At 72.7% G+C, this 44,637-nt stretch carries 60 protein-coding genes and 2 pseudogenes; 26 read left to right on the top strand and 36 right to left on the bottom strand.

Annotated elements, in window-relative coordinates:
* Nucleotides 1–501: 501 nt before the first annotated feature.
* Both AC07FY_RS28140 and AC07FY_RS28145 read left to right on the top strand, forming a co-directional pair.
* Nucleotides 502–921 (top strand): SSI family serine proteinase inhibitor, encoded by a 420-nt coding sequence (locus AC07FY_RS28140; RefSeq protein WP_479011575.1) that lies wholly within the window; start codon nucleotides 502–504, stop codon nucleotides 919–921.
* 161 nt (nucleotides 922–1,082) lie between these two features.
* Nucleotides 1,083–1,625 (top strand): GNAT family N-acetyltransferase, encoded by a 543-nt coding sequence (locus tag AC07FY_RS28145; protein ID WP_479011578.1) that lies wholly within the window; start codon nucleotides 1,083–1,085, stop codon nucleotides 1,623–1,625.
* Between the two features lie 103 nt (nucleotides 1,626–1,728).
* On the opposite strand, the gene AC07FY_RS28150 is transcribed toward AC07FY_RS28145, so the two are convergent.
* Together AC07FY_RS28150 and AC07FY_RS28155 are read right to left on the bottom strand one after the other, a co-directional pair.
* Nucleotides 1,729–2,028: a hypothetical protein gene (locus tag AC07FY_RS28150; protein ID WP_479011581.1), complete on the bottom strand. Its 300-nt coding sequence runs from the start codon at nucleotides 2,026–2,028 to the stop codon at nucleotides 1,729–1,731.
* A gap of 122 nt (nucleotides 2,029–2,150) precedes the next feature.
* Nucleotides 2,151–3,194 carry an NAD(P)-dependent alcohol dehydrogenase gene (locus tag AC07FY_RS28155; protein WP_479011583.1) on the bottom strand — a complete coding sequence of 348 codons (1,044 nt, stop codon included), beginning with the start codon at nucleotides 3,192–3,194 and terminating at the stop codon, nucleotides 2,151–2,153.
* A gap of 323 nt (nucleotides 3,195–3,517) precedes the next feature.
* Here AC07FY_RS28155 and AC07FY_RS28160 point away from each other — a divergent pair, with 323 nt between their 5' ends.
* The gene (locus tag AC07FY_RS28160) at nucleotides 3,518–3,928 is read left to right on the top strand and encodes a thiol-disulfide oxidoreductase DCC family protein (protein ID WP_479011586.1); all 411 of its coding nucleotides are present in this window, start codon (nucleotides 3,518–3,520) and stop codon (nucleotides 3,926–3,928) included.
* 48 nt (nucleotides 3,929–3,976) lie between these two features.
* Here the strand turns inward: AC07FY_RS28160 and AC07FY_RS28165 are convergent, their stop codons facing one another.
* The 4 genes from AC07FY_RS28165 to AC07FY_RS28180 all read right to left on the bottom strand — a co-directional run bounded on the left by AC07FY_RS28165 (nucleotide 3,977) and on the right by AC07FY_RS28180 (nucleotide 7,124).
* Entirely contained in the window at nucleotides 3,977–4,315 is a 339-nt protein-coding gene (locus AC07FY_RS28165) for an STAS domain-containing protein (RefSeq protein WP_479011589.1), read from the bottom strand.
* On the bottom strand, nucleotides 4,312–5,643 hold the full coding sequence (locus AC07FY_RS28170; protein WP_479011592.1) for a PP2C family protein-serine/threonine phosphatase: 1,332 nt from the start codon (nucleotides 5,641–5,643) through the stop codon (nucleotides 4,312–4,314). Before AC07FY_RS28170 ends, AC07FY_RS28165 begins: the two co-directional genes overlap by 4 nt.
* Nucleotides 5,643–6,446, bottom strand: a complete 804-nt coding sequence (locus AC07FY_RS28175) for an alpha/beta fold hydrolase (protein WP_479011595.1) — start codon at nucleotides 6,444–6,446, stop codon at nucleotides 5,643–5,645. The genes AC07FY_RS28170 and AC07FY_RS28175 overlap by 1 nt, the downstream gene beginning before the upstream one ends.
* Nucleotides 6,447–6,761: 315 nt before the next feature.
* Entirely contained in the window at nucleotides 6,762–7,124 is a 363-nt protein-coding gene (locus tag AC07FY_RS28180; RefSeq protein WP_479011598.1) for a transglycosylase family protein, read from the bottom strand.
* Nucleotides 7,125–7,432: 308 nt separating this feature from the next.
* On the opposite strand from AC07FY_RS28180, the gene AC07FY_RS28185 reads away from it, so the two are divergent.
* Complete coding sequence (locus AC07FY_RS28185) at nucleotides 7,433–7,615, top strand: hypothetical protein (RefSeq protein WP_479011601.1); 183 nt, start codon at nucleotides 7,433–7,435, stop codon at nucleotides 7,613–7,615.
* 91 nt (nucleotides 7,616–7,706) lie between these two features.
* On the opposite strand, the gene AC07FY_RS28190 is transcribed toward AC07FY_RS28185, so the two are convergent.
* Together AC07FY_RS28190 and AC07FY_RS28195 are read right to left on the bottom strand one after the other, a co-directional pair.
* Complete coding sequence (locus AC07FY_RS28190; protein ID WP_479011604.1) at nucleotides 7,707–9,173, bottom strand: aminotransferase class I/II-fold pyridoxal phosphate-dependent enzyme; 1,467 nt, start codon at nucleotides 9,171–9,173, stop codon at nucleotides 7,707–7,709.
* Nucleotides 9,174–9,249: 76 nt separating this feature from the next.
* Nucleotides 9,250–10,440, bottom strand: coding sequence for a spore photoproduct lyase family protein (locus tag AC07FY_RS28195; RefSeq protein WP_479011607.1), 1,191 nt, complete (start codon nucleotides 10,438–10,440; stop codon nucleotides 9,250–9,252).
* Nucleotides 10,441–10,627: 187 nt separating this feature from the next.
* Here AC07FY_RS28195 and AC07FY_RS28200 point away from each other — a divergent pair, with 187 nt between their 5' ends.
* A complete protein-coding gene (locus AC07FY_RS28200; RefSeq protein ID WP_479011610.1) occupies nucleotides 10,628–11,830 on the top strand; it encodes an amidohydrolase in 1,203 nt (400 codons plus the stop codon).
* Between the two features lie 79 nt (nucleotides 11,831–11,909).
* Here the strand turns inward: AC07FY_RS28200 and AC07FY_RS28205 are convergent, their stop codons facing one another.
* Nucleotides 11,910–12,278 carry a PRC-barrel domain-containing protein gene (locus tag AC07FY_RS28205; protein ID WP_479011613.1) on the bottom strand — a complete coding sequence of 123 codons (369 nt, stop codon included), beginning with the start codon at nucleotides 12,276–12,278 and terminating at the stop codon, nucleotides 11,910–11,912.
* 150 nt (nucleotides 12,279–12,428) lie between these two features.
* Nucleotides 12,429–13,544, bottom strand: a complete 1,116-nt coding sequence (locus tag AC07FY_RS28210; protein WP_479011616.1) for a glutamate--cysteine ligase — start codon at nucleotides 13,542–13,544, stop codon at nucleotides 12,429–12,431.
* Between the two features lie 140 nt (nucleotides 13,545–13,684).
* Here AC07FY_RS28210 and AC07FY_RS28215 point away from each other — a divergent pair, with 140 nt between their 5' ends.
* Together AC07FY_RS28215 and AC07FY_RS28220 are read left to right on the top strand one after the other, a co-directional pair.
* Nucleotides 13,685–14,017 carry a hypothetical protein gene (locus AC07FY_RS28215; protein WP_479011619.1) on the top strand — a complete coding sequence of 111 codons (333 nt, stop codon included), beginning with the start codon at nucleotides 13,685–13,687 and terminating at the stop codon, nucleotides 14,015–14,017.
* Between the two features lie 206 nt (nucleotides 14,018–14,223).
* Entirely contained in the window at nucleotides 14,224–14,427 is a 204-nt protein-coding gene (locus tag AC07FY_RS28220) for a hypothetical protein (protein ID WP_479011622.1), read from the top strand.
* Nucleotides 14,428–14,434: 7 nt separating this feature from the next.
* On the opposite strand, the gene AC07FY_RS28225 is transcribed toward AC07FY_RS28220, so the two are convergent.
* The 5 genes from AC07FY_RS28225 to AC07FY_RS28245 are packed head-to-tail and all read right to left on the bottom strand — an operon-like array spanning nucleotide 14,435 to nucleotide 17,361.
* The gene (locus AC07FY_RS28225; RefSeq protein WP_479011625.1) at nucleotides 14,435–14,707 is read right to left on the bottom strand and encodes a DUF3253 domain-containing protein; all 273 of its coding nucleotides are present in this window, start codon (nucleotides 14,705–14,707) and stop codon (nucleotides 14,435–14,437) included.
* Nucleotides 14,704–15,198 (bottom strand): response regulator, encoded by a 495-nt coding sequence (locus AC07FY_RS28230; RefSeq protein WP_479011628.1) that lies wholly within the window; start codon nucleotides 15,196–15,198, stop codon nucleotides 14,704–14,706. Before AC07FY_RS28230 ends, AC07FY_RS28225 begins: the two co-directional genes overlap by 4 nt.
* Entirely contained in the window at nucleotides 15,195–16,337 is a 1,143-nt protein-coding gene (locus AC07FY_RS28235) for a PAS domain-containing sensor histidine kinase (protein WP_479011631.1), read from the bottom strand. The genes AC07FY_RS28230 and AC07FY_RS28235 overlap by 4 nt, the downstream gene beginning before the upstream one ends.
* Nucleotides 16,334–17,017: a response regulator gene (locus AC07FY_RS28240; RefSeq protein ID WP_479011634.1), complete on the bottom strand. Its 684-nt coding sequence runs from the start codon at nucleotides 17,015–17,017 to the stop codon at nucleotides 16,334–16,336. The genes AC07FY_RS28235 and AC07FY_RS28240 overlap by 4 nt, the downstream gene beginning before the upstream one ends.
* The gene (locus tag AC07FY_RS28245) at nucleotides 17,017–17,361 is read right to left on the bottom strand and encodes an STAS domain-containing protein (RefSeq protein WP_479011637.1); all 345 of its coding nucleotides are present in this window, start codon (nucleotides 17,359–17,361) and stop codon (nucleotides 17,017–17,019) included. Before AC07FY_RS28245 ends, AC07FY_RS28240 begins: the two co-directional genes overlap by 1 nt.
* Nucleotides 17,362–17,654: 293 nt before the next feature.
* Here AC07FY_RS28245 and AC07FY_RS28250 point away from each other — a divergent pair, with 293 nt between their 5' ends.
* Both AC07FY_RS28250 and AC07FY_RS28255 read left to right on the top strand, forming a co-directional pair.
* Nucleotides 17,655–18,059: an ATP-binding protein gene (locus AC07FY_RS28250; protein ID WP_479011640.1), complete on the top strand. Its 405-nt coding sequence runs from the start codon at nucleotides 17,655–17,657 to the stop codon at nucleotides 18,057–18,059.
* A 141-nt stretch (nucleotides 18,060–18,200) separates the two neighbouring features.
* Nucleotides 18,201–18,476: pseudogene (locus AC07FY_RS28255) on the top strand (ATP-binding protein); the annotation flags it as partial.
* Nucleotides 18,477–18,714: 238 nt separating this feature from the next.
* Here AC07FY_RS28255 and AC07FY_RS28260 read toward each other — a convergent pair.
* On the bottom strand, nucleotides 18,715–18,969 hold the full coding sequence (locus tag AC07FY_RS28260; protein WP_479011749.1) for a WhiB family transcriptional regulator: 255 nt from the start codon (nucleotides 18,967–18,969) through the stop codon (nucleotides 18,715–18,717).
* A gap of 212 nt (nucleotides 18,970–19,181) precedes the next feature.
* Between AC07FY_RS28260 and AC07FY_RS28265 the strand changes: the two genes are divergently transcribed.
* A complete protein-coding gene (locus tag AC07FY_RS28265; protein WP_479011643.1) occupies nucleotides 19,182–19,490 on the top strand; it encodes a hypothetical protein in 309 nt (102 codons plus the stop codon).
* Nucleotides 19,491–19,580: 90 nt separating this feature from the next.
* On the opposite strand, the gene AC07FY_RS28270 is transcribed toward AC07FY_RS28265, so the two are convergent.
* The 4 genes from AC07FY_RS28270 to AC07FY_RS28285 form a co-directional block, all read right to left on the bottom strand.
* On the bottom strand, nucleotides 19,581–19,994 hold the full coding sequence (locus AC07FY_RS28270; RefSeq protein ID WP_479011646.1) for a CBS domain-containing protein: 414 nt from the start codon (nucleotides 19,992–19,994) through the stop codon (nucleotides 19,581–19,583).
* Between the two features lie 68 nt (nucleotides 19,995–20,062).
* On the bottom strand, nucleotides 20,063–20,425 hold the full coding sequence (locus tag AC07FY_RS28275; protein WP_479011649.1) for an STAS domain-containing protein: 363 nt from the start codon (nucleotides 20,423–20,425) through the stop codon (nucleotides 20,063–20,065).
* A 127-nt stretch (nucleotides 20,426–20,552) separates the two neighbouring features.
* Nucleotides 20,553–20,957 carry a DUF2267 domain-containing protein gene (locus AC07FY_RS28280; RefSeq protein ID WP_479011752.1) on the bottom strand — a complete coding sequence of 135 codons (405 nt, stop codon included), beginning with the start codon at nucleotides 20,955–20,957 and terminating at the stop codon, nucleotides 20,553–20,555.
* A gap of 206 nt (nucleotides 20,958–21,163) precedes the next feature.
* Complete coding sequence (locus AC07FY_RS28285) at nucleotides 21,164–21,598, bottom strand: Hsp20/alpha crystallin family protein (protein ID WP_479011651.1); 435 nt, start codon at nucleotides 21,596–21,598, stop codon at nucleotides 21,164–21,166.
* Between the two features lie 128 nt (nucleotides 21,599–21,726).
* On the opposite strand from AC07FY_RS28285, the gene AC07FY_RS28290 reads away from it, so the two are divergent.
* Nucleotides 21,727–22,413, top strand: coding sequence for a type III effector protein (locus AC07FY_RS28290; protein ID WP_479011653.1), 687 nt, complete (start codon nucleotides 21,727–21,729; stop codon nucleotides 22,411–22,413).
* 86 nt (nucleotides 22,414–22,499) lie between these two features.
* Here the strand turns inward: AC07FY_RS28290 and AC07FY_RS28295 are convergent, their stop codons facing one another.
* Entirely contained in the window at nucleotides 22,500–22,712 is a 213-nt protein-coding gene (locus AC07FY_RS28295; RefSeq protein ID WP_479011656.1) for a hypothetical protein, read from the bottom strand.
* Nucleotides 22,713–22,734: 22 nt separating this feature from the next.
* Entirely contained in the window at nucleotides 22,735–23,103 is a 369-nt protein-coding gene (locus AC07FY_RS28300) for a PRC-barrel domain-containing protein (protein ID WP_479011659.1), read from the bottom strand.
* Between the two features lie 447 nt (nucleotides 23,104–23,550).
* Here AC07FY_RS28300 and AC07FY_RS28305 point away from each other — a divergent pair, with 447 nt between their 5' ends.
* Nucleotides 23,551–24,108 (top strand): DUF3291 domain-containing protein, encoded by a 558-nt coding sequence (locus tag AC07FY_RS28305; protein ID WP_479011662.1) that lies wholly within the window; start codon nucleotides 23,551–23,553, stop codon nucleotides 24,106–24,108.
* 209 nt (nucleotides 24,109–24,317) lie between these two features.
* The gene (locus AC07FY_RS28310; RefSeq protein WP_479011665.1) at nucleotides 24,318–24,743 is read left to right on the top strand and encodes a pyridoxamine 5'-phosphate oxidase family protein; all 426 of its coding nucleotides are present in this window, start codon (nucleotides 24,318–24,320) and stop codon (nucleotides 24,741–24,743) included.
* Between the two features lie 19 nt (nucleotides 24,744–24,762).
* On the opposite strand, the gene AC07FY_RS28315 is transcribed toward AC07FY_RS28310, so the two are convergent.
* A complete protein-coding gene (locus AC07FY_RS28315; RefSeq protein ID WP_479011755.1) occupies nucleotides 24,763–25,548 on the bottom strand; it encodes a phosphatase PAP2 family protein in 786 nt (261 codons plus the stop codon).
* Nucleotides 25,549–25,704: 156 nt separating this feature from the next.
* Nucleotides 25,705–26,493, bottom strand: a pseudogene (locus AC07FY_RS28320) (phosphatase PAP2 family protein); the annotation flags it as partial.
* Nucleotides 26,494–26,586: 93 nt separating this feature from the next.
* Between AC07FY_RS28320 and AC07FY_RS28325 the strand changes: the two are divergent.
* Complete coding sequence (locus AC07FY_RS28325) at nucleotides 26,587–27,417, top strand: restriction endonuclease (RefSeq protein WP_479011667.1); 831 nt, start codon at nucleotides 26,587–26,589, stop codon at nucleotides 27,415–27,417.
* A 112-nt stretch (nucleotides 27,418–27,529) separates the two neighbouring features.
* On the opposite strand, the gene AC07FY_RS28330 is transcribed toward AC07FY_RS28325, so the two are convergent.
* Nucleotides 27,530–28,423: an oxygenase MpaB family protein gene (locus AC07FY_RS28330; protein ID WP_479011670.1), complete on the bottom strand. Its 894-nt coding sequence runs from the start codon at nucleotides 28,421–28,423 to the stop codon at nucleotides 27,530–27,532.
* Nucleotides 28,424–28,590: 167 nt separating this feature from the next.
* Here AC07FY_RS28330 and AC07FY_RS28335 point away from each other — a divergent pair, with 167 nt between their 5' ends.
* The 3 genes from AC07FY_RS28335 (at nucleotide 28,591) to AC07FY_RS28345 (ending at nucleotide 29,931) form a co-directional block, all read left to right on the top strand.
* Entirely contained in the window at nucleotides 28,591–29,049 is a 459-nt protein-coding gene (locus tag AC07FY_RS28335) for a DUF5709 domain-containing protein (RefSeq protein WP_479011673.1), read from the top strand.
* Between the two features lie 348 nt (nucleotides 29,050–29,397).
* On the top strand, nucleotides 29,398–29,571 hold the full coding sequence (locus AC07FY_RS28340; RefSeq protein ID WP_479011676.1) for a CsbD family protein: 174 nt from the start codon (nucleotides 29,398–29,400) through the stop codon (nucleotides 29,569–29,571).
* A 162-nt stretch (nucleotides 29,572–29,733) separates the two neighbouring features.
* Nucleotides 29,734–29,931: a hypothetical protein gene (locus AC07FY_RS28345; protein WP_479011679.1), complete on the top strand. Its 198-nt coding sequence runs from the start codon at nucleotides 29,734–29,736 to the stop codon at nucleotides 29,929–29,931.
* Between the two features lie 362 nt (nucleotides 29,932–30,293).
* Here the strand turns inward: AC07FY_RS28345 and AC07FY_RS28350 are convergent, their stop codons facing one another.
* Together AC07FY_RS28350 and AC07FY_RS28355 are read right to left on the bottom strand one after the other, a co-directional pair.
* Entirely contained in the window at nucleotides 30,294–30,674 is a 381-nt protein-coding gene (locus AC07FY_RS28350) for a toxin Doc (protein ID WP_479011682.1), read from the bottom strand.
* 2 nt (nucleotides 30,675–30,676) lie between these two features.
* Entirely contained in the window at nucleotides 30,677–30,922 is a 246-nt protein-coding gene (locus tag AC07FY_RS28355) for a ribbon-helix-helix domain-containing protein (protein ID WP_479011685.1), read from the bottom strand.
* 135 nt (nucleotides 30,923–31,057) lie between these two features.
* Here AC07FY_RS28355 and AC07FY_RS28360 point away from each other — a divergent pair, with 135 nt between their 5' ends.
* Together AC07FY_RS28360 and AC07FY_RS28365 are read left to right on the top strand one after the other, a co-directional pair.
* A complete protein-coding gene (locus AC07FY_RS28360) occupies nucleotides 31,058–31,390 on the top strand; it encodes a hypothetical protein (protein ID WP_479011688.1) in 333 nt (110 codons plus the stop codon).
* 222 nt (nucleotides 31,391–31,612) lie between these two features.
* Entirely contained in the window at nucleotides 31,613–31,801 is a 189-nt protein-coding gene (locus AC07FY_RS28365) for a DUF6381 family protein (protein ID WP_479011690.1), read from the top strand.
* A gap of 61 nt (nucleotides 31,802–31,862) precedes the next feature.
* Here the strand turns inward: AC07FY_RS28365 and AC07FY_RS28370 are convergent, their stop codons facing one another.
* The gene (locus AC07FY_RS28370; protein WP_479011757.1) at nucleotides 31,863–32,018 is read right to left on the bottom strand and encodes a DUF6131 family protein; all 156 of its coding nucleotides are present in this window, start codon (nucleotides 32,016–32,018) and stop codon (nucleotides 31,863–31,865) included.
* Nucleotides 32,019–32,112: 94 nt separating this feature from the next.
* Between AC07FY_RS28370 and AC07FY_RS28375 the strand changes: the two genes are divergently transcribed.
* A complete protein-coding gene (locus tag AC07FY_RS28375; RefSeq protein WP_479011693.1) occupies nucleotides 32,113–32,526 on the top strand; it encodes a hypothetical protein in 414 nt (137 codons plus the stop codon).
* 66 nt (nucleotides 32,527–32,592) lie between these two features.
* On the opposite strand, the gene AC07FY_RS28380 is transcribed toward AC07FY_RS28375, so the two are convergent.
* The 5 genes from AC07FY_RS28380 to AC07FY_RS28400 all read right to left on the bottom strand — a co-directional run bounded on the left by AC07FY_RS28380 (nucleotide 32,593) and on the right by AC07FY_RS28400 (nucleotide 36,041).
* Nucleotides 32,593–33,627, bottom strand: coding sequence for an iron-containing redox enzyme family protein (locus tag AC07FY_RS28380; protein ID WP_479011696.1), 1,035 nt, complete (start codon nucleotides 33,625–33,627; stop codon nucleotides 32,593–32,595).
* Nucleotides 33,624–33,908 carry a CDGSH iron-sulfur domain-containing protein gene (locus AC07FY_RS28385; protein WP_479011699.1) on the bottom strand — a complete coding sequence of 95 codons (285 nt, stop codon included), beginning with the start codon at nucleotides 33,906–33,908 and terminating at the stop codon, nucleotides 33,624–33,626. The genes AC07FY_RS28380 and AC07FY_RS28385 overlap by 4 nt, the downstream gene beginning before the upstream one ends.
* Entirely contained in the window at nucleotides 33,892–34,533 is a 642-nt protein-coding gene (locus tag AC07FY_RS28390; RefSeq protein WP_479011759.1) for a HemK2/MTQ2 family protein methyltransferase, read from the bottom strand. The genes AC07FY_RS28385 and AC07FY_RS28390 overlap by 17 nt, the downstream gene beginning before the upstream one ends.
* A gap of 203 nt (nucleotides 34,534–34,736) precedes the next feature.
* On the bottom strand, nucleotides 34,737–34,967 hold the full coding sequence (locus AC07FY_RS28395; RefSeq protein ID WP_479011702.1) for a DUF6479 family protein: 231 nt from the start codon (nucleotides 34,965–34,967) through the stop codon (nucleotides 34,737–34,739).
* A gap of 78 nt (nucleotides 34,968–35,045) precedes the next feature.
* The gene (locus tag AC07FY_RS28400) at nucleotides 35,046–36,041 is read right to left on the bottom strand and encodes a magnesium and cobalt transport protein CorA (RefSeq protein WP_479011704.1); all 996 of its coding nucleotides are present in this window, start codon (nucleotides 36,039–36,041) and stop codon (nucleotides 35,046–35,048) included.
* Nucleotides 36,042–36,183: 142 nt separating this feature from the next.
* Here AC07FY_RS28400 and AC07FY_RS28405 point away from each other — a divergent pair, with 142 nt between their 5' ends.
* The 5 genes from AC07FY_RS28405 (at nucleotide 36,184) to AC07FY_RS28425 (ending at nucleotide 41,146) form a co-directional block, all read left to right on the top strand.
* Entirely contained in the window at nucleotides 36,184–36,804 is a 621-nt protein-coding gene (locus AC07FY_RS28405) for a flavodoxin family protein (RefSeq protein WP_479011707.1), read from the top strand.
* 44 nt (nucleotides 36,805–36,848) lie between these two features.
* A complete protein-coding gene (locus tag AC07FY_RS28410) occupies nucleotides 36,849–37,742 on the top strand; it encodes an SDR family oxidoreductase (RefSeq protein ID WP_479011710.1) in 894 nt (297 codons plus the stop codon).
* Nucleotides 37,743–37,788: 46 nt separating this feature from the next.
* The gene (locus tag AC07FY_RS28415; RefSeq protein ID WP_479011711.1) at nucleotides 37,789–40,023 is read left to right on the top strand and encodes a catalase; all 2,235 of its coding nucleotides are present in this window, start codon (nucleotides 37,789–37,791) and stop codon (nucleotides 40,021–40,023) included.
* 187 nt (nucleotides 40,024–40,210) lie between these two features.
* Complete coding sequence (locus tag AC07FY_RS28420) at nucleotides 40,211–40,486, top strand: isoamylase early set domain-containing protein (protein ID WP_479011714.1); 276 nt, start codon at nucleotides 40,211–40,213, stop codon at nucleotides 40,484–40,486.
* A 210-nt stretch (nucleotides 40,487–40,696) separates the two neighbouring features.
* The gene (locus AC07FY_RS28425; protein WP_479011717.1) at nucleotides 40,697–41,146 is read left to right on the top strand and encodes an SRPBCC family protein; all 450 of its coding nucleotides are present in this window, start codon (nucleotides 40,697–40,699) and stop codon (nucleotides 41,144–41,146) included.
* An 86-nt stretch (nucleotides 41,147–41,232) separates the two neighbouring features.
* On the opposite strand, the gene AC07FY_RS28430 is transcribed toward AC07FY_RS28425, so the two are convergent.
* A complete protein-coding gene (locus AC07FY_RS28430) occupies nucleotides 41,233–41,637 on the bottom strand; it encodes a cofilin family protein (protein ID WP_479011720.1) in 405 nt (134 codons plus the stop codon).
* 177 nt (nucleotides 41,638–41,814) lie between these two features.
* Here AC07FY_RS28430 and AC07FY_RS28435 point away from each other — a divergent pair, with 177 nt between their 5' ends.
* Nucleotides 41,815–42,303, top strand: a complete 489-nt coding sequence (locus tag AC07FY_RS28435; RefSeq protein WP_479011723.1) for a flavin reductase family protein — start codon at nucleotides 41,815–41,817, stop codon at nucleotides 42,301–42,303.
* 150 nt (nucleotides 42,304–42,453) lie between these two features.
* Here the strand turns inward: AC07FY_RS28435 and AC07FY_RS28440 are convergent, their stop codons facing one another.
* Together AC07FY_RS28440 and AC07FY_RS28445 are read right to left on the bottom strand one after the other, a co-directional pair.
* Nucleotides 42,454–43,263, bottom strand: a complete 810-nt coding sequence (locus tag AC07FY_RS28440) for an SDR family oxidoreductase (protein WP_479011726.1) — start codon at nucleotides 43,261–43,263, stop codon at nucleotides 42,454–42,456.
* Nucleotides 43,260–44,438 carry a carboxylate-amine ligase gene (locus tag AC07FY_RS28445; protein WP_479011728.1) on the bottom strand — a complete coding sequence of 393 codons (1,179 nt, stop codon included), beginning with the start codon at nucleotides 44,436–44,438 and terminating at the stop codon, nucleotides 43,260–43,262. The genes AC07FY_RS28440 and AC07FY_RS28445 overlap by 4 nt, the downstream gene beginning before the upstream one ends.
* Between the last annotated feature and the right edge of the window lie 199 nt (nucleotides 44,439–44,637).

Below are 44,637 nucleotides of genomic sequence, written 5' to 3' on the forward strand. Positions count from 1 at the left end.
GGCCCCCAAGCCCCCGGAAAGGCCCCCCTCGGCTCACCCCGCCCCCGTCGGGAAGAGACCAGACCCGTGGGGGGGGGGGGGGGGGGGCCACCCCCCCCCCCCCCCCCCCCCCACTGCTCGTTGTGGCGGAGCCGGGTGCACCGCGCGGTCCCGTCGGCCGCCGGTGGCCCCGGAGTGGTCCGCGTTCCGCTGGGGCGGACCGGTCCTATTCGGTCAGCCTGGATGGCCGTTCGATGAACCGCACGCGGCGGACAGCAGGTCAACGCCCCGCTGGTGGTTGCCGCGTGGACCGTCGTCGCCCTTCTCCGCCCGCCCGCCCCGGTCGGATATTCCCCCTGAGCTGCCCCAACGACCGTTCGGTCGCCGATAATCGAACGGGATGTCTGAAAAACGGTGATCGAAGTGCACTCGCCCTTCGAGCCCGACAAACTCGGTGGTGTCCAGTCGACATATCGCAGCCAACAACTGCGTGCCACCTTCGAATTGAAAGAGAGTTCTGTCGTGCGTCACCGCATCGCTGTCGTCTCGTCCGCCGCCCTCCTGGCCATGGCCGGTGCCACCGGCATCGCGGAGGCACAGCCCGCCAGCCTGTACGCCCCCTCCGCCGTGGTCCTGGCCGTCGCCCAGGGCGAGCAGGCGACCACCTTCGTACGGGCATCGGCCCTCAGCTGCGCGCCGACCGCCCAGGGAACGCACCCCGACCCGGAGGCCGCCTGTGCCGCACTCGCCGCGACCAACGGCACCCTCGACGCGCTCCTGGCCGCCCCGGACCAGGACCGGGCCTGTCCGATGCACTACGACCCCGTCACAGTCACGGCGGACGGCGTCTGGCAGGGCAAGCACATCTCCTGGAAGCACACCTTCTCCAACAGCTGCGTCATGGCCTCCACCCTCAACGGGAACGCCGTCTTCGCGTTCTGACCGCCCCGCTCCCCCGCGTTCGCGTCCGCCTCCGCCCCTCGACCGGGCGGAGGCGGACGCGCGTCTCGTGCCGGGGCGTGCGCGGGCCGCCCGACGGCACCGGGCCGCCCGCACACGGATAGCCTGACCCTTCACCCCCCGGGTCAGAAAGGTGCTTCAGCATGAGCAGCACAGCGTCGCCGTTTCCCGAGCGGATCGAGGTCGCGGGAGAGGGGCTCGTCCTGCGCGACTGGACGGAAGCGGACCTGGCCGTGATGCCGGAGCTCTTCGACCACCCCGACATCGCCTACTGGACCCCGATCGTCTCCCCCTTCGACGCCGCGGCCGCCCACGCGCGCCTGGCCCGGGCCCGGCAGTTGCGGGCGGAGGGCTCCACGATCCTGCTCGCCATCACCGTCGACGGCGGCCCGGCGCTGGGCGAGGTGATGCTGCGACGGTCCCCCGAAGGCACCGAGATCGGTTATGCGGTCGGTCCGGCACACCGTGGCCAAGGGCTGGCGGCACGGGCGGTGCGGCTGATGGCCGCGTACGCCTTCGAACACCTGGGCGCGGACCGGGTGATCCTGGAGCTTGAGGCCGAGAACGCCGCCAGTGTCGCCGTGGCCGCCAAGGCCGGCTTCCACCTGCTGGACGTGCCGCTGATCACCGGTCAGGAGAAAGGCCGCGCCTACGCGTTGCAGACGTGGGGGCTCAACCGCCCCTGAGCCGCCGCCTCGCCCGGACCCGTCCCGACGCGAGGAACCATCCGGTCCGCCCGCCGTCGCAGTTCGGCCGCGGCAGCGCGTCGTGTTCGCCGCGGTGGAGGTGTCAGCGCACCTGGATGCCCGCACCGTAGGGCGTTCCGCCACTGTGGCAGATGGCGGTGCTGGTGGTGCCGACCCGGCGCCAGGTCGGGTCGTGGACGGTGTAGTCCCGCGCCAGGGGCCTGTCGCACCGGGTGTACACGCGGAACTCCCCGGTGCCGTTGGTGCACGTGCCGGCTGCGGTGGTACGGGATTTGTACCAGGTGGAGCAGTCGTACGGGTCGGCGGCGGCCGGGCCCGCCCCGGCCAGCGCCAGCCCGGCGCCCAGCGCCAGCGCGGCCGCCAGCGATCCGATGCGGTTCATGCACGGCCTCCGAAGCGAGAGGTTCGGCCGGGGCCGTCGCGCCGCTCGGCGCCGCGGCCCCCGAAGCTGTCCACTATCCCGCGCTCCGGCCGGCCGCCACAACCCCGCCGGGGGCCTACCCGTCAGAGGGTGGCGGTGTCGATGACGAAGCGGTAGCGGACGTCGCTGGCGAGGACCCGTTCGTAGGCGTCGTTGATCTCGTCCGCGCCGATCAACTCGATCTCGGCGCCCACTCCGTGCTCACCGCAGAAGTCCAGCATCTCCTGGGTTTCGGCGATACCGCCGATACCGGAACTGCTCATGCTGCGACGGTTGCCGAACAGCGACCGCAGGTCCGCCTGCGCGGCGTCTTCGGGAAGGCCGAGGTTCACCATGGTGCCGTCGGTGCGCAGGAGCGCGAAGTAGGCGGCGAAGTCGAGCGGGGCGGAGACGGTGTTGAGGATGAGGTCGAAGCTGCCCGCCAGGTCTTCGAACGTCGCCGGATCGGCGGTGGCGCGGTAGTCGCCGGCGCCCAGCCGGAGGCCGTCGTCCTTCTTGCGCAGGGACTGCGAGAGCACGGTGACTTCGGAGCCCAGCGCGTGGGCGATCTTGACGGCGGCGTGGCCGAGTCCGCCGAGACCGACGGCGGCGACCTTCGTACCGGGGCCGGCGTTCCAGTGGCGCAGCGGGGAGTACGTGGTGATCCCGGCACACAGCAGCGGGGCGGCCACGTCCAGCGCCAGGGCGTCGGGGATGCGTACGACGTAGTTCTCGTCGACGACCATCTTCTGCGCGTAGCCGCCGTAGGTGGGCAGGCCGTCCTTGCCGACCGCGTTGTAGGTCCAGACGGCGCCCTCCGTGCAGTACTGCTCCAGACCGGCCCGGCAGTTCGCGCACCGGCGGCAGGAGTCGACCATGCAGCCGACGCCGACCCGGTCGCCGACGCGGAACTTCGTCACGCCGGGGCCGGCCTGCGCGACGACACCGGCGATCTCGTGCCCCGGCACCATCGGGAAGATCGCCTTCCCCCAGCCTTCGCGGACCTGGTGGATGTCGGAGTGGCAGATGCCGACGAAGGCGATGTCGATCAGTACGTCGTTCTCACCGACCTCGCGGCGCTCGACGGTCGTGCGTTCCAGAGGCGCCTTGGCGGCGGGGGCGGCGTAGGCGGCAACGGTGGTCGTCATGGGTGCGGGCCTTTCCCTGCGGATCCGGGCACGTGAAGGTGCTTCGTCGATGACCGATGACCGATGACCGGCGGCCGATGATGACCTATGGCCGGTGTCGAGCGCCGATGACCGGGTCGACGGCCCGCGCCGCGCCGGAGACGGCGCCGGAGGCCGGGAAACCGGGGATGCCCGAGGCCCGCGCCGGTGCCGTCGCCGCGGCGCGCACGCGAAGGCCGTCATGCTCTTGGTCCTTCACCAATTATCGGCGCTCAGGGCGCCCGCGCCTCTCGGAGGGACGCCCCGCACACGGGCGCCGTGCCGACGGGTGGATGATGGAGGGCATGCGTACTCGGCCCGTACTCGTCTACGACGGAGACTGCGGCTTCTGCACGACATCGGCGAGGTTCGCGGAACGCCGCGTACGGCCCCGCTGTGATCTCGTTCCGTGGCAGTTCGCGGACCTCGGCGCGCTGGGCGTCACCGCGGAGCGGGCCCAGTACGAGGCACTGTGGGTCACTCCGGCCGGCGCGGTGTACGGAGGGGCCGAGGCCGTCGCGAAGGCGTTGCTGAGTGCGGGCCGGGCGTGGCCGCTGCTGGGCTCGGCGCTCATGCTGCCGGGCGTGCGGTGGGCGGCCCATCGCTGCTACCGGCTCGTCGCGGACCATCGGCACCGGCTGCCGGGAGGCACGGCGGCGTGCGCCGTGCCGAGCGGCGGCGGCGCCCCGGGCCAGGGGCGATCCCCGTCGAACTGAACGCGCGACGGCACGGCACCCGTCCGGACGGAGATGCCGGGCCGTCGGTCAGGCCACGCTGGCGGTGTCCACGTCCGGGTGGATCGGGAAGACCTGGTCCAGGCCGACGATGCGCAGGATGCGCAACGTCTCGCCGGGGACTCCTGCCAGCGCGATGCCCGCTCGTGCGGCCACCGCGAGGTTGCGGGCGACGATGAGGGCCGTGATGCCGCTCGAGTCGCAGGACCGTATGCGGGAGAGGTCCACGACGAGCCGTTGGCCCGGCTGCAGGCTGACGGCCTCCAGGGCCTGCCGGAGCAGCGGGGCCTGGTCGTAGTCGAGGTCGCCGGCGAGTTGCAGTACGGGACCGGACACGGCGTCTCGGGTGGTGATCGTCAGGTCGCTCACGTCGGATCGGGCTCCTGCGGGGCGGGACGGGGGTCGGATTCTGGGTGCGCGGTGCGGTCGGGTCCTGGGTGCGCGGTGCGGGGTACGCCCAGGGCCAGTAGGGCCGTGTCGTCGTCGAGCCCCTCGGCGAAGCTGTCCAGCAGCCCGGTGAAGGCGGTGATCAGTTCGTGTGGCCCGCCCTGCGTGTGGCCGGCGGCGAAGGCGTGCAGGGCCTCCTCGCCGTAGAGCTCGCGGTGGGGGCCGATCCGGGCTTCGGTGAGGCCGTCGGTGTAGAGCAGGAGGGTGTCGCCGGGGCCCAGGGTGGTCTCGGCGGTGGTGAAGTGGGGGTCGGGCAGGATGCCCACGAGCAGGCCGCCGGGGGTGGGAAGGTACTCGGCCCGGCCGTCGGCGCGCAGGACCAGAGCGGGGGGATGGCCGCCGGACGCGAGGCGCACGGCTGTCGTACCCGTGGTCGCGTCGGGTTCCATGACCCCGAAGATCGCGGTGCAGTAGCGCGGGTCCCCGCCGTTGAACCGTTCGTGGAGCACGGTGTTCAGGGTGGTCAGCGCGGCGGCGGGCTCCGGGTCGTGGAGAGCCGCGGCGCGCAGGGTGTAGCGGGTCAGGGAGGTGACGGCGGCGGCCTGCGGGCCTTTGCCGCAGACGTCTCCGAGGAAGAACGCCCACCGCTTGTCGTCCAGCGGGAACAGGTCGTAGAAGTCTCCGCCGAGCCGGTCGATGGATGCGGTGTGGTAGTGCGAGGCCGCCTCCATCCCGGGTACCGGGGGCAGGGTGGCGGGCAGCAGGCTCTGCTGCAGGACGGTGAGGGCCTCCCGCAGCCGTTCCCGGTCCGCTTCGGCCTGGCGGCGTGCCGCCTCGGCCGCCTCGCGCTCGCGGAGCAGTTCCTTCTCGTAGGAGCGGCGCTGTCGGGCGTCGAAGACGGTGGTGCGGATCAGCATCGGCTCGCCGTCCGCGCTCGTCTTCACCGTGGAGGAGACCAGGACGGGAAGCCGTGTGCCGTCGGAGGCTCTGAGCTCGAGCGCGATCTCGCTGATCCGCCCCTGCATGCGCAGCAGCGGCGCGAAGTGCGTCTCGTGGTAGAGCCTGCCGCCGACGCTCAGCAGGTCGGTGAAGCGCTTGCGGCCCACGACGGCGTCGCGCGTGAGACCGAGCCAGTCCAGGAGCGTCTCGTTGATCTTGGCGATGGTGCCGTCCATCAGCGTGGACAGGTAGCCGCAGGGAGCCGATTCGTAGAGTTCCTCCGCGGTGTCCTCCAGCAGGGTGGAGAAGGCGGCGTCGGTGGCCTCCTTGTCGCTCTCCGGCAGCTCCGGATCCCGGGCGGTGCGGCACATCACGGCAGGCTCCGGAGGAAGGCCCGGATGGCCGCCGTGGTGGTCTCCGGGGCGCTCAGCTGGGGGCAGTGGCCCGTCGCGTCCAGGGTGATGAGCCGGCTCCCGGGGATCGCCTCGTGGACGTAGGCGCCCACCTCGCGCGGCGCGATCACGTCCTGGCTGCACTCCAGTACCAGCGTCGGCACGCCCACGCTCTTCAGGTCGGCGCGGCTGTCGGAGAGGAAGGTCGTACGGGCGAAGACCCGGGCCTTGGCCGGGTCGGTGGCGCAGAAGCTGTTGGTCAGCTCCCGTCCGAGTTCCGGGCGCTCCGGATTGCCCATGATCATCGGCGCCATGGCCGCCGACCAGCCGAGATAGTTGGATTCGAGCGACTCCAGCAGTTCGTCGATGTCCTCGGCGCTGAAGCCGCCCCGGTAGCCGTCGTCGTCGATGTAGCACGGGGAGGGCCCGACCATGACCAGGGAGGAGAACCGCTCGGGGGCCGCGGCCGCCGCGAGGACCCCGACCATCGCGCTGACCGAATGCCCCACGAAGGCGACTTCCCGCAGGTCGAGGGCCTCGCAGACCTCGGTGACGTCGCGGGCGTAGCCGTCGAGCGAACCGTACCGCTCGCCGTTCCACGCGGACGGGTCGGAGCCGCCGGAACCCACGTAGTCGAACAGGACGACCTGGAACTCCTCCGCGAGGGCGGGCGTCACGAGGCGCCACAAGTTCTGGTCGCAGCCGAACCCGTGCGCCAGCATGACCACGGGCCTGCCGGCTGCGCCGACGACCTTGACGTTGTTCCTGTGGAGGATGTCCATCCTGCCATCCTCCCATCTTCACGGCGGGCCCGAACGGCTCCCCGAAGGAGTACGCGCCCGCGAGGGGATCCTCCCCCGGCGACGCGACCGGCGGAATCATTCGCGGAACCGGTCGGGGTGCGTCAGGGGTGGAGCCTGTTCCGGCCGGTGTGCGGCCGGACGCCGGCTCATCTCCTGTCCCGAAGTGCGGTTCCAGCGGCCCTGTTTCGAAGCGCAAAGCCCCCTTTTGCCGGTCGATCAGGCTCTTGCAAGAGGCAGTTGAGGCGGTTCGGTCCCGGGGGGACGGCAGGGGCCGCCCCGCCCGGAGTCCTTATCTCAGCGGCGGCGTGCGCAGGTCCAGGCCCCCATGCCCTGGATCTTGGCGAGTCTTCTCGCCGTCGCGATCTGCTCCGCCTTCGTGGCGAGGTCCGCGCGTGGGGCGAAGCGGCGGCCTCCCGCCGCCTTCCAGCTCGACCGGGTGAACTGGAGCCCTCCGTAATGGCCGTTACCGGTGTTGGCCTTCCAGTTCCCGCCCGATTCGCACCGGGCGATGGCGTCCCAGTCGGGGTTGGGTTTGGAGTGGACGGAGGCGGCGTGCGCCCCGGAGACGTCCAGGAGCGTGACGGCCAACAAGAGCCCGCCGGCCAGTAGTTGACCGATCGCGCTCCGACTTCGTCGGCTCTTCAGGTGACGTGACATCAGTCCTCCTTCGCTGTTGGGGCGGCCTGCCACGAACAGCGGGCGGGCCCGCGCACGGCCCTTGTCGGGTCGTGGCCACAGCACAGCACGGACCGACGTGGTTCCGGCGGCTCTTGCCCCGCCGGAGAGGACGACGCCACTCGAACGGACGCTCCGGGGCCCTCCTGAGGCCGCCGACCGCCTCGCCTCAGCGGCTCCCGGCCCCGGGCGCCGCGGAGGACGGGGTGCGGCGGAACGTGTCGGCGGTACGGCTCATGCCCCGGCCCCGCGGGGGCACACGGCAGTCACCTACCGAAAGGGGCCCGGACATGCTGGGTATCGTCGCCGCAGTCCTGTTCTTCATCGCTTTCCTGATCAACGCGGCTCACATCGCCACCAACGACGTGCTGAGCTCGACGAACTTCATGCTCATCGGCCTGGCCGCGCTCGCCCTGCACGTCGCCGGCGTCGGCAACCAGTGGTCGGCCCGCGGGCGGAGCCGCAGAGGCTGAAGGGGGACACGGACAGGTCCCGCCTTCCGTCCGGTCAGCCGGCGGGGGCGGGACCTGTCCGTGTCCGGGGTGTCGCACCTTCGTCGGGCGCTCACTCCTCACGCAGGACCCGGATGCTCATCACCTCCGTGTCGACCGCGTCCGGTACGACCATGCCCGCCTCGACCCCCGAGCGCAGGTAGCGCAGCACGTCCTTGGTCAGGCGTTCGCCGGGCAGGGCCGCAGGGATGCCGGGCGGGTACGGGGTCAGCATCTCGGCGGCGATGCGTCCGTCGGCTTCGTCCCAGGGCACCTGCTCCGTGGGGCCGAAGAAGGCGTCGCGGGGCAGGACCGCCTGTTCCAGCCGGAGCTCGACGGGCGAGGGGACCTCGACTGGCTGGCCCGTCCGAAGGTCGGGGACGTGGGCCGCCAGGTCGGTCAGCGCCGTGAGCAGGGCGTCGGCGGTGTCGTCGCCGTCGGCGTGGGTGAGCTGGGCGCTGATGCGGCGGTGGTCGGCGAGGTGGAGGTTGATCCGGTGGTGCCGGCGCAGCCAGTCCGCCGCCTTGTAGCCGGTGACCTGCCAGGCGCTGATGTCGATGATGATCTGCAGGGGGTCCATGTCGAAGGCGAGGCCCGGCCCGCAGAAGTCCTCCCGGCCGTGCACCCGCATGCCCTCGATGCGGCCGATGCGGTCGCGGGTCCGTGCGGCGAGGGCGAGGGCGTCGTCGTAGAGGACGCGCCCGTGTTCGACCATCTGCCGGCGCCAGCCGTCCAGCGCGGCGTACACGAGCACGGAGGGGCTGGTCGTGCCCAGCAGGTCCTCACGGCTCTTGAGCACCTCGGGCTTCACCAGGTCGCCCTGGAGGTGGAAGACCGAGCTCTGCTCCAGCCCGGACCCCATCTTGTGGACCGAGGTGACACACACGTCCGCGCCCGCGTCCATCGCCCACGTCGGCAGATCGGGGTGGAACGGCAGGTGGGCGCCCCATGCCTCGTCCACGATGAGGGGGCGGCCGCGCCGGTGGCACATCTCCGCGATCGCGGCGAGGTCCGAACACGTTCCGTAGGGCGTCGGCGTCGTCACCAGGGCTCCCCGCGCGTCGGGGTGCTCGGCGAAGGCCGCCTCGAAGGCATCGGCCGACGGCGGATGCGCCAGATGCCGCTCGGCGTCCCACTGCGGGTCCACCCACACCGGCTCGATCCCCGACAGGATCAGTCCCGAGACGACCGACTTGTGGGCGTCCCGCCCCACCAGCAGCTTCTCGTGCGGGCCCGCCACGGACAGCATCGCCGACTTCACGGACAGCGAACTGCCGCACGTGGAGAAGAACGCGTGGTCCGCGCCCACCGCCTCGGCCATCAGCGCCTGCGCGGCCTCCACCACCGCGTGGGAGGACGTACGGTCGTCCAGGCCGCTGGTGGCGAGGACGTCCGAGCGGAACACCGCGTCACCCAGGACGGCCCGCACCCGCGGATCAGCGCCCCGGCCCTGCTTGTGTCCCGGCGGTGTGAACGGGGTCTGGCCGCTCTCGTGGTAGTCGGCCAACGCTTCGAGTACTGGTGCCTTCGACTGGTTCATACCGCCCGCCTGCCCGGACGCGCGCGGCAGTAACCGAGCCGGACGGCGGGTGGCCGGCACGGAGCCGGCCGACCACTCAGAAGGCGTACCGCACGTGGAGCCATGGCGCGTGGGCCGCCACGAGGTCGCTCAGGGTGGCGATCGCCCCGGCCTTGACCGCGTTGCGGTACCGCACGTTCCAGCTGCCGTTCTCGGAGCGCTTGGGCTGCTGCAGATCTGGTCGCCACAGGACGTCCTCCGCCCGCGGGTGCCAGCCGAGGTTCAGTTCGTGCAGGTCCTTGTTGTGCGTCAGCATGATCACTTCCGCGGCCGCCTGGTCCTTCACGCGCCGGGGCAGCACGTCGTCCATCTGCCGCAGCAGCAGGGACCAGTCCCCTTCCCAACCGGGCCGCAGGACGACGGGCGAGAGGTTGAAGTGGACCTCGTAGCCGGCGTCCAGGAAGTCCCCGGCCGCGGCGAGGCGGCTCTCGACGGGACTGGTGCGGATGTCCAGCAGTCTGGAGTCCTCGTGCGGCATGACGGAGAACCGCACACGGGTGCGGCCCCGGGGGTCGAGCAGCAGCAGGTCCGGGTTGACGAACTTGGTGGCGAAGGAGGCCTTGGCGGTGGGCCAGCGGGCGAACGAGCCGATCAGATCGGCGACGTTCTCGCTGATCAGGGCGTCCACCGAGCAGTCGCTGTTCTCGCCGATGTCGTAGACCCATGCGACCGGATCGCACTGGTTCGCCTCCGGTTTCGGACCGAGGCGGGCGATGTGGCGGGCGAGGTGTGCGGTGATGCCGTCGATGTTGGTGAAGACGGTGATCGGGTTGGCGAAGCCCTTGCGGCGCGGCACGTAGCAGTAGGCGCAGGCCATGGCGCAGCCGTTGCCGGGACCGGGTGCGATCCAGTCCGCGGAGCGTCCGTTGGGGCGGGTGGTCAGTGTCTTGCGCTCCCCCAGGACCAGGACCTCGCTCTTGACCCTGACCCAGCGGTCGACGTTGCCCTCGTTGCCGTGGAGCTCCGGGATCCTCCAGTGCGAGTCCACCGGGATCAGCTCGGCGTCGGGGAAGCGGGCCAGGATCTGCCGGCCGCGCGGGGAGGCGGCGGCGGCCGGTTCGGCGTGGATCGCCCGCACCGACAGCAGGCGGCGCGCGGCCGGGGAGTCCCGGAACAGGGGCCCGGCATGCCGGCGCTCCGGCGCCCGGCCCGTGTCGAGTTCCTCGAGGCCGAACAGGGCGTCCCCGTGGTCCTCCGGTCCGGCCGCGTGTCGCGGGGCGGCGCCCATGTGCGACCTCCGGGTTCCTCTCGACGCCCTCGCGGAGGTGGTGGGTCCGCGAGGGGGCTGGCCCTTCCACTGTAGGCAGGTCCGGCGCCCTCACCGACCGGCCCGGCCCCTCCCAGCGCCCCTCCCCCGCGCGTGAGCGGCCGGCCTGTGGACAGAAGCATGTCTGAACCGGTGCGAGGAGGAAGATGTGGGCGATTCACGAGAAGACCTGTACGCACGACTGCGGAGGGAATGCGTCCGCCGGGCCGAGGACCTGTGGGCGGTCGCCCGGGCGTTGCACGCGGATCCGGAGCTCGCCTATGAGGAGCACCGGGCGGCGCGGCTGCTCACCGCGGAACTCGAGCGGGGCGGGTTCGAGGTCGAGCGGGGCACCGCCGGGCTGGAGACCGCGTTCGTCGCGCGCGCCGAGGGCGCCGGGGAGGGGCGGGGGCGGTGCGTCGCGCTGCTGCTGGAGTACGACGCGCTGCCGGGTCTGGGGCACGCGTGCGGCCACAATTTGATCGCCGCGGCGGGGCTGGGGGCCGCGCTGGCGGTGCGGGGCGTCCTCGGTGACGTCGCGGGGAGCGTGCTGGCGGTCGGGACCCCGGCCGAGGAGCGGGGCGGCGGCAAGGTGGCCCTGGCCGAAGCCGGCGTGTTCGACGGTGTGGACGCGGCACTGATGTTCCATCCGGGGGTGCACGACTGGTCGTGGGCGCCGCTGACGGCGCAGACGCAGGTACGGGTGGGCTTCCACGGGAGGTCGGCCCATCCCACGGGGGATCCCACCGGGGGCATCGACGCCCTGGCGGCGCTCATCCAGTTGTTCAACACCGCGGCCGTGGTGAGCAGGCGCCTGCCCCCGGGGTCGCACGTGCAGGGCATCGTCACCGACGGAGGCAGCGCGACCAACATCGTGCCGGCGTACGCGGAGGGGTTGTTCGGGCTCCGGGCATCCACGAGTGCCTCCCTCGACGCCCTGGTCGCCGAGGTGGAGACGTGGGCCGGGGGCGTGGCGGCCGCCACCGGCACCACCGTGCGGGTGGACCGGCTGGGCCGGGGCTACGCCCACTTCCGGAACAGCGATGTCCTCTCGGAGCGGTTCGGCGGCCACCTGGCCCGCAGCGGCATCCGTCTCGGCGAACCGGTCGGCGGGGTCTTCCTGGGCTCGTCCGACATCGGCGACGTCAGCGCCCGGGTCCCCGCCATCCATCCGTTCGTGGCCGTCGTGGACGGCGAGACCTCGGACCACACGCCCGCCTTCGCCCGGGCCGCGGGCTCGGACCGGGGGCGGACGGTGATGCTGGCGGCGGCCGAGGCGCTGGCGTGCACGGCCGTCGACGTCCTGACGGACGCCGCACTGTCGGCCCGTGCGTGGAGCAGCCTGCGCGAGAAGGAGGCGGCGGGCCTGTGAGACGCGCCCGCCGGTCGAACGGTGGAGCCCCCGACCCCCTCGGCGCTTTGCGGGGGATCGGGGGCTCAACCGGCGACGATCAGGCGGGTCGGCCGCCGAAGGGGATGCCCGGGGCGTAGTACGTCCCGAGCTGCTGGCGGTAGCCGGAGTCTTCGAGGTGCTCGTCCCGGTGGAACTCGGGGGCGTCCTTGATCTGTTCCTTGGACCGGTCGACGTAGATCTTCTTCTCCTCGGGCTCGATCCGCATCACCGTGCTCGCCGGCAGCAGGACCTCCTTGCCGAAGATCCACACTCCGGTGTCCACGACGAGGTAGGCGTCGCCGACCTCGTCGGAGTGCTTGTCGACCTTGCCGATGCTTCCGTCGGTCGCCTCCACCTTGTAACCGGTCAGGTCGGTACCGGACAGGTGGCCCGAGGTGGACTTGTATTCCCAGACGTGCTCGTTCACGTGTAACAACTCCTCCGGTGGAAAGGGCGGCACAGGGGCTTCAGCCGACCTTGCTTCGGCCGTCTGCCGCGGACGGAAGCGATCACCGCGTTCCGTCTCCACCCCGTGTGCCCCGGGTCCACCGCCTCATGCACCGGGGCACCGGGGTGCTCAGTGCTTCACCGTCATGTCCGCACAGCGGGCGACGACGGAGGCGAGCGGCTCCCCGCCCTCGTGGAGCCGCCGCTGGATGCGGGCGCCGTTGCCGTGCTCGTGCAGGTGGGCGATGGCGTCGCGGACCCGCTCGTCGTCGCCGTGGTCGCGCAGCGCCTCGCGCACGTGCTGGTAGAGGGCGTCGACGGCCTGGGCGGCGGGCGTCTCCCGCATGGTTTCGGGGTGCAGCAGAGGTCCGTCCAGGCCCGATCGGGCGGCTCGCCAGGAGGCCAGCCGCAGCATGCTCGTGTCGATCCTGGCCGGCGGCCGTCCGTCGCGCCAGTCGCGGGCCGCGGTCTCGGCCAGGCCGCGTACCAGGGCGGCGATCAGGACCGGCGTGGAGGGGTCCAGGCACACGTCGGCCACGCGGACCTCCACCGTGGGGTAGGTGGCCGACAGCCGGGCGTCGAAGTAGATCATCCCCTCGTCACGCAGCACGCCGGTGCCGATCATCTCGCCGACCTGCTCGTGGTAGCGGTCGGCCGATCCGAAGATCCCGACCGGGCCCGCGGACGGCCACCGGTTCCACACCCGGCTGCGGTAGCTGGCGTAGCCGCTGTCCTCGCCCTGCCAGAAAGGGGAGTTGGCGCTCATCGCCGTCAGGACGGCCAACCACGGCCGGATGCGGTCCAGGACCGCGACGCCCTCTTCGTCGGATTCGACCGACACGTGGACGTGGCATCCGCAGGTCAGCTGCTCCTGCGCCGTCAGGCCGAACTGCTCCTTCATCCACCGGTAGCGCCGGCCCGCGTTGAGCGAGGGCCGTACGGGCAGCGGCGATGTCGCGACGGCCGCCAGCACGGCCCCGGCGCTCGCGGCGTGGCGGGCGGCCTCGGCGCGGATGCGCAGGATCTCGTCCTGGAGCTCGCCCATCTCCGTGACCGGGCTGGTGGCGAACTCCAGCTGTTCCTTCTGCAGTTCCTTCTCGAACTCGTGCTCTGCCCGGCCGTCCGCACCGGCGCGCTGCCACGCCTGCCGGTCCGCGGCCTCCAGGACCGCCCCCGACAGGGCTACCGGAGCACCACTGCCCGCGTCCACGAGCAGCAGCTCCTCTTCCACACCAACGCTTCTCATCTTGCCGCCTGGGGATCGTGCCGTCTGATGTCCCCCGCCTTCCCTGACTTCGGTCGGCCATGCCGTGCCGCCGGCCACACGCGCCCGCTTACGGCGCACGGGGGTGGCCGGGATTCGCCGCTGCGGCCGGCGGGCACAGCATGCCCGTGACAGAAAAGCCTCCGCCCGCACGCACCCCGGACGGGCACCACGTCCTCATCGGCGGCAGACGCTGGCGTGCCACCGATCCGGCTCTGCCCGACGACGTCGCCGCGCGGCTGCGTGCGCACCTGATGGCGGCGCGCCGCGCCGTGGGTGCGGCCCTGCGGGCTGCGGACGAGCGGGCCGAACGCGAGGCCAGGCGCCGTGTGCACACGGCCAAGGTGGCCCTGGGGGAACGGGGCACGCCGTGGTGGGAGCAGGACGGGGACCAGCGGCGGGATCGCTGGCTGGCGGGTCTGGCGGCCTTGGACGGGGAGGACGGCCACGATTGAGCGGCGTGCGGTGTCCGGTGAGCGGCTGGTCCTGGCCCGCGCACGGGTCCTGGTCCGCACACGGGTCCTTCTCCCGACGGCGGCCGCGGCCCGACGCGCGCGCCCCTTCCGGTCCGCCGCGCACCCGTCGGCGGCTGATAGCGTCGCAGGGCTTTGATCGACCCCGACGGTCGACGTCGCGGATCCACGACAGAGGAGACGGCCCCATGTCCGAGGACCTGGCCACCGACACCATCCGGAAGCTGGCGGACGTGGTGGAGTCGAACGCTCTGCCCGAGCACACCGTCGAGCTGCTCCGGATCGCGCTCAGCCAGGCCGAGAAGGCCAAGGCGGCCGGTCAGGACGAGGAGGCCCTCACCATCGCCGGCCAGGCACTGCAGACGGCGGAGAACCCGGCCGGGGAGCAGTAGGCGGTCGTCAGCGGGTGCGGCGGATGCGGATCGGGCCGCGCGCCTCGGCCGGTTCGACCGGTCGGCCGCCCTGGGTGATCTCCACCTCGCCGGCCGCGACCAGGCTGCGCGCGGCGCGCCGGGCCGGTTCCATGAGCGCGCGCCAGCCGTCGCCCTCCCCCGTGTAGAGCGCCCGCGCGGCGTCGGAGGGGCAGATCGTCGCCGTCGGGCCCCGGCGATCCAGCAGCTCCAGGATGGTCCGCTCCAGGCGCCGGTCCGTCTGCCGTTCGCTGTCCGTCACTCCGCCAGTGTCGCACCGGGGAGGCCACCCGTGCGGGAGGCCGCGGACCCGTGCGGGGTCTCGCCTTCCGCGGCGGAGGGGGTGGAGGGGGTGGAGCGGCGAGCGTCGGCTCCCAAGGTCCTGACCGCGTCCAGCAGCTCGGCGTTGGTGATGCCCTTCACCAGGTACCCCGCGACGCCGGCCGCCGCCATCTGGGTGCGCGGGCTCTGATCCCCGTATGCGGAGAACGCCAGGACGCGTACGCCGGGGACGGCCCGGATGATCTGCTGCGCGGTGTGCGGGCCGCCGCCGGGGAAGCGCACGTCGAGCACGACCACGTGCGGCTGCCGGGCGGCGGCGAGCCGGATCGCCTCGTCGGAGTCGCCGGCGCTGCCGGCCAGGCTGAGGTCGGGCTGCGCCCGGACGACCTCGGCCAGCGCCTCGCGCAGCATGCGGTTGTCATCGCAGATCAGCACGCGCAGGGGGTCGTGGGGCGTGGCGGTCCGGGTCATGGCGGACCTTCGAGGACGGTCCGGGAGTCGAAGCTCACGCCGGACGGACCGGGCAGGGGTTCGTCCAGCACGCCCGGCGGGAGGTCGGGCAGCCAGAACTCCACGGTGGTGCCGCTGCCCGGCTCGCTGCGCAAGGTCCACCAGCCGCCGGCCGTTTCGGCCCGCTCGCGCATCTCCAGCAGGCCGAAGTGCTCCGGCAGCTTGTGGAGGATGGCCGAGTGCCCGGTGCCGTCGTCCGACACCCGGGTCAGCAGGCCGCGGTCTTCGTTGGTGACGCTGACCTTCACGGTGCGTGCGCGCGCGTGCTTGTGCACGTTCAGCAGCGCTTCCTGGACGATGCGGAAGAGGGTGATGGCGGTCTCGGGGGCCGGTTCCTTCTCGAGGTCGTACACCAGGGACGGCTCCAGACCCCAGCTCCCGGCCACCACCTCGTCGAGGTGCTGGGCGAGGGACTCGGCCAGTCCGTGCCGGTCGATGCCCGGGGGCTGGAGCCGGAAGGTGAGGTTGCGCAGGCGGCTCACCGCCTCGCTCACCGACCGGTCGAGTTCGGCGAGCGCGCGCGCGTACGGCTCGCCGACCTGGTCGGCGAGGAGCTGCAGCCGCATGCCGACGGCGACCATGGCCTGGATGGAGTCGTCGTGCACGTCCCAGGCGATGCGGCGGCGTTCCAGTTCCTGCGCCTGCACCAGGTGGGTGAAGAGGCGGCGGCGTTCGCTGAGCGCCTGCTCGGCGGCGCGGCGCTCGGTCATGTCCCGGGTGACCTTGCCGAAGCCGCGCAGTTCGCCGGTCTCGTCGAAGAGCGGGGTGATCACCACGTTGGCCCAGAAGCGGCTGCCGTCCTTGCGGATGCGCCAGCCCTCGTCCTCCAGCCGGCCCTCGGCGATGGCCGCTTCGAGCTCCAGGTGGGGTTTGCGGGCGGCGATCTCCTCGGGCGGGTAGAAGACCGAGAAGTGCTTGCCGATGATGTCCGTCGCGGAGAACCCCTTGATCCGCTCGGCGCCGGCGTTCCAGGTCGACACGTGGCCCTCGGGGTCGAGCATGAAGATGCCGTAGTCGACGACGCTGGTGACGAGCAGGGTGAAGGCCGTCTCGGTCGGGGCGAGGGCGCCGCCCTGTCCGGCGGGGAGGTTCCCGGTCATCGTAGGAGCCCCTCGCGGCGGGCCACGGCGACCGCTTCGAGCTGGGACCGGGCGCCGAGTTTCTCCAGGACCCGCTGGACGTGGTTCCTGGCGGTGTTGAGGGCGACACCGAGCTTGTGGCTGATCTCGGCGGGCCCCAGACCGTCGCCGAGCAGGTGCAGGGTCTCGCGCTCGCGCGGGGTGAGGGCGGCTCCGGGGTCGGCCGCACGGCCGGCCAGCCGGTCCAGCGCACCGCCGAGCAGACCCTTGCTGTAGGCCACGTCTCCCGCCGCCACCAGGCGCACGCCCTCTTGCAGCTCGCCGAGATTGCCGACCTTGAGGATGAGTCCGGAGCCGCCGGCCTCGGCGACGTCGGCGGCCATCGCCGGGGTTCCCTCCCCGGTCAGTACCAGCACCCGGGCGCCGGGAGCGGCCGCCTTGAGCCGGGCGATGGCGGCGATGCCGTCACCGTCGGGCAGGCGCCGGTCCAGTACCACCACGTCGGGGCGCAGCCGGGCGGCGTCGTCCAGCGCGTCCCGCACGGACAGGCTGCGGCCGACGACGACCAGGTCGCCGGTGCGGTCCAGGGCGAGCCGGATCGCCTCCGCCACCATGTCGTGGTCTTCGACGAGCAGGATGGTGATGCGCCCGTCGGCGGCGTGCGGCGCGGTCTCCGGTACGGCCTGCGGTGTCGAAGGCATCAGGCGGTCCTCGGGGGTAGACGCGTCACGTGATCGGCGAACAGTCCGTCGGCGCCGGTGAGGGCGAACAGGCGGGCGACCTGTTCGCGGGCGCCTCTCACGCACAGTTCGGAACCGATCCTATCCGCCGCGCCCCTGGCCTCCAGGAGCAGGTTGAGGCCGGCGCAGTCACAGAAGCGCAGGTCCCGCAGGTCCAGCACGACACGGTCGCACCGCCGTGCGAAGCAGTCGTCGAGGGCGGCCCGCAGCTGGCCGGCGGTGTCCATGTCCAGCGCGCCGACGAGGCGAAGACCGGCCGAGTCCGGCTCGGGGACGCTGCTGACGTGAAACGACGGGCCGGTCACGGTGCTTCTTCTCTCATGCGGCGACCCCCAGCCTGGGCAACGGACACCAGGTAAGAGTAGTGAATCTGCACTAGAAGAGAACCCCGTTCTCCCGAACGGATCGCCCACGCGCGGGCGGACCAGTGCAAACCCGGCGGCGACGGGGACCCGAGCCGGTGAACCGCGCGGGCGGGGCTGGGTAATCTGCCGTGCGGGGACGAGCCGGGTGACAGGCCCCCCGCCAGCGCGCCGGTGTCGCAGGGCAGCGGTGAGGGTACCCGAGCGGTGAGGAACTCAGGGGAGAGAGAGTGAGGATGGATCTTCCGCCGGCCACTGCGCACGATGCCCGTACGACGGTGTGCGCGGAGTTCGACGGCACCCCCGGCTGCATCGCCGAGGCGCGGGCCGTCGCTGACGCCTTCCTCCGGCAGCACGCCCCCCACGCCGGCCGCACCTTTCACGACGACGTGCTGCTGGTCGTGTCCGAGCTGGTGACCAACGCCGTCCGCCACGCGCCCGGCCCCTTCGCCGTGGAGTGCGGGCTGCTGGCCGACGGGGTGGGGATCACCGTGCGGGACATCAGCCCCGTCCCGCCGCACCGCCGCACTCCGGACCGGACCGGCGGCCGCGGGTGGCCCATCGTCCAGACGCTCGCCCGTGTGGTACACGTCCTCCATCACGACGACGGCAAGTCGGTCCGCGCGGAGCTCACCTGGTAGTCCTCCGGGCGTCCGGCCGGGGCGGCGGGCGGGTCACCCGGCCGACAGCGCGCGGAGCCGGTGCTCCGCGCTCGCGAGGAGCATGTCCAGGGCGATCGGGTGGGCGCTGCGGTTCATCCGGGCGGCGAGCAGGGGACGACCGGCAAGACGTGCGCGGGCACCTGGGGCAAGGGCACCAAGGACGGCGGACCGCGCGAGGTGTACCTCTACCACGTGGTGGACAACCAGTGGTCCATGGGCGCATACGGTTCGCAGGCCGTGGTCTGGCAGACCGCCGTCAACCCCGTCGTGGCGCTGGAGCTCATGGCCGCCGGCGTCTGGTCGGACGCGGACGTCCTCGGCCCCGAGCCGTTTCCGCCGCGCCCGTTCCTGGACCTGCTGGCCGCATACGGATCCCCGTGGGGCATGCGCGAGCAGGGCCGACCCGGGCCTGCGGGCCACCGACTCCCCGCCCGGGCGGACCCTGGCCGCCCGGTGGCGCACCGCGACGCAAGACGTCCGTCATCGGCAGTCGGCCGGAGCACGTGCCCGTCACGGTCCCCGGCGCGGCGCGTTCGTTCGCGGATGCCTCACGGGGCGGGGATCCCGACGACGCCCGCCTCCGGCGTCGGCGGGCGTCGTCGGGGCGGCGTGGGGCGGCAGCCGGTCAGCCGGTTCAGCCGGCCGTTCGCGTACGGGACCGAGCAGCCCGCCGCTTGGCGGCCCGGCGTTCCTCCTCGCTCATGCCGCCGCACACCCCGATTTCCTGGTTCGCCTCGAGAGCCCACTTCAGGCAACTCTCCATCACCGGGCAACGGTGGCACACCGCCTTGGCCTGTTCGACCTGGAGCAGGGCAGGGCCGCTGGACCCGATCGGGAAGAACAGATCGGGGTCTTCCCACCGACAGGCGGCCTCATGGCGCCAGTTCATCGTCGTCTCCTCCATCCGGTTCGTCCGAATCCGTCCTTCACGCTCCTGGCCAGAGTCGGCGGGTCTATGCAGTGCCGGGGCCACCGCGTGCCGATGGGGCGGTGCGGAAGGGCACCTGACAGGCTGTTGTGCCGGGGTTGCGGGGGTTTGAAGCGCGGTACCTGGGCATCCCAGAACGAGACCCCGCCTTTGCCAGCCGACAGGAGGCAGCAGTGAGCACCTACGTCATCACCGTGCCGGGCACGTTCCTGAGGGACGTCGACGATGCGGCCCGCTCCGAGCTGGCGCGGAGCCTGGCTTCGCACCACACCGGCCTGAGCGAGGCCGAGGAGGTGGAACTCCTGACGGTCCACGAGGACGGAACCTTCTCCGTCCGGCTCGAGATCGAGGCCCCGGACCGGGCGACGGCAGAGGGCGACGCCGTCCGCCTGGCGGCCGGCGCCCTCGGGAAGCTGGGGTTCACCGAGAAGGACGCACCCCTGGGGCCGCCGGCGGTCACGGGCATCGAAGGCGAGTTCTGAGGGCCGAGGCTCCCGCTCGGCCTCAGGGGGTACGACCCGGCCCGCCCTTCCGAAGAGGGGCGGGCCGTCACACGGGGACGGCTGAGGGTGTCAGCTGGAGATGGCCTCGAGGAGGTCGCCGACCTGGGGGTCCGGAAGGGCTCGGGCGACATCGGCCTGGGCCACGATCCCGACGAGCGTGTGCCCGTCGATGACGGGCAGCCGGCGCACGTGGTGCTCGCTCATCGTGTGGAGGATCTCGGCGGCGTCGTCATCGGCGCCGATCGTCACGGCCTCGCCCTGGGCCAGCTCGCCCGCCGTGCAGGTCGCGGGGTCCTTGCCGGCCGCCAGGACCTTGGTGACGATGTCCCGGTCGGTGAGCATGCCCTTCAGCTTGTGGTCGGTGCCGCAGATCGGCAGCGCACCCACATCGAGCCGTGCCAGCTTCTTCGCCGCCTCCATGACGGTCGCTTCGGCGTCGATGCATTCGGGTTCCGGGGTCATGATGTCGCGTGCGGTGGTCATCACAGCCCGCCTCTCGTCTCGGATGCGTAGCGATGCTCTTCCTGGACCCCTGCCCGACCTCCTGCTCCCTACCCCTGCGCGGGGACTGTGCTCAGGACGGTCGACAGGGCGCGGCTCCCGGGTGGTCCGCCGTCCCGTACCTCGAAGAGCTCCAGTGCGCCGGTCATCTCCAGGAGCCGCCGGAGCTGTGCGGGCAGCGGCCCGCCGAGCACCACGGGTCGGGTGTTGCGCAGCCGGATCAGCACGTTCAGGAAGGAGGAGTCGGCGAACTCGACCCGGGCCACGTCCAGGACCAGCAGGGCGGCACCGGCCGCTTCCCGGTCGCAGGCCGCCGCGAGGACGCCGGCCGTGTCCAGGTCGAACTCGCCCGCGCAGACCACCACGTCCACGCCGTCCGCTTCGGACCGGACCGTCACGCGCGGCGTCTTCATACCGTCTCCCGGAATCGCTTGATCGAACAGGACGGGCCGTGCGCCGGACGGTTGCCGGCGTCAGCGGTACCGTGTCGCAGTGCGGCCCCGCACAGAGGACAAGGGGGTACGGGGCCGTGGTCCGGTGTCAGGCCGCGGCCTGCGGCCGGAGCAGCTGCGCCTGGCCGAAGAGGAGCGCCCAGCCTTCGGGAAGCCCGCCGAGGATGCGGCCGAGGAGATCCGGGCCGGCGAGCCGGGCGACGATCGTGAGGACGGCCCCGGCTTCCCAGCGGGCCGCGGCGGGGGTCGCGCCGGTGCGGGCGGCGAGGTCCTTGACGAAGCTCCACCCCGTGAGCCGGTAGGGATCTGGGGCCTCGGCGGTGAGGGTGAGGGCGGCTTCCATGGGGAGTCGGGCCGCGAGGTCGACGCGTTCCTCGCCGGTGAGCTGGCGGCCGAGGGCGGTCAGGACGCCGCGCACGGCTTGCTCGGCGCGTTCGACGGTGGGGTAGGCACCTTCATACCTCACTTTTTCCAGCATGTTCTCGTAACTCATGTCCGTGGCCTGCTGGAGGGTTCCAGGCTGGGAGAACACGGGTACCGGTCGCCTTTCGTGTCGGAGGGCTCCGGCCGGTTCCTGCGGGGAGCGAACCGGCCGCCCGCGGTGGAGTGGTTGCGGGTTCGAAAAGGGGGCGGAGGACGGGCTTGCCGGAGGGGGGTCGGTGCCGCGTCCTCCGCGATCGGGCGGGCTGTGGGTGCGGGTCAGCCGGAGATCTGCCGGCTGCCGCTGTCGGCACCGATGGCGATCTTCCGGGGCTTGGCGCGCTCGGTGATCGGAATGCGCAGGGTCAGGACACCCGCGTCGTAGTCCGCTTCGATGTGCTCGGTGTCGAGGGTGTCGGCGAGCATGACCTGGCGGGAGAACACGCCCAGCGGCCGCTCGGAGAGTTCCACCTGGACGCCGTCGGACTTCGTCGGGGGCCTGCGCTCGGCCTTGACGGTGAGCATGTGCCGCTCGACGTCGACGTCGATCGCGTCCGCGGTGACGCCCGGGAGATCGAAGGCGAGCACATAGACCTCGCCGTCGCGGTAGGCGTCCATCGGCATGACGGACGGCTTCGACCACGTACCGGTGGTCCCCATGAGCTGCTGCGTGAGCCGGTCGAGTTCGCGGAACGGGTCGGTGCGCATCAGCATCGCGAATACACCTCCAGTCGGTTCGGCAGGGACTGCCCATGCGCTTCAAGGTGCTTCCGTTGTAGCATGTCATCGAGACGACGACAAGCAGGGTGTCATCCTGACGATGACAAGGTTGGAGGAGATCCGTGACCGCCGATGACGATGCCGCCCGTCCCGCCGCCCCGGACGCCCCACCGGACCAGGGGCCCGCTTCCTCGGTCGCCGCGGCCGCGGCGCTGGAGGCGATCGGCAACGCCCTGCGCGAGGCCCAGAACGCCGGCCCTGCTCCCCGCCCGACGGACACCGGCCCGGAGCAGGCCCTCGCCTCGCTGCTCCTCCTGCGCGAGGTGCGGGAACGGCTTGCCGGCTGGGAGCCGGGCCTGATCGAGACCGCCCGGGAGGCGGGCGCCAGCTGGGCCGAGCTCGCCAGGCCCCTCGGGGTGGCCAGCCGCCAGGCGGCCGAGCGCCGCTACCTGCGGCTGCGCCCCGGCCCGGCCGACACCACCGGGGAGCAGCGGGTGCAGGCCGTCCGCGACCGGCGCGCCGCGGACCGCACCGTCACCCGCTGGGCCCGTGGGAACGCAGCCGACCTGCGGCAGCTGGCGGGGCAGGTCACCGCCCTGACCGACCTCCCCGCCGCCGCCGAGACGAGCGTGCGCGAGCTGAGCCACGCCCTCGGCCGGGACGACGCGGCCCAGCTCGTCGCCCCGCTCACCGCCGCCCGCGACCATCTAGGGCCGGCGCACACCGAACTCGCCGACCGCATCGACACGCTCACCCAGCACACCAGGCAGCTCCGCGACGACAGCGACCAGCAGCGCGCGGGCGGCTGACCGGCCGGTCGCGAGCCGAGCAGGGCTCCGCCCACCCGCCGTCGATCACGGCGGGTGGGCGGAGGGGTGGGCGCGATGCCGCGCCGTCAGTGCCCGGCGGTCCTACGCTGGGCGTCGGTGTTCGGGGTCAGGGCGTCCCCGGCTTCGCCGTCCTCGTCACCGGAGATGACGGCTTCGTCCGCTTCCCTGCGGGCTTCGCGGTCACCGCTCTCCCCCGGCGCCTTCGAGGGCGGGGTGGACGTGGCCTGGTCGTCCCCGTCGTGACGGGTCTTGTCCTGGTGCGTCTTGTCCTGGCTCATCTCGCGGGCTCCTTACGGTCGTTCAGAGCGGGCGGCCGCCGAAGGCGTCGCCGGCCCGGTAGTACGCGGAGAGTTCGTCGTGGTAGCCGGCGTCTCCGAGGTGCTTGTCGCGGACGAACTCGGGAGCGTTCTTGATCTGCTCCTTCGTCCGGTCGACGTAGATCTTCTCCTCGTCCACGTCGATGCGGGAGACGGTGCCGGCCGGGAGCAGGACCTCCTTGCCGAAGATCCACGGGCCGGTGTCGACCACGATGTAGGCGGATCCCGCCTCGTCCGAGTGCTTGTCGACCTTGCCGATCGCACCGTCGACGGCCTCGACCTTGAAGCCGCTCAGATCGGCGCCCTCCAGACGGCCGGACGTCTCGCGATAACCCCACACGTGCTCGGTCATTGAGGATGGGTCCCTTCTCTGGGCCAGGAATGGCTGCCTTGCTCGACAGGCGCCTGCCCCGTGTTTCACGCCTCACACGGAGGATCCCCCACCCGTGGCGCTTCGCCCTCCGGCGCGGCGCGGGCGGCTCGGTTCGCGCAGTGCGCTTTCCCGGGCGCCGCCGGGTCGGTGAGGGAGGAGCATGCCCGCCTCCCCGTCCGCACCGTCGGGCGGATCCCCAGGACACGGTCGGCGACGACTGCGCGCAGATGCGGTCCGTCCCGGCCGGCCGCAGCGTCCCGCCCCGGAGGGCGGCACCACCGGTGCGCGCACCCGCGATGAGTGCTGGGAGAGGCCACTTGGGCAGGGAAAACGCAACTTCGACATGGCCCGCACCGGCGGTTACCTTCGCCTGGTCTTCGGCGATCGCCGCAACGGTCGCACCGCCCCACGACCCGGGAGAGACACATGCCCCTTCTCGCGCTGTACACCTTCGGCGTCCTGGCATCACCCCTCGCCGATCCCTCACCCCTCACGCGCGAGTTCTACGCCATCGGTGAGGCCGTCTACCGGGAGATCGGTCGGCACCCCGGATTCCTCGGGCGTGCCGAAGCGGCAGAGGGTGACCGGGGTGCGTTCTTCGAGGCGGACTGGGGTGCGTGGGGGGAGTTCGCCGTACCGCCTTGGTACGGCAAGGGCCGTACACCGGAAACCACCGCCCTGGCCACGACCCTCTCCCTCTGGACCGACCTGCGCTCCGCCTTCGACGCCGTCCACACCGGTCTGCACCGCGCGGCGCTGAGCAGGCGCCACGACTGGTTCGAGAGGACGGGGCATCCGAACCACGTGTTCTGGTGGGTTTCCGACGGCGTGATACCCACCTGGCGGGACGGGGTTTCCCGGCTGGAGCACCTCCACCACCACGGCCCCGCGCCCCTCGCCTTCACCTTCCGCGACGCGTTCGCCCCGGACCGAACTGCGATCGGGAGTGCGGGCATCGGGCCGCAGAGCGACCGGGTTCTCTGACGGGACGGTCGGCCGCGGGCGGGCGGCCTCGTCGGCCACCCGGCCGATCGGCGGCGCACGCCCCGCGAGCCGCTCCGGGCGGAACCGGCCGCCTACACCGACCAGGTGTCGACCGCCTCCGGGTCGTGGCGGGACGGCGTGAGGGGAATGGGCACGGGCGGCGCCGCGTTTCCCGGGAGCAAGCCCTGCCGTCCCTGAAGGAGGATGTCGTGGCACTGTCCCGGACCGAGCGTGAGCAGTTCCTCGCCGAACCCCACATCGCCGCCCTCGCCGTGAGCGCGGGCGCTGACCGCGCTCCGTTGACGGTACCGATCTGGTACCACTACTCCCCCGGAGGCGACATCTGGATCATGACCGGCCGCGATTCGCGCAAGGCCGAACTCATCCGGGACGCAGGGCGGTTCAGTCTGATGGTCGACCGTCTGGAGCCGACGATCCGGTACGTGTCGGTCGAGGGCCCGGTCGTGTCGACCGTACCGGCGGTGCGCGAGCAGCTGCAGTGGATCTCCGCGCGGTACCTGCCGGCCTCGAAGGTCGACGGCTACGTCGAGGACGCGTGGAAGAACCACGGCGAGCAGGTCGTCATCCACATGCGTCCCACCCGGTGGGTGAGTTCGGACCTCGGCCGGGTGTGAGGCGGCAGGCCGGCTCCCCTCAGGGCTGCCCACCGGCCGGCCCGTGGGTCCGTACGTCGACAGGTGCCTCGGGGTCGGGGCCCGCGAGCTCCGGCTCCAGGCCCTCCTCGGCCACGGTCGTCCGGCGGCGCCCGCTGTCGGCTCGCCACGCCTCGAAGACCAGGGTGGTGGCGGCGACCACGGCAAGGCCGAGCAGCCACCCGCCCACCACGTCGCTCACCCAGTGCACGCCCAGCGCGACACGCGTGTAGCCGACGCCCAGCGCGGAGACCAGTGCCAGTGCCCAGGGGACCGGCCGCCAGGCTCGGGGCACCAGGGGCAGCAGGACCAGCAGGAGGATGGCGCAGGAGGTCACGCCCGTCATCGCGTGGCCGGACGGAAACGCGAAGCCGGGCGCGTGGGCGACGGGGTCGGGCAGGCTGGGGCGTGCCCGCTCCACCACGATTTTCACCGTCACGCCCGTCAGGGCGCCCGCCACCGCCGTCACGGATGCCCAGGCCGCGAGGCGCCAGGCGCGGCGGCTGAGGAGCCAGAGCACGAGCGCGGCCACCAGGAGACGCAGCGTCACCGGGTCCCACACGTAGTCGCTGAAGACGCGCAGCACGCTCACCCAGCCCGGCCGGGCGAGGGCGGCTTCGTGCAGGTGCTCGGCCACGGCCCGGTCGAGGCGGTGGAGGGGGGGCCATTGGGACTCCACCAGGATCAGGGCGAGGGCGAAGGGCACGGATGCCGCGGCCGTGACGGCGGCGGTCACCAGCAGCCGCGCGCCGAAGGTGGCATCGGAGCCGGAGTACCGTGCGGCCAGGGCCCGGGCCGCGGTGCGGGCCCGACCGGATCGAGCCGTCCCGGATGCCGCCCCGGGTGCCGCCCCGGCGTTCGTCCCCGGCGCCGCCACGGATCGCTGCTCGGGCCGCGGTCCCGGCGCGCGGCCGGACAGCGCGACGGCACCGATGATCAGCAGCGTCGCCGCGCCGTTGAGCAGGCCGCCCACCACGTCGGTGGGGTAGTGCATGCCGCGGTACAACCGGGACAGCGCGACGGCCGCCGGAACGAGAAGTGCGGCCGCCGCCACGGCGTACCGCCACCATCCGCGGCCGCGCGTCCTCAGCAGCACGATGACGGCGAGGCCCGCGTACAGCGCGACCGAGGCCCCGACGTGCCCGGACGGGAAGCTCGAGGTCGGCGGCGCTCCGTCCAGCCGGGGGACGTCGGGACGCGGCCGTCGTACGAGCGCTGTCACCAGCAGGAACACGGCCGACTGCACGGCGACCGACGCGGTGAGGAAGAGCGCCTCGGCGCGCCACGGAACGCGCGGCAGGACGAGCAGCGCCACGACGCAGACCACCGTCACGCCGATGACGGTCTCGGTGTCGGCCAGGACGGAGAGCCACCGCGTGACCGCCGTGAGCGGCGCGGCCCGTTCCTCGGCGAGGTGGCGACTGGCCCGGTCCTCCCACGCCAACCGCCGCCGGTCCGTCGCCAGTCCGGTGAGCAGGGTGCCCAAACCCACCATCAGGGCTGCCTGGACCGGCAGGAGCAGCAACGGCCAGGTCCTGCGGCGGGTGGCGGCACCGCTTTCTCGCGTCATGGGGATCTTGTTGCCGCGGCGGGCCCGATGATGCACCGGACCGGGTGCGCGGGCGTGTACCGGGACGCGCCGCGGTCGCCGACCGGGAAAGTCCCGGGCTCCCGGAAGCGTTTGAATCCGAAGATCCCGATCAGATGAGAGGGGACGTCCCAGGTCCGCCATCGTCCGGTCGGTGACCGGCGGTGCGGGCGGCGAGGCGACCGAGGGGGCCGCGCCGAGGGGCGCGTGTCGTGAAGAGTGAGGGAGGGGGCCCGTATGACGGTATCGCGAGGGCGGCGGGGCGAGCGCGGCTCCGGTGCGTCGTCGGTGGGGCGCGATGTCGTGCTGGCGGTGGGGCTGGTGGCCATATGCCTGGGCGGGGCCGCCGTCTTCGTCAGGACGGCATCCGTGGCGGGTGGCGGCACGCAGGGGCTCCCGGTCATGCCGATCGTGACCGTCGTCGTCCTGGCCGCCGGTGTGGCGCTGGCCCGGTGGAGCGTCGCTCCGGGCCGACGCCGCTCCCCCGTGCACGGGGCGGCCTCGGGCGGGGCGGGCTGGCGCGAACCGGTCGGGCTCGGCGCACCGCCGTCGGACGCCCCGGCGGCCGCCGGGGCGCAGCGCGGGCCGGCCGACCTGCCCGACGTGGGCGCCGACGCCCTGGACCACGCGGCGGTGGACGCGGACGGCTTTGAGCACACGGTGGCCGCGCTGTGCGCCCGGGACAGCTGCCCCCAGGTGGAAGTGGTCGGCGGCGCCGGGGACTTGGGGGCCGATGTGATCGCCACGACGGCGGAGGGCCTGCGCGTGGTCATCCAGTGCAAGCACTACGGCGAGGGCAACCGGGTCGGTTCGCAGGACCTCCAGCGGTTCGGCGGGACCTGCTTCGCCGTGCACGAGGCCGACATCGCCGTCATCGTCACCACCAGCGCGTACACGGCTCCGGCCCTGGAGTACGCCGCCACCTGCGGCATCGTCTGCGTCGACGGCGACGCACTGGCCGCGTGGACGGAGTCGCGGACCCCTCCGCCGTGGGAGGCGGTCGCGGCGGCAGCCGCCCGGACCGGCTCCGCATCCCCCCGGCCCGACGCGGCCCGCCCCTCCGCCTGAGGCCGCCGCGTCCCCCGTTTCAGGTCCTCCCGGGATCGGCCGTCGAGCCGATGCACCGAACCCCGCGGGCGCGTACCCCCCTCGTCTCCGTCGCCGACCGGGTCGTGCGCTCTCAGCCGGGCGCCGCGGACGGCCTGGGGGCCGGGGGCAGGGCCCAGCGGATCGCGCGGGTCACCGCGTGACCGCCGGCGCGGGCCGCCGGGGCGGGTACGTGACCGGCCGCGGAACCGGCGCCGGTGGTGACGGCCGACTTTGCCCAGGGCGGCAGGAGGTCGACGGCCGCCGCCGCGAGCAGCGCGTACGGCAGCCTTGCCGGCACAGGCAGCGGCGGATCGGTCAGCAGGAAGCGGGCGGTGTCCCGGGACGCGGCCGTCGGCCGCAGCGCGGGCCGGTAGTCCGCGATCCGCTCCGCGAGTTCCCGGACGCTCCGCGGCGGCCGGTCCGCGCCCAGGGCCCGCGCCACCCGCGCCGTGTCGGCGAGGTAGGCGTCGCAGCCTGCCGCGTCCAGCGGGTGCCTGCCGTAGCGCTGGTGGGCCCGGAGGAAGCACTCCGCCTCGGCCGTGTGGACCCAGGTCAGCAGCTCCGGGTCGTCGGCCCGGTACGCTACGCCCTCGGCCGTCCGGCCTCGGATGCGGCCGTGCACCTCTCGGACGCGTGCCACGGCCGCCTCGGCGTCGGCGCTCGTGCCGAAAGTGGTGACCGCCAGGAAGGTACTGGTCCGGTGCAGGCGTCCCCACGGGTCGCCCCGGTATCCGGAGTGCGCCGCCACCGCTGCCATCGCGACGGGGTGCAGGGACTGGAGCAGCAGGGCGGCGAGCCCGCCCACGAACATCGACGCGTCTCCGTGCACCCGCCTGACCGGCCGGTCGGGGGCGAACCAGCGCGGCCCGGGCGTCAAGTGGATCCGCTCCCGGTTGCGGGCGCCATCGGGCCCGGCGACACGCTGGAAGACCGCGTCGCCGGCTTGCCGCCGGATCCGCCCGGCGGCCGTCGTCGCCCTTGCCATGCGTCCAGTATGCGCCGGGGCACGGTCCGGCCGGCTCCCCCGTGGGGGCGGGCGGTTGAGCGGTCCCGCTCCGGGCAGGTGCCCCGTGTACCGCGCCCGCGGATCCACAGGACCGGTGCGCTCCGCCGCCCGCGCGGAACGCCGAACCCCAGGGATCGGAGAAGCCGATGAGCACCGCCGACGCCTACGGGGACGAGGTCTACCAACCGCAGGAGACCGACGAGCCCGCCGAGGCACAACCCGACCTGGAGAACGCCCTGGACGAGCCGGACCTGGACGACACCCTGGACACCGCCTTCATTCCGCTCGACCGCCCCCTGGCGGTCGACGAGCGGGGCACGACGGCAGCCGAGGGGCATGACGGGGAGAGCCTGGACCAGCGGCTGGCGCGGGAGCGTCCGGAGGTGTCCGCGCTGGACGAGGCGTCCGACGAGGCCGGTGATCCGCTGCTGGCCGGAGCGGACCGGGCGGGCCGGCTGATGGCGGTCGACGAGTGGGCTCCGCACCGCCACATCTCCGTAGTGGCGCGTGACGTCGGCATCGACGGCGGCGCGGCATCGGCCGAGGAGGCCGCCGTCCACCTGGTCGAGGAGTTGCCGCCGCCCTCCGGCGACCAGGACGGATGAGTCGCTCGGTTCCGAGGACGGGGCATGCGCTCCAGGGCGCCCGCGGCGTTCGGCTGTTCCGCGCGCACCCGCGCGCGAAAAGCCCGAGCCGCGTGATGGCGGGGGGATGCCACCACGCGGCTCGGGCGCGCTCGGGAAGGCCCGCGCCGCTCACCGCCGCGGTCTCCCGTGACCCGCGTATGACCGGTTTTCGCGGGCCCAAACGGTGCAGCCGCGCAATTCCCGGAGTCGGCCGACGTGCGCCGCCCGACCGAACGCGGGCCGGACGGGCCCGCGCGTTTGGCGGCCGCGATCCGGGTCACATGCGCAGTGCAAGCCAGTCCCCGCACCCCCAGGGAGTGATCAGCTGTGTCGCATGACGAAAAGGGCAAGGCCAAGGCCGAGCAGGCGAAGGGCAAGCTCAAGGAGGCGGCCGGCCGCGTCGCGGGCAACGAGCGGATGACAGGCGAAGGCCGGGCCGAAGGGGCCAAGGGCGATGCCCGTCAGGCCAAGGAGAAGATGAAGGACATGTTCAAGCGGTGATCTGACCGCAGGACGCGTGCGTGCGGTGGTCCCGAGCCCCTGGCAGAAGGGTTCGGGACCACCGCTCGTGCGCGTGGGGGCGCCGCGCTGCGGATGCGAGTGGTGACGGTCCGTGCCAGCGTGATCGGGAGAGTTCCCCCCACTCGATGAGGAGTCGCCGTCATGGGCGGTATGCAGGACAAGCGCCAGCAGCCGGGCAAGGGTCGCGAGGAGCAGCGACGCCCCCAGCAGCCCGGCCAGGACCCGGTCCACCCCGACCCCGCCATGCCGTCCCGCAGCGGCAAGAGCCCCGAAGAGATCAACCGCCGCGACGAAGACCCGCTGCGCGACGAGCGCGATCTGCGCGACGACGACTTCTGACAGGCCGGGGACCACACCCGCACCTGCCATCCTCAGGGCCCGGCCGGAATGCGAGAGCTCCGGCCGGGCCCTGTCACGTCTTGGGCGGCGACGCACGGATCCCCTGCGCGGCCCGGACCCACCCCCCGGGGCACGGACGGCTCCGCGCATCCTTTAGAGTTCAACCACTGCCCGCGGTACGTCGGCTTGCGCGCCGATCGCGGGCCCCGCACACCACGGCTGCCGAGACGCGCCCCCGTCCGGCGGCCCTTCCCGGGGGCTGGCGCCCCACCCCCGTGCGCGCCAGCCCCCACCCCTCCACCCCGGCCGCGGCCCGGCACGGGCCGGGGCGCCCGGGCCGGTCACCGAACGGCGGGACCCCGTCAGGCCGGGGGCGCCATCGCGCGCAGGCGGTCGGCCACGTCGTACACGGTCAGGCGGAGCGACCGGATGTCCGTGATGAGGCTCCGCCACGGCTCGAAGGCCGTGTCCACGTCCTCGCCGGAGGCCCTGATGTAGGCGAAGGCGACCCCGAAGCCGAAGTACTCGTTCCGCGCCGGGAGCGGCCGGGTGAGCACGAGCTGCTCCAGCAGTGCGGCCGCCCGCCAGTAGGCGTCCGGCTCGTCCGTTTCGAGGGCCGGGGTGTTCACACGGTGCCGGGCGACCGCGGCCACCAGGCCCGAGTAGTCCAGGACCCCCAGCTCCCTGCTCAGCAACTCCTCATGGCGGTCGAGGAGCCATCGGAGGTCGATGTGCAGGTCCAAGATCAGGCCCCCCGGTGCGTCTTGCCGGACGAGGGGAGCCCGCCGAATTCGGCGTCGAAGGCATCGGCGAGGCCAGGCCGGCCGACGGCCTCGCGGAACGCGGCGGTGGCCCTGCCGAGGGCGAGCTGGTTCTCCTCCTCGATGGCCAGCTCCGCGAGGTAGGCCCGCACGCTCTTGCCGCGCGCGGCGGCGAGGGTGGCGAAGCGGTCCCGCGTCTCTGAGTCGATCTTCACGGTGGTATCTGCCATGCCCCGAGTATGCGGCCTGGAATACCTCTGTGAATACCCCTCGTCGGCCCCGTGCGGCCGGGGACCTCGGCCTGCGGGGGCGCGCCGGGCGCTCCGACGTCACACTGGCAGGACGACTACTGACCAGGAGGCCGGATGAGCTGGGCATCATGGACCACCCCGGGGGTCTTCGCCGGGCGCAACGGGGTGCGGACCGGCGAGGAGGGCCCCGTCCTCATGGGTGAACTCGACGTGCACACCACCTGGACCGAGGTCGAGGGCATGGCGCACGTCACCGTGCAGTACAGCGGCGGGTCGGAATGGCTGCCGCTGGCGGGAAGCCCCGTCCCCTGTCCGAGCGAGGCCGCCAGCCGGGCCCTGCACGACGCGGTCATCCACGCCATACGCGGTGGCGGCGCCCTCCCGCTCGATGCGGACGGTCCCCGGGCCGCCCAGGATCGCGCCGCGAGAGAACGGCGGGCCGGCTGAGCGGACAGCCGCCGGTGCGCCGGCCCGGCGGGTCCTGCGCGTCCTGCGGGTCCTGCATGTGCTGTGCATGCGTTTCTATAGTGGGGGAAGCGTCCTTCCTGGGGCCATCGTCCCACCCGCCGCCCGGGCGGGCGCGCCCTGTGGGGCCATCGGGGTGGGGTGGCGCACCAGCACTCCACCTGCTTGCCTGGGGGCGTCCAATCCCCGACTCGAGGAGCGATCATGACCGGTGACAGCCAGCCGAGCGAGCAGGCCCAGCAGATGCGCGACAAGGCCCAGGAACTGGAGCAGGCGGCGCAGCACGCCACCGACCCGGCGGAGCAGCGGCGGTTGACGGACAAAGCCCTGCACCTGCGGGAGAAGATCGAGCGGGAGCACGGCAGGGGAAGCGCCACGATGGACCCCATGTAGACACCCCGTGTGAACCGGGGTCCATGAACGTGGCCGGGCCGTGCCGCATGTCCCGGCGCGGTTACCAGTAGTGCCGGCGGCCGCCGACCTGGTGGCCGACCGCTCCCAGGATCCAGAGAATCGCCCCGATGACGAGCAGGACGATCCCGATGGTCCACAGGATCGAAATGCCCGTGAGGAATCCGACGATGAGAAGAATGATGCCGAGGACGAGCATGTGATGTCCTCCGTTTTCGCTTGACGGTTCACCACCAGGGTAGGCGCCAGCCGTGCCCGGCCGCTTGTCCGGGCGCGGTTCCAAGGAGAACTTCATGATTCTCATCCTCGGACTCGTCATCCTGATCGTCGCCGTCGGTGTCGGCCTGGCCGGGATATTCGGCAATACCGGCGCGGGGCACGAGCTCGGCGCCGGCGGCGATTTCTCGATATTCGGCTACCACGCCACCGGCACGACCGGATCCCTGTTCCTGACCGGGATCATCGTGGGGGCCGTGGCCCTGCTGGGCCTGACCCTGATCATGGCCGGGGCCCGCCGGTCCGCCCGTCGCTCGGCGCGGGCACGGCGGGAGCGGGACACGGCGCACCGTGGCGCCGCTGCCGACCACGACCGCGACGACCTGGTCGACGCACGCGACGACACGCCGCGCGACGGCACGCGTACTCCGGCCGCCGACGCCCCGCGCCGCCGCCACCATTGGTTCGGCCACCGGGCCGCGCCCCACTGACAACCGCCGAGGGGCGCGGCCGCCGGGCCGCGCCCCTCGCATCGCCTGCATCACGGGACGCCTGGATCACGCCCCGGGCAACGGCATGCGCAGCGCACTGCGGCCCTGGTCCCAGGCGTCGCGGATGTGGGCCGCGAGGCGGTCCTCCAGGAGCACCGTCGCGGCGCAGCCGAAGGCGATGTCCGCCTCCAGGTGGGGCTCGTCGGCCAGCAGTCCGCCGATCACCTCGTGCCGTACGACCTGCTCGTGGACGGCGTCGGCCTCGACGTGCTCGGCGTAGAAGTGCTCCGCGGCGGGCCCGGCTCCGCAGCGCCGCATGGCCTTGGCCAGTCGGCGGGAGCCGGGTGACGAGGTGACCTCGACGCACGCGAAGTGGCCGACGAGAGCGCCGCGCAGGGCCCGGTGGAGCCCCAGGAGGGACATCAGGTTCACGGTGGCGAGCAGGGGCGCCGGGGCCTGGTCCAGGTAGCGGCCGTACGTGGAGTCCAGTGCCAGGTCGCCCATGAGGTCCGCGAACAGCCGGGCGTGGACCCGGTCGGCGCGGCCGGCGCCGAACTCGTCGTACTCGATGGCCACCATGGCGGCCTTGGCCCGCCCGGTGAGCCGGGGGATGACCCAGGCGTGCGGGTCCGCCTCCTTGAGGTGGTAGAGGGAGCGCAGGGCCGCGTACTCGCGCAGCTGCCACAGCTCCCCCTCCGTCTCGAGGTGGTGGCTGAGGCTGCCGGAGAGGTCCACGGGCTCGACCAGGAGGGGACCGAAGGCGTCGTCCACCGTCGTCGGGGCGTCGTGCAGCTCGGTGCGCAGGGCGTGCAGGAGACGGGTTTCCAGAGCCTGCCGCAGCCGCAGCAGCTCCGGGTCCCACTCCCGTGCGTCGTCCACGCCGTCGAAGCCGCGGTAGTGGAGCTCGTACAGCAGGTACAAGGCGAGCTGGAGGTCCTCCCCCCACGGATCCGCCGTCAGTACGGCGGTCGTGGCGTACACCGGCGGGCCGCCGGAGCGCAGCGCCTCCGCCACGGCGCGGGACAGCTCGCCCCTCCCTTCGACCAGGCAGGGACCGGCGGCCGGGGTCACCGTGCTCGGGCTGGGGGTCGGAGGGGTCATCGGGGGTTCCTGTCCTCGGTCGGGGAGCCGGCGCGCTCACGGGGGCGGTGGCTGGTGTCGCACCAGGGGTAGGTGCGGCTGCGGCGGCAGGTGCACACCGCGACCATGAAGCGGTCCGAACGGGCGACGGTCCCGTCGTCGAGGGCGATCTCGACCGGCCCCTCGACCAGGACGGGGCCCTTCGGGTCCACTGCCACCCGGCGGGCGGTCGCTGCCGCGGGCGCTACTGCGGGCGCCGTCACGGGGGCCGCGGCCGGGCCGTGGTCAGTCGGCTTGGGCACGGATGATCACCAGCTCTTCCCACTCCTCGGCTTCCGCCGCCAGTCCCTGCTGCTCCAGCCAGGCCCTGCGCGAACGCAGGACCGGACCCCACGGCACCGAGGCACGCGTCGTGACCTCCGCGGTCAGTCCGGCGGCGGCCAGGCGGCCGAGGGTCTCGTCGGGCCCGCACATCGCCGAATGCACCATGAGCAGGACGCCCCCGGGACGCAGCAGGGCCGGTGCGCGCGCGCAGATCCTGTCGATCACTCCGCGCCCGTCGGGGCCGGCGTCCCAGGCCCGCTCCGGCCCGTGCGAGGGGAGGCGCGCGCCCGGGGCGGGGACGTAGGGCGGGTTCGTGACGACCAGATCGAAGCGGCGGCCCGCGGTGCGTGCCTCGAAGTCGCCGTGCCGGACGCGCAGGGGCAGCCGCCAGCGCAGCGAGTTCAGCCGGGCCGTGGCGACGGCCCGCCAGGACACGTCCACCGCTGTGACCTGGGCTCCCCTGCCCGCGGCGTGCAGGGCCAGCGCTCCGGTGCCGGTGCCGATCTCGAGCGCCTCGGTCTGCGGCCCCAGGTCTTCCTGGGAGAGCGCCTCCGCGAGGAGGAGGGTGTCCGACTGCGGTGCGTAGACGCCCGGCAGGGCCATCAGACCGGATGGCAGCGGGGGAAGGGTCAGAGCCGTAGAGGGCACCGCGTACCTCCGGGTTCGAGTGCGGTCCGTGGAGCGGACCGCGGTGGTGTGATCGACAACCTGCGAGTTCCCTCGAAGCGGCGGCCCATCCGAATTCCCGTCGATCTTCAGAGGAAGAGCCGAATACCCATTCTCGAGCGAAGGGCGGATTCGTGCGCTCATACGCGGGGTCCGTGGCCGCCCGGGGTGTCGTCCGGCGTCTGCCAGGAGTCCTCGCGGCGCTGTGCCACGGGATTCTGGTCGGCCGGCTGGGCGGGGGCCTTGCGGCGTGCGCTGCGTCGGCTGCCGTACCAGAAGGCACCGAGCAGCAGGACCACCACCAGTACGCCGGCGAAGATGAGGAAGAAGGCGCCGCGGCCCTCGGCCGCGAGGATCTCGGTAGGAATCATGGCTGGCGCCTACCCTGGATCGGCCGGGTTACGGGCCTCTTCGCCGACCGTGTTCCAGTCGGTTGCGGAGGGCTCGTGCTAAAGCCAGCCATTGCGGCGGAAGGCTCGGTGGAGGAGACCCGAGGCCACCGCCATGAGGCCGACGGCGAGGGGGTAGCCGTAGCTCCAGCCGAGTTCCGGCATGTGCTCGAAGTTCATCCCGTAGACACCGGCCACCATGGTGGGGATCGCGAAGATCGCGGCCCAGGCGGAGATGCGCCGCATGTCGTCGTTCTGCCAGGTGCCGACGCGGGCCTGCTGGGCGTCGAGGACCGAGTTGAGCAGTTCGTCGAGCGTCCGCACCTCGGTGTCGGTGCGGTGCAGGTGGTCGGCGACGTCGCGGAAGTAGGGCAGGACCTTCGTCGGGCGCTCCTCCTCGCCGAGCCCGGCGACCAGGCCGGACAGGACCGGGACCAGGGGTTGCACGGCGTCGCGGAACTCGCGGACCTCCCGTTTCAGGGAGTAGATGTCCTCGGTGTGGTCCAAGCGGGAGGTCGAGAAGACGCGGTCCTCCAACTGGTTGAGCGCGGTACGCACCCGCTCGGCGGCCGCGCTGTAGGCGTCGACGGCGACGTCCAGGACGGCGTGCAGCACCGAGAGGGGGCCGAAGCGCAGCATCGAGGGGTCCGTCTGGAGCCGGCGAGCCGCCTCGGCCACCGGATCCACCTCGCCGTGCCGGACGGTGAGGACATAGCGCGGGCCGACGAAGAGCATCAACTCGCCGGTCTCCACGGCCGCCTCCTCCTCGACGTACCAGAGGGTCTTCAGTGCGACGGCCAGCACGTCGCCGAAGCGCTCCCGCTTGGGCCGCTGGCGGGCCTGTACCGCGTCCTCGACCGCGAGGGGGTGCAGGCCCAGCTCCGCGGCCAGTTGCACGAGCTCCTCCTCGGCCGGGTCGACCAGGTGCACCCAGCCGAACTCTCCGTCGCCGAGCTCCCGCAACCGTTTCAGGACCAGCCGGCACGCTTCGTCGTCGATGCCGCACTCGACCGTCTCCGACCGGCCCGACCGTTCCTCGTACACCACGCATTCCATACGCCGCGCATGCTTCGGAACCGGGATTTCATGCGTGCCCGCGCACGGCCGGTACGGGTCCGCCGGTGTCCTGGACTGAGCCAAAGGGGATCAATCGCGGCGCATACGACATCAAAAACGGGTGTCCGGGTAGCCGGACACCATGGAATCCCACCACCCTCCGCTCCGCGCCGTCGCGCTCGTCTGCTCCTTGTCCCCCTCCCCCGCTCCGTCGAGCTCCCAGTTGCTGGCCGAGCAGACCATGGCGGCCCTGGCCGAGCACGGCGTGACCGGGACGACCATCCGGATCGCCGACCACGATGTGCGGCCCGGCGTGCAGACGGACATGGGCGAGGGTGACGCCTGGCCGGAGATCCGGGAGACGATCCTGGGCTGCGACATCCTGATCCTGTCCACGCCCATCTGGCTCGGCCACGCGTCCAGCATCGCCCAGCGCGTGCTGGAGCGTCTGGACGCGGAGATCTCCCAGACCGACGACGAGGGCCGCATGCTCACCTACGGCAAGGCGGCCGCGGTCTGCGTCGTCGGCAACGAGGACGGCGCGCACAAGGTGAGCGCCGACCTCTTCCAGGGCCTGAACGACGTCGGGTTCTCCCTCTCGCCGAACGCCGTCACCTACTGGGTCGGCGAGGCCATGCAGGGCACCGATTACCAGGACCTGGAGAAGACCCCCGAGAAGACGGCGGCCACCACGGCGACGCTCGCCGCGAACACCGCCCACCTCGCCCGCCGCCTGAAGGCCGCGCCCTACCCGGCGGCCTGACCGGCGGCCGACCCCGTACAGCGCAACCGACACCGGAGAAGTGCATGTCACCGAAGGACGCACCGCGCGATCTCGACCCCGTCACCGGCTATCCGCGCCCGCCGTTCCCCGACCAGCAGCAGGACCACCCCGGTTCCACCGAGGGGATGGACCCGCGGCCGGACCACGGGGAGGCTTCCTACCAGGGCCACGACCTCCTCCTCGACCGGGCAGCCGTCGTCACGGGCGGCGATTCCGGCATCGGCAGGGCCGTGTGCCTGGCCTTCGCCCGGGAGGGCGCGGACGTCGTCTTCACCCATCTGCCCGAGGAGGCGGACGAGGCCGCCGAAACCGCGCGCCTGGTCCGCGACGCGGGGCGCAAGGCCGTACCCGTCGAGTGCGACATCCGCGACGAAACCCAGTGCGCGGCCCTCATCGACCGGGCCGTGGGCGAACTGGGGCGCGTCGACATCCTCGTCAACAACGCCGCCTACCAGATGGCGCAGCCCGACGGGATCGAGGCGATCACCACGGAGCAGTTCGACCGGGTGATGAAGACCAACCTGTACGGGATGTTCTGGCTGACCCGCAAGGCCCTTGCCCACATGCCCCGCGGCGGGTCGGTCATCAACACCACCTCCGTGCAGGGCTACCAGCCCAGCCCGCACCTGCTCGACTACGCGATGACGAAGTCGGCGATCATCTCGTTCACCCACGGACTGGCGCAGATGCTCGCCGAGCGGGGCATCCGCGTCAACGGGGTCGCACCCGGACCGGTCTGGACACCGCTGATTCCCGCGACGATGCCCGACGCGAGCGAGTTCGGCCGGCAGTCCCCCCTGGGCCGTCCGGCCCAGCCGGCCGAGATGGCCCCCGCCTACGTCTTCCTGGCCTCGGCCCAGGCGAGCTTCATCACGGGCGAGATCGTCAACGCCACGGGCGGAACGCCCCTGCCGTGACCTGCGGCGAAACCTCTACTTGGACAAATCGAAGGAGTTAGTGCGCATGACGAAGCGGAAGTCCTCGAACGACATCACCGACCACGAGATCCCGGGCAAGCCGGGCCCGCAGTCCCCCTCCGTGGCCGAGCCGACGGAGCCCATGGAACCGCTGCCCCCGAAGCCCGACCAGAACGGCCCGGACACGGTGAGCCCCACCGGACAGGCGACGGGGGCGGACCAGGCCCGCGTGGCGCAGAGCGGCGCCTACCTGACGACGGCCCAGGGGGCGCGTCTGCACGACACGGACCACTCGCTGAAGGCCGGGGCACGCGGTCCGGTGCTGCTCCAGGACCACCATCTGCGCGAGAAGATCACGCACTTCGACCACGAGCGGATCCCGGAGCGGGTCGTGCACGCGCGGGGCGCCGCCGCGCACGGCGTCTTCCAGGGCTACGGCACGGCCGGCGAGGTGTCGAAGGCGGCGTTCCTCGCCAAGGACGTGGAGACCCCGGTGTTCGTACGGTTCTCCACCGTCCTCGGCTCGCGCGGCTCGGCCGACACCGTGCGCGACACGCGGGGTTTCGCGACGAAGTTCTACACCGACGAGGGCACGTTCGACCTCGTGGGCAACAACATCCCGGTGTTCTTCATCCAGGACGCGGTGAAGTTCCCCGACATCATCCACGCGGGCAAGCCGCACCCGGACCGGGAGATCCCGCAGGCGCAGAGCGCGCACGACACGTTCTGGGACTTCGTGTCGCTGCACACCGAGGCCACCCACCACACGCTGTGGAACATGTCCGACCGCGGGATCCCGAGGTCGTACCGGATGATGGAGGGCTTCGGGGTCCACACCTTCCGGATGGTCAACGCGGCCGGTGAGAGCGTGCTGGTGAAGTTCCACTGGAAGCCGAAGCTGGGCGTGCACTCCCTGGTCTGGGAGGAAGCGCAGATGATCAACGGGATGGATCCCGACTTCCACCGGCGGGACCTCTTCGACGCCATCGAGGCCGGCGCCTACCCGCAGTGGGAGCTGGGCATCCAGGTCTTCCCCGACACCCCGGAGCAGACCTTCGAGGGGATCGACCTCCTCGACCCGACCAAGATCGTGCCCGAGGAGCTGTCGCCCGTTCAGCCCATCGGTCTGATGACGCTGAACGCCAATACCAAGAACTACTTCGCCGAGACCGAGCAGGTCGCCTTCCACCCCGGCCACCTGGTCCCGGGCATCGACGTCACCGACGACCCGCTGCTCGCCGGCCGGCTCTTCTCCTACCTCGACACGCAGATCAGCCGGCTGGGTGGCCCGAACTTCGGCCAGATCCCGATCAACCGGCCGCACGCGCCCGTCAACGACATGCTGCGCGACGGCATGCACCAGACCGCCGTCCACACGGGCGTCGCCCCCTACCGGCCCAACAGCCTCGACGGCGGCTGCCCCTTCCTGGCCGGAGCCGACACGTCCGCCTTCGTCGAGACGCCCGTGACGGTTCCGGCGGCGAGCAAGGTGCGCGAGGCACCCGCTTCGTTCGCGGACCACTTCAGCCAGCCGCGGCTGTTCTGGCTGAGCATGACCCCGCCGGAGCGCGAACACATCATCGCCGCCTACACCTTCGAACTGAACAAGTGCTACGAGCAGGCCGTCAAGGAACGCAACCTGCAGGTGCTGGCGAACATCGACCCGCAGCTGTGCGAGCAGGTGGCGGCGGGCCTCGGGCTGCCGGCCCCGGAGCCCACCGTGCCCCTCGCCCCCGCCGAGCCGAGCCCGGCCCTGTCGCAGCTGGGAGGGACCTGGCCGGCGGACGGGCGCGTGATCGGCATCGTCGCCGACGCCGCGGCCGACCTGGACGGCGTACGGGCGGCCCGGCAGGCCGTCCTGGACGCCGGCATGGTGCCCCTCGTCATCGCGCCGACGGGCGGGAAGCTCGACGCCGAGGGCGAACCGATCGCCATCCAGCGGACCTTCGCCACCGCGCGCTCCGTCGAGTTCGACGGCCTGCTGCTGGCCGGAGTACCGCAGGCCGGCGCCGACGCGTACGGTGCCCGCGATGCCAAGGCGGGCACGGCACTGCCGCCCAAGGCGCCGGACCCGCGCGTCGTGCTGCTGGTCACCGAGGCGTACCGGCACGGCAAGGCCATCGGCGGCTGGAACGGCGCGGAGCGGCTGCTGGAGACCGTCGGCATCACGGCGGTCGACCCGGGTGTCGTCTTCACCGACAGCGGGGCCGCGGCCGTGGACGCCCTCGCCTCGGCGCTGGGCGGGCACCGGGCCTGGGAGCGGTTCCCCGCCGCCCTCTGAGCCCGGACCGGACCCCGACCGGACCCGGTCCCGCCGTCGGCGGGGCCGGGTCCACCCCTGCCGGGGCCGGATGCGGAGTCCGGCCGGGTGACCTCTGCCCGGCGCACGGCCGCGTGGGGCGCCGCCGCACTCCCCCGCGCGCGAGGATGCACGGGCTCGATCCCGTTCCTCCCGGCTGGAGACATCCATGCTCGAACGCAAGCAGCTCAAGGGCCGCACCCACGTCACCTTCATCCTTCCCCAGGACGCTCCGGACGGGCCGGTCAGCGTCGTCGGGGACTTCAACCACTGGAACCCCGCCGCCCACCCGCTGGAGCCCCGCGGCGACGGCACCCGTGCGGCGACCGTCGCACTGCCCTCCCACAGCGCCCACTCCTTCCGCTACCTCGCGGCCGGCGACCGCTGGTTCGACGACGAGCAGGCCGACAGCCACGACGGACTCAACGGCCGCATCCACACCTGACCGGCGGCCCGCCACCCGGCGCGACCCCGTGACCCGCGCCGGGCCCGGCGGGCGCGAGCCCTGTCAGCCGGACGGTGCAGCAGGACGGCTCCTTCGGGGCATGCCCGCCGGCGGGCGGGGCAGGCGAGTCCGCGGCGGGCACCCATGACGTGCTCCGCCCGGGCCGCACGCACCGGCCGGCCCGGCTCCACGCACCACCAGGAGGTCAGCATGTCGCACGTCAGGGAATCCATCGAGGTCGACGTCCCCATCCGGGCCGCCTACGACCAGTGGACCCAGTTCGAATCGTTCCCGCAGTTCATGGACGGCGTCGAGCGGATCGAGCAACGCACGGACACCCTCACGCACTGGGTGACGAAGATCGGCGGCGTCGAGCGGGAGTTCGACGCGGAGATCACGGAGCAGATCCCCGACCACAAGGTCGCCTGGGTGACCATCGGCGGCCAGAGCGAGCAGTCCGGCCTGGTCACCTTCGAGCCGATCGACCCCTCGCACACCCAGGTCACACTCATGATGGACTTCGACCCGGACGGCATGGCGGAGAACATCGGCGACAAGCTCGGCTTCATCGACCGTCAGGTCAAGGGCGATCTGAAGCGCTTCAAGCACTTCATTGAGGACCGCGGTTCGGCCACCGGCGAGTGGCGCGGGCAGGTCTGACCCGCCCCCGACGGGTCGGCCGCCACGCGCGGCACGGCAGGGCGGCCGCCGGTGCAACCGGCGGCCGCTTACCTGCGACCGGGTCCTCAGCCGGCCAGGGCGACCAGCCGCCGGTAGTCCAGCTGCTCCGCCCGTCGGGCCGTCAGATGCACCCGGACACCCCCGAGGAGCTGCTTCAGGTCCGTGTAGCCGGCCGTGTAGGACTCCTCCTGTGCGTCGGCGCCCGAGGGCATCCACAGGATCAGCAGCGTCTCGTGCCGCCGTGTGCCCTCCCGCGTCGCGAAGGACAGCTCGTGGAGGACCAGGCGCGCCGCGTCCGCCGACAGGGCCCGGACCAGCTCCTCGTGGGTCAGGTTGCCCTCCAACTCCACCACCAGGTCTCCCGGCGGCGCGTCGGGGTAGCGCAGGATGACGGTGTTCACCTCACGCCTGTCCCGCAGGTGCCGCAGGGCGTCGACGCCCTCTTGTGAAAGGTGGGTCGGGCTGCTCACACGGGTCTCGCTTCCATACGGGGCCAGGACCTGGAATTCAACGACTCCGGCCCTCCGAAGGATGCGACCCGGCTTTCCCCGGGCCGCACTTCGGCAGGGGCCGTTCCTGATGTACGTCCCGGCAGCGCGCATGGCGGCCGGACGATCGACGAGCTGCGGAAGGCAGGGGACCTGATCGTGGGAAGGCTGGACGGGTTCACGCGGATACTCGACTATCCGATGTACGTGGTGACGACGGAGGCCGGGGGCCGGCGGGCGGGCTGCCTGGTCGGCTTCACCTCGCAGTGCTCGATCGACCCGCCCCGCTTCATGGTGTGGCTCTCCAAGGCCAACCACACCTATCGGACCGCTCGCCACGCCTCCCATCTGGCGGTCCACGCGCTGCGAGGCGACCAGAAGCGGACGGCCGAGCTCTTCGGGAGCCGGACCGGCGACGACATCGACAAGTTCGAGCACGTCGCCTGGGGACGGCCGGCCGCGTGGGCTCCGCCGGTCCTCGAGGACGTGTGCGGCTGGTTCGTCGGCCGGATAGAAGAACGCGTCGACGGCGGAGACCACGTCGGGTTCCTGCTCTCGCCCGTCGAACAGGGCCCGCCGGGCCCCACGCGTCCGGACCTGCTGCTCTTCAGCGATGTCCAGGACCTCTCACCGGGACACTCGGCCTGAGCGGACGCGCGGGCGCCGGGTGGGGCCACCCAGGACGCCGGACCGCGGATGTGGGACGGCGGACAGCAGACGGCGCACGGCGGACATGGATGGGCCCCGGCCTCGTGGGGTGCGAGGCCGGGGCCGCCGGCAGTGCGCGGGACGCTCCCCTCAGGGGCGGCGCCAGTCGTGCTGCCGCAGGTGCGAGCCGGCCATGGGTCCCATGCGCAGCATGCCCCCGTCGACCGCCCAGGACGCGCCGGTCACGTACGAGGCGTCCGGGCCCGCCAGGAAGGCGACGACGGCCGCCACCTCGCGCGCGTCACCGGGGCGGCCCGCCGGGATTCCCGGCCGCTCCTCGCCGCGGACGTCCCCGTCCTCCTGGCCGGTCATGGGCGTGGCGATCTCGCCGGGGGCGACGGCGTTCACCGTGATGCCGTGCTCCCCCAGCTCCAGGGCCATCACCTGGGTCAGCAGGCCGAGGCCCGCCTTGGCCGCGCAGTAGGGGCCGGAGCCCACCCGGGGCTGGTGTTCGTGCACCGACGTGATGTTGACGATGCGGCCGCCGCGGCCCTGGCGGATCATCCGGCGTGCGGCGCGCTGGCTGCAGAGCAGCGGACCGACGAGGTCGACGTCGAGGACCTCGCGCACGGTGTCGAGCTCCAGGTCGACGAAGGGGGTGGCGGTGCCGATGCCCGCGTTGTTGACGAGCACGTCGATGCCCCCGAGCTCGTCGGCCAGCTCGTCGACGACGTCCGCGGCGGCCGGCAGGCGGGTGAGGTCGAGCCCGGCCACCACCGCGCGGCGTCCGCAGGCCCGTACCTCCTCGGCGGTCTCCTGCGCTCCCCGCTCGTCGTGGTGCCAGGTGATGCCGATGTCGGCGCCCGCCTGTGCGAGCCGCACGGCGACGGCCCGTCCGATCCCCGAGTCCGAGCCGGTGACGACCGCGGACCTGGCGGTGAAGTCGAGTGGAGTGATCATGAGCGGAACCCTTCGTGGTCGGCCGCGAGAGGTGGCAGGTCGGGGACCACGGCGCGGTCTTCGGCGCGGTCTTCGGCGCGGTCCTCGGCGCGGTCCTCGGCGGTGAGCAGGTCGGTGACGGCCGGAAGGCCGCCCTCGGCGAGGGCCCGGCGCTGCCGGTCGGCCGGTGTGCCGCGGCGCAGCAGGCGGTGCACGAGCGAGTTCACCTCGCGCTGGTCGCCGGACTCCTCCAGGGCGGGGGCGATGTGCCGCAGGAGCATGTACAGCACGTCCCCGCTGCTGTGGGGTCGGCCGTCCGGGGCCAGCAGGGTGCTGCTCAGCCCGTGGCGGGCGGCGTGCCAGGTGGCGGCCTGCTGGAGTTCGGGCTGCCACTCCACGAGCGGCGCTCCCGCCTTCTCCTCGGCCATCGCGGTGGCGACCAGGGCCCGGACGATACCGGCGAGCATGACGGCCTCGTCGGCGTCCAGCTGCACGTCGCAGCAGCGCACTTCCACGGTGGGATAGCTCTCGGAGAGCCTCGCCTGCCAGTACAGCTGGCCCCGGTCCGCGATGACGCCCGATTCCACCAGCGCGTCGACACGCGCCTCGTAGTCCGCGAGGTCAGCGAAGCGCGGTACCGGCCCGCTCACCGGCCAGCGGCCGAAGATGATCGTGCGCCAGCTGGCGAACCCGGTGGCGCGACCGTCCCACAGGGGCGAGTTCGCGGACATCGCCAGGAGCGTCGGCAGCCACACGCCCAGGCGGTTCAGGACCGCCACGCCGGTCTCGCGGTCGGGCACGCCGACATGGACGTGCATCCCGCAGATCAGCTGCTCGTCGACCAGCAGCCGGGCCTCCCCGCGCATCCTCAGATAGCGCGGCCTGCCCGTGACCGGTACCGGGACGGTGTCCCTCAAGGGTGCGGCGCCCGAGGCCGCGATCCGGCAGCCGTTGGCCTGAGCCGCCGAGGCGACCGCGTGGCGCAGCCGCAGGAGGTGACCGCCCACCTCGTCCAGTGCCTCGCAGACGGGGGTGGCGACCTCGATCTGCGCCTGGAGCAGCTCGTCCTGCACCTCCCGTGCGTCGGCGATCGGCGCGAGTCCGGCCGTGGCCCGTACGTCCTCCACGAGCGGCGCGGGGAGCAGGGTGACCGGGTCGACCAGCAAGTACTCTTCCTCGACCCCAACTGTGATCATGCCGGGCGGCTACCCCGTACCGCCTTGATCATCCCGCGCGGGCGGGGTATATGCGCGGGAGCGTTTTGACCGCCACCGCGGGGGCAGGTGCACCGCGTCGCCCCGGGGGGGGGGGGGGGGGGGGGGGGGGGGGGGGGGGGGGGGGGGGGGGGGGGGGGGGGGGGGGGGGGGGGGGGGGGGGGGGGGGGGAGGGGGGGGG

It is taken from the genome of Streptomyces sp. NPDC045967, from assembly GCF_056430495.1.

Bases quoted from the DNA above. Each gene is read 5' to 3' on its own strand.
- AC07FY_RS28335 (WP_479011673.1), top strand. From the start codon at position 28,591: ATGAGCACCGCCGACGCCTACGGGGACGAGGTCTACCAACCGCAGGAG.
- AC07FY_RS28365 (WP_479011690.1), top strand. From the start codon at position 31,613: ATGACCGGTGACAGCCAGCCGAGCGAGCAGGCCCAGCAGATGCGCGAC.
- AC07FY_RS28230 (WP_479011628.1), bottom strand. From the start codon at position 15,198: ATGACCCGGACCGCCACGCCCCACGACCCCCTGCGCGTGCTGATCTGC.
- AC07FY_RS28285 (WP_479011651.1), bottom strand. From the start codon at position 21,598: ATGCTGATGCGCACCGACCCGTTCCGCGAACTCGACCGGCTCACGCAG.
- AC07FY_RS28235 (WP_479011631.1), bottom strand. From the start codon at position 16,337: ATGACCGGGAACCTCCCCGCCGGACAGGGCGGCGCCCTCGCCCCGACC.
- AC07FY_RS28360 (WP_479011688.1), top strand. From the start codon at position 31,058: ATGAGCTGGGCATCATGGACCACCCCGGGGGTCTTCGCCGGGCGCAAC.
- AC07FY_RS28275 (WP_479011649.1), bottom strand. From the start codon at position 20,425: ATGAAGACGCCGCGCGTGACGGTCCGGTCCGAAGCGGACGGCGTGGAC.
- AC07FY_RS28390 (WP_479011759.1), bottom strand. From the start codon at position 34,533: ATGGCCCTGCCGGGCGTCTACGCACCGCAGTCGGACACCCTCCTCCTC.
- AC07FY_RS28300 (WP_479011659.1), bottom strand. From the start codon at position 23,103: ATGACCGAGCACGTGTGGGGTTATCGCGAGACGTCCGGCCGTCTGGAG.
- AC07FY_RS28375 (WP_479011693.1), top strand. From the start codon at position 32,113: ATGATTCTCATCCTCGGACTCGTCATCCTGATCGTCGCCGTCGGTGTC.
- AC07FY_RS28325 (WP_479011667.1), top strand. From the start codon at position 26,587: ATGACGGTATCGCGAGGGCGGCGGGGCGAGCGCGGCTCCGGTGCGTCG.
- AC07FY_RS28295 (WP_479011656.1), bottom strand. From the start codon at position 22,712: ATGAGCCAGGACAAGACGCACCAGGACAAGACCCGTCACGACGGGGAC.
- AC07FY_RS28330 (WP_479011670.1), bottom strand. From the start codon at position 28,423: ATGGCAAGGGCGACGACGGCCGCCGGGCGGATCCGGCGGCAAGCCGGC.
- AC07FY_RS28400 (WP_479011704.1), bottom strand. From the start codon at position 36,041: ATGGAATGCGTGGTGTACGAGGAACGGTCGGGCCGGTCGGAGACGGTC.
- AC07FY_RS28185 (WP_479011601.1), top strand. From the start codon at position 7,433: ATGCTGGGTATCGTCGCCGCAGTCCTGTTCTTCATCGCTTTCCTGATC.
- AC07FY_RS28240 (WP_479011634.1), bottom strand. From the start codon at position 17,017: ATGCCTTCGACACCGCAGGCCGTACCGGAGACCGCGCCGCACGCCGCC.
- AC07FY_RS28445 (WP_479011728.1), bottom strand. From the start codon at position 44,438: ATGATCACAGTTGGGGTCGAGGAAGAGTACTTGCTGGTCGACCCGGTC.
- AC07FY_RS28220 (WP_479011622.1), top strand. From the start codon at position 14,224: ATGTCCGAGGACCTGGCCACCGACACCATCCGGAAGCTGGCGGACGTG.
- AC07FY_RS28215 (WP_479011619.1), top strand. From the start codon at position 13,685: ATGCCCGTGACAGAAAAGCCTCCGCCCGCACGCACCCCGGACGGGCAC.
- AC07FY_RS28160 (WP_479011586.1), top strand. From the start codon at position 3,518: ATGCGTACTCGGCCCGTACTCGTCTACGACGGAGACTGCGGCTTCTGC.
- AC07FY_RS28415 (WP_479011711.1), top strand. From the start codon at position 37,789: ATGACGAAGCGGAAGTCCTCGAACGACATCACCGACCACGAGATCCCG.
- AC07FY_RS28355 (WP_479011685.1), bottom strand. From the start codon at position 30,922: ATGGCAGATACCACCGTGAAGATCGACTCAGAGACGCGGGACCGCTTC.
- AC07FY_RS28395 (WP_479011702.1), bottom strand. From the start codon at position 34,967: ATGATTCCTACCGAGATCCTCGCGGCCGAGGGCCGCGGCGCCTTCTTC.
- AC07FY_RS28280 (WP_479011752.1), bottom strand. From the start codon at position 20,957: ATGAGTTACGAGAACATGCTGGAAAAAGTGAGGTATGAAGGTGCCTAC.
- AC07FY_RS28405 (WP_479011707.1), top strand. From the start codon at position 36,184: ATGGAATCCCACCACCCTCCGCTCCGCGCCGTCGCGCTCGTCTGCTCC.
- AC07FY_RS28250 (WP_479011640.1), top strand. From the start codon at position 17,655: ATGGATCTTCCGCCGGCCACTGCGCACGATGCCCGTACGACGGTGTGC.
- AC07FY_RS28345 (WP_479011679.1), top strand. From the start codon at position 29,734: ATGGGCGGTATGCAGGACAAGCGCCAGCAGCCGGGCAAGGGTCGCGAG.
- AC07FY_RS28150 (WP_479011581.1), bottom strand. From the start codon at position 2,028: ATGAACCGCATCGGATCGCTGGCGGCCGCGCTGGCGCTGGGCGCCGGG.
- AC07FY_RS28260 (WP_479011749.1), bottom strand. From the start codon at position 18,969: ATGAACTGGCGCCATGAGGCCGCCTGTCGGTGGGAAGACCCCGATCTG.
- AC07FY_RS28170 (WP_479011592.1), bottom strand. From the start codon at position 5,643: ATGTGCCGCACCGCCCGGGATCCGGAGCTGCCGGAGAGCGACAAGGAG.
- AC07FY_RS28420 (WP_479011714.1), top strand. From the start codon at position 40,211: ATGCTCGAACGCAAGCAGCTCAAGGGCCGCACCCACGTCACCTTCATC.
- AC07FY_RS28370 (WP_479011757.1), bottom strand. From the start codon at position 32,018: ATGCTCGTCCTCGGCATCATTCTTCTCATCGTCGGATTCCTCACGGGC.
- AC07FY_RS28180 (WP_479011598.1), bottom strand. From the start codon at position 7,124: ATGTCACGTCACCTGAAGAGCCGACGAAGTCGGAGCGCGATCGGTCAA.
- AC07FY_RS28210 (WP_479011616.1), bottom strand. From the start codon at position 13,544: ATGAGAAGCGTTGGTGTGGAAGAGGAGCTGCTGCTCGTGGACGCGGGC.
- AC07FY_RS28195 (WP_479011607.1), bottom strand. From the start codon at position 10,440: ATGGGCGCCGCCCCGCGACACGCGGCCGGACCGGAGGACCACGGGGAC.
- AC07FY_RS28145 (WP_479011578.1), top strand. From the start codon at position 1,083: ATGAGCAGCACAGCGTCGCCGTTTCCCGAGCGGATCGAGGTCGCGGGA.
- AC07FY_RS28380 (WP_479011696.1), bottom strand. From the start codon at position 33,627: ATGACCCCTCCGACCCCCAGCCCGAGCACGGTGACCCCGGCCGCCGGT.
- AC07FY_RS28305 (WP_479011662.1), top strand. From the start codon at position 23,551: ATGCCCCTTCTCGCGCTGTACACCTTCGGCGTCCTGGCATCACCCCTC.
- AC07FY_RS28440 (WP_479011726.1), bottom strand. From the start codon at position 43,263: ATGATCACTCCACTCGACTTCACCGCCAGGTCCGCGGTCGTCACCGGC.
- AC07FY_RS28175 (WP_479011595.1), bottom strand. From the start codon at position 6,446: ATGGACATCCTCCACAGGAACAACGTCAAGGTCGTCGGCGCAGCCGGC.
- AC07FY_RS28425 (WP_479011717.1), top strand. From the start codon at position 40,697: ATGTCGCACGTCAGGGAATCCATCGAGGTCGACGTCCCCATCCGGGCC.
- AC07FY_RS28270 (WP_479011646.1), bottom strand. From the start codon at position 19,994: ATGACCACCGCACGCGACATCATGACCCCGGAACCCGAATGCATCGAC.
- AC07FY_RS28155 (WP_479011583.1), bottom strand. From the start codon at position 3,194: ATGACGACCACCGTTGCCGCCTACGCCGCCCCCGCCGCCAAGGCGCCT.
- AC07FY_RS28190 (WP_479011604.1), bottom strand. From the start codon at position 9,173: ATGAACCAGTCGAAGGCACCAGTACTCGAAGCGTTGGCCGACTACCAC.
- AC07FY_RS28410 (WP_479011710.1), top strand. From the start codon at position 36,849: ATGTCACCGAAGGACGCACCGCGCGATCTCGACCCCGTCACCGGCTAT.